Below are 57,041 nucleotides of genomic sequence, written 5' to 3'. Positions count from 1 at the left end.
CCCCAGTAACGCTGCCGGGAGAACAGCCAGTCGCGCAGCTTGTAGTGAACCGTCCGCTGCCCCTTTCCCCTGGCTTCGAGCCAGCGGATGATCGAATCGATCGCGGCGCTCGCCTTCAGTCCGTCGATCGAGAACGAGCCGTCGGGCGTTGTGGAGTTCACCGCGATGCCGTTCTCGAGATCGACGTAGGCGCCCTGATCGAGGTTGCCCCCCTTCACCACTTCGAGGATCGGCAGCCCGAACCTGCGCGCGAACTCCCAGTCGCGCTCGTCGTGACCCGGCACCGCCATGATCGCGCCGGTCCCATAGCCCATCAGCACGTAGTCGGCGATCCAGATCGGGAGCTTCTCGCCGTTCACCGGATTGACGGCATGACCGCCGGTGAAGACGCCGGTCTTCTCGCGGGCCTCCTGGCGGACGAGATCGCTCTTCCTGGCCGCGGCCTCACGATAGGCGCGGACCGCCTCCTGGCGATCGGCGGTGGTGATCGCATCCACCAGCGGGTGCTCCGGCGCCAGCACCATGTAGGTGGCCCCGAACAGCGTGTCGGGCCGCGTGGTGAAGATGCGCAGGTTGCCGCGCACCCGGTCGAGCGCGAAGTCCACCTCGGCGCCGATCGAGCGGCCGATCCAGTTCCGCTGCATCTCCAGAGTGCTGGCCGGCCAGTCCACGAGTGCGAGGTCGTCGAGCAGGCGATCGGCGTAGGCGGTGATCTTGAGCACCCATTGCCGCATCGGCCGGCGCACCACTTCGAACCCGCCGACCTCGCTCCGGCCGTCGATCACTTCTTCGTTCGCGAGCACCGTGCCCAGCTCCGGGCACCAGTTGACCGGCACCTCGGCAACGTAGGCGAGCCCGCGCTCGAACAGCTTGAGGAAGATCCACTGAGTCCAGCGGTAGTAGCCGGGGTCGGTGGTGTCCACTTCCCGGTCCCAGTCGTGCGAGAGGCCCGCGCGCCGCATCTGGCGCCGGAAGTTGTCGATATTCTCGCGGGTGGTGATCGCCGGATGGATGCCGGTCTTGACCGCGTACTGCTCGGCCGGCAGTCCGAAGGCGTCCCAGCCGGTGCAATGCAGCACGTTGAAACCGCGCATCCGCTTGTACCGGCTCAGCACGTCGGTCGCGGTGTAGCCTTCGAGGTGGCCGACGTGGAGCCCGGAGCCTGAAGGATACGGAAAGAAGTCGAGGCAATAGAACTTCGGCTTCGGCGAGAAATCCTGGGCGCGGAACGTCTTCCGTTCCACCCAGAATTTCTGCCAGCGGGGTTCGACTTCCGCGAAAGGATAGCGCGCGCTCATTCGGTCCGCTCCGGTGATGGAGAGCCAGCGAGGTTAGCGGTTCGGCGCGCCTCGTGTCATCTCACCACCTCGTGGCGGATCAGCCAGCGCGCGCATCGCCAGCCCACGGCGCCCAGCGCCACGATCAGGGCCCAGGGGGCCCACGGCGCGGCCGCCGGCAGGAGCGACGCGGCCGCGCAAACCGCGCCGAGCAGCAGCCAGCTGGTGAGATCGGTCCTCCACTTGGAGAGCCCCGCCGCCTGCATGCGCAGCGAGAAATGATCGGGACTCCCCTTCCACCACGGCAGGTTCTTCTTGACGCGCGACGAAATGAGCAGCCCGGTCTCGAACAGGAACGGCGCCGCGGCGGCCAGCGCCATCGCAAACGCCGGCACGGCCGGGATGTGATCGAACAACCGCAGCGTGGCGACGGCGATCGCGTAGCCGAGCAGCAGCGAGCCCGCGTCGCCCATGAAGATCGACGCCGGTGGGCGATTGAAGATCAGGAATCCGACGCAGGCGCCGGCCAGGCCCCAGGCCGGCCCTCGAAACCCGGGCGCCACCGCCCCCACCATCGCGAGCCCGATGGCGGCGAGCCCGGCCACCAGACCGTCGCACACGTCGGTGACGTTGACCGCGTTGACCAGCAGGACGATCCAGGCGATCGAGAGCGCCGCGTCCACGATGGCAATGCCGGTCAGGCGCGCGCCGGCGCCCAGCCCTGCTGCCAGGACCGCCAGCAGCGTCTGGATCACCAGCTTGGGGAGCGCCTTCAGGGGCCGCAGGTCGTCCACCACGCCGAGCGCCAGGAAGCCGGCGGCGGGGATCGCCAGCGACAGCCGCGAGCGATCGACGAGAGTGCCCTCGAACAGCAGGGCCGCCAGCAGACCCACCGCGATCCCCACGCCGCCCAGATAGGCGACCGGCTTCCTGTGCTGCGGCACGATCGGATTCGGCCTGGAGACGATCCCGAATGCCATCGCGAACGTTCGCGCCAGCCAGGTGCCGAGGGCGCCACCCAGGAATCCGGCGAGGACGATCATGCCCGCCGCGGACCTCCGCCGGCCAGTTCCGCGTGCAAGGCGTCGCCGACCGCGAAGCCGTCGCGCATCACCTGGCCCATCGACGAATACTCCCAGCGCCCGTAGCGCCCGAGCGGCTCGACGTCGCGCTCGCGCAGGAAGGCCAGCGCCTGACTCGCCCGCTCGAGCACCCCGGTCTCGAACACCACGTAGCCGTAGGGATTGACCAGCAGCTTCTCTCCCACGATCTCCGAGCCCGCCGCCGGGAAGCCCGCCCGGGCGAGATCGCGGCGCACCGTGTCCATCACCTCGGCCGGCGGGCGCAGCGGATCCTCTCCGTGCTCGGGAATCTCGGCCATCAGTCCCCAACCGGCTTCGGGTGCGGTGTCAGGATCGAACGCGTGCATGAAGATGAGGCGCGTGAAGCAGAGTTCGAGATCGGAGTAGTAGCGCCAGTGGCCGGTGTCGCGTGGCCGTGGGCCGCGGATCGCGAAGCACGCCGACAGCACGCGATTGACGTGCAGGCCGCGCGCGGCGTCGCGCAACGCAGCCGGCAGATCCTCGATCAGCCCGAGTGCGACCGGCAGCGGCAGCGTGTTGACCAGACGCCGCCGATAGCGGAACTCGAACGTCCGGCCGCGATGGCGCGCGGTGACCCGGCGCTGCCCGAGATGGATGCCGGTCACCTCGTGCTCGAGTCTGAGCGCTCGCACCTGACCGGCGAGCGCGTCGCTCAGGCCTTCCATGCCGCGCCGCCCTCCCGGGCGCGGCCGCGGATACCAGCCGCGCGAATTGTAGGCGGCGGTCCGCTCGCTGGCCGGCAGCGCGCCCTCCAGCACCTGCCGGAAATCGGGTCGCGAGATGTTCCAGTGGAAACCGCGCGTGGCGAGCCGGGTCAGCGGCCGGCGCCACATCTTCTCGTTGTAGGGGAAGAAGAACTCCTCGCACAGCGAGGGGCCAAATGCGTCGAGCAGCAGCTCGCGATAGTTGGCGGGCTCGCGATGGCCGGCCTGCGCCGCGGCGGCGGCGAGATCGGCGATGCACGAGACGATGGTCTCGGTGGGCAGGTCGCGAAGGTTGTTCTGGATCGGGAATCGCGCCCGGCCCGATCGCGACTCCACCCACGCCACCGGCGGGCACGGTTCGAGCTGGAGACCGGGCAGCGCCTTCACGCGCTGCTCGGTCGCGTCGTTCGGGAAATAGAGCAGGTGAAGCACGTGATCGAACCACCAGCCGTCGAGCGAGATCCCGCGCACCAGGCCGCCCGGCCGATCCTCGCGCTCGAGCACGATCGCGTGATCGCCGAGGGCCGCGGCGCAGGCCATGCCCGACACGCCGCCGCCCAGGATCAGAACGTCGGTCTCGATCGGCTCGCTCGGGGGTCCGGCCACCGGCGGGGATGGCGCGGCGCCGGCCTCGGGAGCCCCGGTGCCGGAGGGTCCGCGGGTGCTCACTTTGCGCCCGCGGGCGGCCGGCGGTCGCAGATCATCACGTAGGTACGGTCGGATCCCGGCAGCGTCTGGACCTCTGAGCGGGCCGGCGAGAGCCGGGCGATCTTCGCGTCGACCTCGCGGCGCTGGTAGTAGAACAGCCGCGACGCATGCATGCCGTGCCAGGCGCGGCGCAGCCAGCTTCGCGGCGGCACCGAGTGCGGCAGGCTCACGATCAGGCGGTCGCGGGTCAGCGCCCACATCCGGTCGAGGAACGCGTCCGAGTCCTCGACGTAGTCGAGCACGCCGAGCGCCGCCGAATAGTTGAAGGTCTCCCCGCCGAAGTCGTGGGTCAGGAACTCGCCCTCCACGAACTGGCACACCGCCGAGAGCCCGCGCCGCCGCGCGTGCTCGGTGGCGGTGCGCACCATCTCCCCGGCGCGATCGATCCCGACCACGCGCGCGGCTCCGGCCGCCGCCAGCCGCAGGCCCAGCTCGCCGGTGCCGCAACCGATGTCGAGCACCGATCGGCCCTCGATTGGCGTGCAGGCGTCGAGCGCCACCAGCATCCGCTTCCACACCGCACGCCGAAAGCGGCGGTTGATGCGCCACTGGAGGCTCCCGGCCGGCGCCGAGTAGATGCCGTCCCAGTCGCCGCGGTGGACGTCGAAGTAGTCCCTCATCGGCGGGCTTCCTCGACCAGAGCGGGCGCGGGCAAGGTGCTGCGCCGCAGGATCGAGGGGGCGCTTCCGGCGCCGGGCGAGCGCGCGAGGCCCGATTCGCGGGCCAGGAACGACTCCACCGACTCGAACTCGAAGTCGCGCAGCAGGCGCTCGAGCCGTGCGCGTGCTCCGCGGATGCCGACGTCGTGGCGCATGCGGAGCCAGACGGATCCACGTGGAGAGGGCTTGCCGGAATCGAGCTCCCAGGGATGGAGATAGAACACCGCGCGTCGCCCGCCGCGTTCGCGCGCGGCGATGCCGGCGCGGAACAGCGCGTAAGGGAGCGCGCGGAAGTAGACCCCGCCGCAGCCGACGCGCGAGAAGAACGTGGTGATCGGGATTTCGAGCATGGAGCGGCCCCCCGGGGTGGGGATCATTCCCGGCTCGGAGCTCGCCCCGGGAATGCCGTACCGCGGGTTCGCGCCCGGGAACACGCTCGAGCTGTAGGAGTAGCCGGCTTCGAGCAGCACGTCGTGCGCCCAGGGCGTCGACGCCACGATCGAGAAATACGGTGCGCGGTAGCCCTGCACCGCGGTGCCCGTGATGCCGCTCAGCAGGTCGCGCGCTCGGCGGACGTCGTCGAGGAACTCGGAGCGGCTCTGGCGATAGACGAAGCGATGGTCGCTGCCGTGGGAGGCGACCTCGTGGCCGGCCGCGGCGATCTCGCGTACCAGTTGCGGGCAGCGTTCGGCGACCCAGCCGAGCACGAAGAAGGTGCCGCGGGCGCCGGTGGCCGCGCAACAATCGAGCACGGCGCGCGTCGAGGCTTCGACCCGGAGTTCGTGGCGATCCCAGCCGGCGGGGTCGGGGTCCTCGGAGTGGAAATAGTCCTCGACGTCGATCGTGAACAGGTGCCGGGGGCGTGCTCCCATCATCTCGGGAACATACCGCAAGGCGCCCCATCCCCCGAAGCGCGCTCAAGAGAATCGATGGTGCGGCGCAAAATGTTGATGACCGGATCAACGCACTCCCGATCCGGCCGGTTGTACTGCCTACACGGCCAGTCGAGCGAGTGCAGCCGGGGACTTGGGATTCGGAGGGTAGGTGCCTTCCTGCGGTGGTAATCCTCCCCGGCCTGCGGCAACCCCACTCGCTCTGGGAATAGCCGCCCATTCGGGATTCCGCGGGCCGCGCGCTCGATCACGCTCCGATTGGCCGGGGTGGGTGGAGGAAGAGCAGGGCGTGGCGGCCAGGCGGGCACATTGGCCCGGGTCAGCGCGAAGCGACCACCCGGGTGACCTGCTCGAGCACGGCGAGCGCGTCGGCCCTCCCGCCTTTCCAGGCGGCCTCGGCCCGATAGAGCGCGTCCATCGCGCGCATCAGGCGGCCCGGGCCGAGCCGGGCCCGCAGCGTGGCGCTGAGATCCCGGCTGCGCGCCCAGCCGCCCAAGGCGCCCCCCACCAGATTGGAAAGGGCGAAGAGGATCGTGCCCTCGCTCTCGCCGGAGGCCAGCAGGCGCGACAGCCGTCGCGAGGCGCCGCGCGAATCGCCCGCGCTCACCGCGGCCAGATAGTCGGGCAGGCCGGCGCCGACGACCGGCGCCAGCAACGCCTGGCAGTCGGCGCGCGTCAGCTTCCCTCCCGCGGCGGCGAAGCTCGTCAGTCGCCCGAGCTCGCTGAAGAAGGCGAGCGCGTCGCCTTCGCAGGCGTCGGCGATCGCCTCGAGCACGCCCGGCTCGGCGGACAGCGACTCGAGACGCAGACGCCGCGCGCCCCAGGCCAGCAACTCGGAGCGGTCCGGCGGGCCCGCCGCGACGTGGACCGCACATGCCTCGCGCAGGGGCTCGAGCGACTTGCGAGCCGTCTCGGCGGCTGACTCCACCAGCACCAGACAGGATTCCCCCGCCGCTCCGCGAAGACCCTCGGCCAGCGCCGCGAGCTTCTTCTCGGAGCGCGACAGATCCTCGATCTCGAGCACCACGATCAGCTCGCGCGGCGCGAACAGGGAGGTGTTGCGGAACGCCGCGAGGATTTCCTCGACGCCAGTCTCCGCGGTTCGCAGCACTCGCGCCGCCGGCGATTCGGGATTGGCGCTCGCCCAGCCCCGGCGCAGCTCGAGCAGGATCGCGGCCTTGAGCGGCTCGCTCGGGCCCTCGAGGTAGAGGGTCGGCGGCAGCGGCCGGCGCTCGAGCAGCTCGCGGCCGTCGAGCCGCTCGCCGGCGCGCGCGCGCGCTGCGAGTTTCGCGCTACCAGCCTTCGACGGTGCGAGTGAGGATTTCGTCCGCGATCTTGGCGATGGCATCCTTCCGTCCATCCAGTTCGGTCTTGACCACCTGTCCGGGAACGCTCTGCACGTAGTAGTTCGAGTACTTGGAAAGCTCCTGGTCGCTCCAGATCTCGCGATTCTTGACCAGGTCCTTGAAGGTCACTGCCACGGTGATGGTGACACGATACTCGGTGGCGAGATTCCCGCCGGTGAAGCCGAACACGGCGTTGCGATAGGCGGTGACCTTGCCGCGGATCACCGAGTTCGCCACGCGCTCGTCCACCACCTTCAGGTGATTGTCCGAAATGAAGCGCGCAATCACCGCATCGGTGATGTCCTTCTCGATCGTGTATTCGGTGGTGCCGTTCTCGAACACCGGGATCGCCACCGTCTTGATGTGGGGGGGCAGGAGATTGCCGCCGGTGGAGTAGGCGCAGCCCGACAGCGCCGCCAGCAGGGCGGCAGCGGCGATCCGAGGGAGGAGCGCCGCCGCCCGGAACCTCACGAGCGAATCCTACGATTCGTGGTCGTCGGCGGGTGCGGCCTCGAGGCTGTCGTCGTGAAGTTCATAGAGCTTCATGCGGTAACGGAGCTTGTCGCGCTTGAGATTGAGCAGCTCCGCGGTCCGACTTTGATTCCACTTGGTAGCATACGAGGCGCGCTTGATCAAGGCCCGCTCCAGCTCCTCGACCAGCGCCTCGAAGGGAATCCCTCCCTGGGGAATCGCCGCCACCATGTAGTCGTCAATGCGCTGGCCGAGGCTGGTCTGCGCCGACGGCCGCGCCCTCCCGCCGAGCTTGAGGTGCTGCGGTTCGAGGGCCTCTCCGGTCTCGAGCAGCACGGTGCGCTCGAACAGGTTCCGCAGCTCGCGGATGTTGCCCGGCCAGCCATACTCGAGCAGCAGCCGCTCGGCGGCCGGCGAGACCTCGCGGAAGCTCTTCTTGAACTGCTTCGCGAACCGTTCGAGGAACAGTCGCGAGAGCGGGAGGATGTCCTCTTTCCGCTCGCGAAGCGGCGGCACGTAGAGCGGCACGACCTTCAAGCGATAGTAGAGGTCCTCGCGGAAGCCTCCCTCCCGCACCCGGCGCTCGAGATCCTGGTTGGTCGCCGAGATGATGCGCAGGTTGACGCTGATGTCCTTGGTGCCGCCCACGCGCTTGAAGGTGCGGCGCTCGAGCACGCGCAACAGCTTGACCTGCAGCATCGGGTTCATCTCGCCGATCTCGTCGAGGAACAGCGTGCCGCCGCTCGCCAGCTCCATCAGCCCCAGCTTCTGGGCGCGGGCGTCGGTGAACGCGCCCTTCTCGTGGCCGAACAGCTCGCTCTCCAGGAGCTCGCTCGGGATCGCGGCGCAATTGATCTCCACGAACGGCTTGTCATGACGCGCGCTCATGCGATGGATGAGGTTGGCGAAGTACTCCTTGCCGGTGCCGCTCTCGCCCTCGATCAGCACGCTGGTGGTGTCGCCCACCGCCACCTGCTCGGCGATCGCGTAGGCCTCCTGCATCGAGGGACTGGCCGAGTGGAGATAATCCTCGTCGGAGAACGCCTGATGGCGCAGCCGCCGCAGCTCCAGCCAGAGCTTCTGCGATTCGAGGGCGCGGTTGACCAGCGCCAGCAGCTCGTCGGTCTCGAATGGCTTCTTCACGAACCAGAACGCGCCGGCGTTCATGGCCTCGACGGCGGTCTCCAGCTCGCCGAAAGCGGTCATCATGATCACCGACATCTCGGGCTGGACACGCTTGAACTCGCGCAGCAGCTCGAGCCCGCTGCCGTCGGGCAGCTTCAGATCGAGCAGCGCGAGATCGGGCAGCCCCGGCTCGATCAGCTCGCGCGTCTCGCGCACCGAGCCCGAGGTCAGCACCGTGAATCCGGCGTCCTCGAGCGCCCGGCTCACGAAGTGCCGGATGGAATCCTGGTCGTCCACCACCAGGATGTTGGCCTTGCTCATGACTGTCCTCCGTCGGGTGCCAGCGGGAGCTCGACGACGAACGTGGCTCCTCGCGCGGGTTCGTTGTGAACGGTGAGATTGCCGCCATGCCGCTTGACGATGTCGTGGGAGATGTAGAGGCCGAGCCCCGACCCCCCCTGCTTGGTCGTGAAGAAAGGCTCGAATACGGTCTTCAGGTGCTCGGGCTGGATTCCCGGCCCCTGATCGCAAATGCGCACGCTCACCGCGGGGCCCGCGAGGCCGCCGGACGCCGGCGCCGGCTGCACCGAGACCCTGATCACGCCTCCCGAGGGCGACGCTTCGGCGGCGTTCTTCAGCAGATTGATGAACACCTGCTCGAGCTGGTCGGGATCGTGCGGCACCGGAGGAGTCCGCGGCGCGACGCTCGACTCGACGGTGACGCCGCGCTCGGCGCAGGCGACCTCCACGCAGCGCAGGGCGCGCGCGAGGGTGTCCTCGAGCGGCAGCACTCGCGCTTGCAGCTTGCGTGGATGCGTGACGTCGAACAGGTCCTGGACGATCCGGTCGAGGCGGCGGATCTCGTTTTCGATGAACTGGAGGTTCTCGCGCTGAGGTCCGTCGCCGCCCAGCGCACGCGACAGATACTGGACTCCGGCGGCGATCCCGGTGAGCGGATTGCGGATCTCGTGAGCCACGCTCGAGGTGAAGCGCCCCAGCGCGGCCAGCCGGTCGAGCCGGCGCGTCTGTTCCTCGGCGCGCTTGAGTGGCGTGAGATCGAGGAAGGTGATGATGGTGCCATAGACGTTTCGCCCCTCGTGACGCAGCAGCGAGGTGGTGAGGCTGGCCGGCAGGCGCGAGCCCGATTCGGTCCGTAGCGTGACCTCCTGGCGCAGAGCCAGACGTCCGTGCTCGAGCGTGCCGCGCACCAGTCGCTCGGCCTCCTCCCCCAGCACTTCGCTCATCGGCCGATTCAGAAGCGTGGCTTCCGACCAGCCCAGCAGCTGCTCCGCGGTGTGGTTGAAGGTCAGGATGCGCCCCTGCAGGTCCACCACGATCAACCCGCTCGCCATGCTGTCGAGCACGTGTTCGCGAAAGCGCTCGCTCCGCCGCAGGTCCTGGGCGAGTTTCGCGTTCTCGACCACCGGCGCCACCGACAACGCAATCGACTCGAGCAGGAGCCCGTCGTCGTTGGCGATGGTGCGCTCGCCGCGATGGGCCGCGATGCCGATGACCCCGAGCTGCGGCATCAGATCGCAGGCGAGACAGCAGGCCTGGCGCTCTTCGCGCTCGTAGGCCCAGCGGTCGGCGGCCGGCCCCGGAGGAGGCACGAGGATGGCGGTGTCTCCCAGGATGCAGCGCGCGCCGCACAACTCGTGGGCGTCCTCGCCCGGCACCAGCGACTGGCTGCGCTGGAGCGGCACGCACAGCGCCGCGACGACGCCATCGAGCACGTCGCCCAGCGGATGCCCGTCGGGCAACACGGCGATGGGGTGCCGGCGGACGTCGCGCTGCCACAGCGTGCGATTGAGCCAGAACGCGCGCACCATCGCGCCGCCGTCCCCGAGCAGCGGAACCTCGAACGCCACGCTCTGCTCGCGGCCGTTGCGCCGGGACGTCCAGGTTCCGGCCAGCGCGCGGCGCTCGCGATCGGCCAGCGCCAGCAGCACGTCGGGGAATCCAAACGCGTGACTGAGGTAGCGGGTGACGGTGCGCGTGGTCTCGGCCGCGTCGCGCGCGCTCACCATGCTGCTGGCGACCTCGCGCAGCGATACCAGCTGAACGTTGGTCTCGATCAGCCGCCGATGACTGCGCTCGAGCTCGTCGACCAGCTCGCCCAGCGTCGCCAGCAGGTGGTCGGGATCGCTGGGATCGAGCGCGACGCCGGCATCGGGCCGCCCCGCCAGGCCTCGAACGTCGTCGATGCGGCGCAGCAGCGAGCTCAACGCCTCGCGCTTCGCAGCGTCCATGCACGTCACCCTCGCGCGGGCCGCAGGGCGTGGACCGCGCGTGGCGAGGGTCAACGGCGCGCCGCCTCAGGGCGGGGAGGTGGGGGCGCGCCGATCGGTGTTCAGCGGCTCAGTGGTCGGAGAATTCCCGAACGCAGGCCGCGACGTAGCGAATCTGGTCCTCCGTGAGCTCCGGGTAGATCGGCAGCGCCAGGGTCTCCTTGGCCGCGGCTTCCGCCTGCGCCATGTCCCCCTCGCGGTAGCCGAGCGACGCGAAACATTGCTGCAGGTGGAGCGGCACCGGGTAGTAGACCTCGGTCCCGATCGAGCGCTCGTCCAGGAACTTCTTCAGCTCGTCGCGCCGGTCGCTGCGAATCACGTACTGATTGTAGATGTGGCGCGTGCGCGGATCGTGGAACGGCCGGCCGACACGCGAACCCTCGAACAGCGCGTCGTAGGTGCGCGCGTTCTGCGCGCGCTTCTCGCTCCAGCGATCGAGGTGCTTGAGTTTGACGCGCAGGATGGCCGCCTGCAGCGAGTCGAGCCGCGAATTGGTGCCGATCAGCGCGTGGTAGTACTTCGGGCGGGCACCGTGATTGCACAGCAGGCGAGCGCGGTCGGCGTAGTCGGCGTTGACGCTCACGATCATGCCGCCATCGCCGGCGCCGCCCAGGTTCTTGGACGGGAAGAACGAGAAGCATCCGAAGTCCCCCATCGAGCCGGCGCGCCGTCCCTCCCACTCCGATCCGATCGCCTGCGCCGCATCCTCGATCACCCACACCTTGTGCCGCTCGGCGATGGCACGAATCGAAGTCATGTCGGCGCACTGCCCGAACAGATGCACCGGCGCGATCGCCTTGGTGCGGGGCGTGATCGCGGCCTCGAGCTTGTGAACGTCGAGGTTGTAGGTGCGCGGATCGATGTCCACGAACACCGGCGTGGCGCCGTTGTTGGCGATGGTCCCGGCGCTGGCGAAGAACGAATACGCGCTGGTGATCACCTCGTCGCCGGGGCCGACGCCCAGCGCCCACAGCGAGATGAGCAACGCGTCGGTGCCCGACGCACACGCGACCGCGTGCGGGGTCTGCGAGTAGCGGGCCACCTCTTCCTCGAGCCCGGTCACTTCCGGCCCGCCGATGAAGCGCGTGCTCTCCATGACGCGGCGAACCGCGTCGTCGATCTCGGTGCGCAGATCGGCGTACTGAGCCTTGAGGTCCAGCAGCGGTACGTTGATCGCCGTCTTGGTGGTCACGGGTGCCATTGCAGTTCCTCCCGGCGCTCTAGCCGTCGACCCAGCCCTGATTCTCGAGCAGCTGCTCCACCGGCACGTCGCGCAGCGCGCGCGCCGGACAGCCCATCACGATCTTGCGGGCGGGAACGTCTCGCGTCACCACCGAGCCGGCCGCCACCAGCGCGTCCTCGCCGATCACGACGCCCGGCAGCGTCACCGTACCGGCGCCGATCCGGCCGCCCTTCTTCACCGTCACGCCCTTGAAGTGCTTGAAGCGCTCGGCCGTCCTGCCCACGTAGTTGTCGTTCGAGGTCACCACGCCGGGCGCGATGAACACGCGGTCCTCGAGCGTCGAATAGGCGGTGATGTAACACTCGCTCTCGAGCTTGCAGTATCGGCCCACCGTGCAGAAGTTTTCCACGGTCACGCCGCGACCCACGATCGTTCCTCGTCCGATCGACACGTTCTCGCGGACCGTGGCGAGGTCGGCCATCAGCACCTTGGCGTCGATCTTCGCGCCCCGGTACAGCACCACTCCGGTGCCGACGATGCACAGCTCGCCCACTTCGAGCGGCGGCAGCTCCTGTTCCTTGGTGGTCGCGGAGTTCGCGGCCTTCATCGGCTTCTTCCCGAGGGAGGCGTGATCGTCGATGCGCACCGTGTCGGCGACGATCGTGCCCTCGTGAACCACGACGTGGTTCCCGATCCGGCAGCCCTTTCCGACTCTCACCTGCGGGCCGATCACACAGTACTCGCCGAGCGTCGTGCCTTCGCCGAGGCTGGCGCTGGGATGGATGACGCTGGTGCTCACGATACCCCCGCGGTCTGGCTGGCGATCGCCACCGGCGCGCCGCCCTGCTGAAGCGAGCTCTGAGCCGCGGCCAGCACGCGCACCACGCGCAGGCCGCCCTCGCCGTCCGTGAGCGGCTTCTTGCGTTCGCGGATGCAGTCCACGAAGTGGCGGCACTCGAGCTGAAGCGGCTCCTGCAATGAGATCTTCGGGATCAGGATGTCGCCGCTGCGCACCGTGAGTGCGTCGCCATAGCCCACGATCTCGCCGCCCTTGTCGACGCCCTTGTCGTAGATCTTGATCTTCTCACTGGCTTCCATGTCATCGAACACCACCATCTTCTGGCTGCCCACCACGGTGAACTTGCGCAGCTTGTGCGGATCGAGCCAGGAGACGTGGACGTGCGCGAGCTTGCCGCCTGGGAAGCGCAGGTCGACGAATACCACGTCTTCGACCTTGGGCTGAAGGAAAGCCGAGCCCCGCGCGACCACGTCGATCGGCTCGGTCCCCAGCAGGTGGAGCACCACGGAGAGATCGTGCGGAGCAAAGCTCCACAGCGCGTTCTCGTCGCGGCGAACCTTGCCAAGATTGACTCGCTGCGAATAGATGTAGTGGAGATCGCCGAGATCGCCCTGGTCCACCAGGCGCTTCAGGTACTGAACGCCCGGGTGGTAGAGGAGCAGATGCCCGACCATCAGGATGCGGTTCCGTTCGCGGGCCAGCCGGACCAGCTCCTCGGCGTGGTTCACCTGCAGCGTGAGCGGCTTCTCGACGTAGACGTCTTTGCCCGCCTCCAGCAATTGCTTGGCGAGCGGATAGTGGTTCACTGCCGAGGCGGCGATCACCACGCCGTGGACGTCCGCGGCGGCGCAGACCTCGTCGACGTGCGCCATCGCGCGCGTGCCGGGGTACTGGGCGACGGTCTTCGAGAGGCGCGCCGGATCGGCGTCGCACAATGCGACCAGCCGGGAGCCTGGCAAGCGCGAGAAATTGCGCACCAGATTGGCGCCCCAGTCGCCGGTTCCCACCACCGCGATTCCGATCGTGTCGGTCACCACAACTCCCTTTGGGCTGACTGAAAAAACGCGAACGTGGTCTCCACGTCCGCGGCGGCGAAGTCTATCAGCCGCGTTTCGAAAGGGTCAAAGCCTAGGCCGCCCGCGCCTCCACGACTTCCACGCGATTTCGGCCGTTCTTCTTGGCGAGGTAGAGCGCGCGGTCCGCGGCCTGGATCAGGCTGGTCACGTCGGAGCCGTCGCTCGGGAACAGCGCGAGCCCGAGGCTCACCGTGATCTGTCCGGCGGCGACCAGCGGGAACGCATGCCGCTCGATCGCGGACCGCACGCGCTGGGCCACCACCATCGCGCCCTCGCGTTCGGTCTGCGGCAGAATGATCGAGAATTCGTCGCCACCGTATTTCGCCACCAGATCGAACGAGCGCACCTGCTCGGCGAGCAGGCCGGCCATCTCGCGCAGCAAGTGGCTGCCGCGCAGGTGGCCGTGCTGGTCGTTGTAGGTCTTGAGATTGTCGACGTCGAGCATGATCAGCGACAGCACTTGCCCGAATCGCCCGGCGCGCTTGATCTCACGCCGCAGCGCGGTCTTGAGGAAGCGATAGTTGTAGACCTGGGTGAGATCGTCGGTGACCGCGAGCCGCTCGAGGCTCTCCGAGAGCCGAAGATTCTCGACGGCCATCGCCGCCCACGCCGCGAGCATGGTCACCAGCGCGGTGTCCTCGGGGCCGAAGCGCGCGCCGCCGCGGCGGCGGAACACCGCCAGCCACGCCGGGCCATTCTCGCGGAAGCGCAGCGGCACGAACAGCGCCGGTCCGCCCTCGACTCCCGGGCACAGCTCCTCGGCCGACATGCGGCCGTCCGCGCCGACATCGGCGAGGGCAAGCGGATGATCGTGGCGCTGCAGCAACCGCACGAACTCGCTGACCGGGCCGCGGAACGGCGCGCGCTCGCAGCGTGGCTGGCCGCGGCGCAGCCACAGGCGTTCGGTCTGGCGGTTCTGGGTCGCGACCACCACCACGCCGTCGCACTCGGCGAGCGCCAGCGCGTTGCGCAGGAGTTTCTCGAGCAACGCTTCGCGCGACCGGCCGCCGGTGCGGTCGGTCAGCTCGAGCAGCGTCTCGATGATGCGCTCGCGGGAAAGCATGGTCGTGCCGGTCTCCAGGCGTGAGAATCCCACCCAGGAAACGCAACGCATGTGCCAGCGCCGCTTGGGACTAGCGGGGCGGACGCGGCGTGTCGCGCCGCAGGGTCAGAATCATGCTCCGAACGCCGAAGAACACGGCACCGATGGCCAGCAGAATTCCCAGTGCCCACTTCTGCCAGGGCTCCAGTGGCAACACCTTGGCCGCGCCGGCGAACCGAATCAGGCCGATGACCAGGGCCGCGAACAGGGTCCAGGCGACCACCAGCTGAACCCCCGACCACAGGGTCCACTCCCCGTCGGCGGCTCTCCCCGGGTGGGGCAATTCGCCCCGTTTGAGAGCCCCCCCGCGTGCAGGTTGCAACGAACTCTGAGCGGACTCACCCGTTCGCGCCACCCACATCTGAGTGGCGCCGAACAGGAACGACTGGCGGCGCTCGATCGAGTAGCCGGCTGCGGCCAGATCGCGGTCGAACTCCCGGCCGTCGCCGAACTCGAAGATCGAGTCACGCAGATAGACGTAGGCACTGGGGTCGGCCGACAACCGGCCGAGCAGCGGCACGCCGTAGCGCAGATGCAGGCGATGAATCGGCGCGAACGCGCCATGGCCGGGCGCGCACGCTTCGAGCACCACCAGCGTCCCCCCCGGAGCGAGCACGCGCGAGAGTTCGGCGAGGGCTGTGGCGCGCGGCCGCAGATTGCGCATGCCGAAGCCGATCGTCACCGCATCCACCGAGCCCGGCGAGAGCGGCAGCCGAAAGGCGTCGCCGCACACCAGGCGCGGCGCCCAGCCCGGTCCGCCGAAGCGATCGGCGGCGGCGGAAAGCATGCGCAGGCTCACGTCGGCGCCGATCACGAGGCGCCCCGGTCGCGTCAGGCCGGCGAGCGAGACCCCGCTGCCCGTGCAGAGATCGAGCACGACGCGCGCGCGCGACGGCACGGCGTGCGCCATCGCCGCCCGCCAGGCGCCGTCCTGGCCGAGGGTCATCAGCCGGTTGATGAGGTCGTAGCGTCCCGAGACGTCGTCGAACATGCTCGCCATTTCGCGGGCGGCATGGGGCTGGAAACGACCGGACGAAGCGGGAGGTGCCGGCATTTGAACGGAGCCTGGGGCGGGAGGGTGGTGCGCCCGACAGGAATCGAACCTGTAACCTTTAGCTCCGGAGGCTAACGCTCTATCCAATTGAGCTACGGGCGCGCAGGTCAGCGTTTATAGCACACGACCGCGCATGCGTCACTCGTGACGGCGACCACTCGCGCGTCGCGGCGGCGCCGCTGATATCCTCGCGCCGTGGCTTCCATCAATCCGTCCACCGGCACGACGCTGGCCGAGCACGCGCCGCACGCGCCGCAGGAAATCGGGCGGCGGCTGATCGCGGCGGTGGCGGCGCAGCGACTGTGGCAAGCGGCCTCGCCGCGAGATCGAGCGGCTGCCCTGGCCGGCGTCGCGGCCACGCTGCGCGCTCGACGCGACGAACTGGCGCGACTCGCGACCCTCGAGATGGGAAAACCGGTCGCTCAGGCCGAGGCGGAAGTCGAGAAGTGCGCCTGGGTCTGCGCTCACTACGCCGAGCACGGTCCGGCGATGCTCTCCCCCACGCCGGCGCCGAGCGACGCGTCGGAGAGCTTCGTCCGTTACGAGCCGCTCGGCGTGGTGCTGGCGGTGATGCCGTGGAACTTCCCGTACTGGCAGGTGTTCCGCTGCGCGGCGCCGGCACTGCTGGCAGGAAATGCGGTGGTACTGAAACACGCATCGAACGTCTGGGGTTGCGCCCTCGAGATCGAGCGGGCATTCGCCTCGTCGCTGCCGCCCGGACTGTTCGCGACGCTGCTCGCGCCGGCGGCGGCGGTCGAGGGGTTGATCGCGCGCCCCGAGCTCGCGGCCGTGAGCCTGACCGGTAGCGAGGCGGCCGGGATCTCGGTCGGCGCCGCCGCGGGCCGCGCGCTCAAACCCGCGGTGCTGGAGCTGGGCGGGTCCGACGCCTTTCTCGTGCTGGCCGACGCCGATCTCGATCGCACCCTCGACCAGGCGGTGACGGCGCGCGTTCAGAACAACGGCCAGAGCTGCATCGCCGCCAAACGATTCATCGTCGAGGCCACGATCCTCGAGCCGTTCACCGCGGGATTCGTGCGGCGGATGCGCGCGCTCAAAGTCGGCGACCCGCTCGATCGCTCGGTGCAGGTCGGGCCGCTCGCGCGCCCCGACCTGCGCGACGATCTCCACGCGCAGGTGATGCGCTCGGTCGAGAAGGGCGCGCGCATCCTGTGCGGCGGGCAACCGATGCCCGGTGCCGGCTACTTCTACGCGCCCACCGTGCTGTCGCGCGTCACGCCCGGCATGCCGGCGTTCGATGAGGAAACCTTCGGACCGCTCGCCGCCCTGATCGTGGCTGGCGACGCGGACGAGGCGGTGGCGCTCGCCAATCGCTCGAACTTCGGCCTCGGCGCCAGCGTATGGACGCGCGACGCGACGCGCGGTTGCGCGCTCGCCGAACGGCTCGCGGTCGGCTGCGCATTCGTGAACGGCATCGTGAAGTCGGACCCGCGGCTGCCGTTCGGCGGCGTCAAGCGCTCGGGCTACGGTCGCGAGCTGGGACTCGAGGGCCTGCGTTCGTTCGTGAACGTGAAGACGGTGTGGGTGAAGTAGGGAAACCACGGGCCACCCAGGCGTAGCCCATTTTCGAACCGTCGGGCTCCGCTTCGCCTCCGCATCCTGCTCCGGCTCGCTCGTCCTCACCTCGCTCCGCCGTCCTGGCGGATCGAGGTTGCGGAAGCCCTAGGTTCGAAAATGGGCTACGCCTGGGTGGCCCGCGTCCCCAGTACCCGCAACACCTCGCTCACGTCCTTGTCGCCCCGGCCCGAGAGGTTGACCAGCACCCGGGCGTCGCGGCCGAGCTTCGGGCCTTCACGCAGCAACCAGGCGAGCGCGTGTGCGCTCTCGAGCGCCGGAAGGATGCCTTCGAGCCGGGCGAGCGTCTGGAACGCGTCGAGCGCCTCGTCGTCAGTGGCCGAGGAGTATTCGACCAGGTGTTGCGACGCGAGCCAGGCGTGCTCCGGGCCGAGGGCCGGATAGTCGAGCCCCGCCGAGACCGAGTGGGTCTCGCGGATCATGCCGCGCTCATCCTGCAGCACCAGCGTGCGCGTGCCGTGCAGCACGCCCACGCTGGGATCGGCGAAGCGCGCTGCGTGCCTGCCGCTCTCGAGGCCGAGCCCGCCGGCCTCGACTCCGACCTTGCGGACGTTCGAGTCGTCGAGGAACGCGTCGAACAGGCCGATCGCGTTGCTGCCGCCGCCGACGCAGGCCACCAGCAGGTCCGGCAGGCCTCCGGCCCTATCCGCGAACTGGCGCCTCGCCTCCTCCCCGATCACCTTGTGGAAGTCGCGGACCATCATGGGAAACGGATGCGGGCCGAGCACCGAGCCGAGCACGTAGTGCGTGTCGCGCACGCGCGTCACCCAGTCACGCAGCGCCTCGTTGATCGCGTCCTTCAGCGTTCTGCTGCCGGAGTCCACTTCGCGCACATCGGCACCCATCAGCTTCATGCGCTCGACGTTCAGGTGCTGGCGCCGCGCGTCCTCGACCCCCATGTAGACCGTGCACTCGAGCCCGAACCGCGCTGCGGCGGCCGCGGTGGCGACCCCGTGCTGGCCGGCCCCGGTTTCGGCGACGACGCGCGGCTTGCCCATGCGGCGCGTCAGGAGGCATTGGCCGATCGTGTTGTTGATCTTGTGAGCGCCGGTGTGCAAGAGGTCCTCGCGTTTGAGGAACACGCGGCACCCGGCGCGCTCCGAGAATCGGCGCACTTCGATCAGCGGCGTCGGGCGTCCGGCGAAGTCGCGCAGGGTCGTGTCCAGCTCGGCGCGAAACGCGGGGTCGGACTGGGCGCGGGCGTACTCGGCTTCGAGCTGATCGAGCGCCGAGATCAGGGTCTCGGGAACGAAGCGGCCTCCGTAGGGGCCGAAATGTCCGGTGGCGTCAGGTCGCGCGGTTCGTGTCATGTCGTCTCACCGCGGCGATGAAGCGCCGCACTTTGTCGGGATCCTTGATTCCGGGGGAGGCCTCGAGCCGCGAGGAGGCGTCCACGCCGAACGGCCTCACCTGGTCGAGCATCTTCTCGACGTTCGATCCTTCGAGTCCGCCCGCGACGATCACCTGGAATTCGGCCGCCACGGTGGCCGCCACGAACCACGGGAAGGTGCGCCCGGAGCCGCCCGAAGTCTGCCCGCGTGCCGTGTCGAGCATCACCAGGTCGCGCTTGTCGGGAAGCGGCGCCAGCATCGCCCCATCCTCCGCGACCGGCACCACGAAGGTGACGGGCAGCGGGAAATCGCGCGGCCAGCTCGCGGCGTCCACGCCGTGGAGCTGCACCCGGCGCACACCGGCGCGGATCGCCAGCTCGCGGGCCTCGTCGGGGCTCGGCGACACCATCACCGCCACGCCCACCGCGCCCGGCAGCGCGTCGAGAATCGAGCGCGCCTGTTGGGGCGATACGCGTCGCGGGCTCTCCCCCATCAGGATGAATCCGAGCCAGTCGGCTCCGGCCTCGAGCGCGGCGCGCGCGTCCTCGAGCCGGGTGAGGCCGCACACTTTGACGATCGTACGCGCCAAGCGTCCTCCATCAGGCGCGGCCTTCGGCGGCGGCGCGTAGCGTGGCGAGCGTCGCCGCGGGATCGGGGCTGGTCATGAAGACCTCACCCATGAGCACGGCGTCGCAGCGCGTCTCGCGCAGCCGCCGCAGCTGATCGGGCGCCGACAGCCCGCTCTCGGCGACCGCGGTCACCAGCGGCGGCACGTCGGGCAGCAATCGCATCGAGGTCTCGACCTCCACGTCGAAGGAGTGAAGATCGCGATTGTTGATGCCCACCAGCGTCGCGCCGGCGCGGATGGCGCGCGGCAGCTCGGGTGCATCGTGGATCTCGACCAGCGCGTCGAGGCCGAGCAGGCGCGCCTCGGTGATCAACCGCTGCAGCTGCACCTCGGAGAGCACCGCGGCCAGCAGCAGCACGCCGTCCGCGCCGCGCGACGCGGCGTCCAGCAGCTGGTAGGAGTCCACCACGAAATCCTTGACCAGCAGCGGCACCCGGACGTGCGGTCGCACCGCATTCACCCACGCCGGATCGCCCTGGAAGTGGTCGGGCTCGGTCACGATCGAGATCGCCGCCGCGCCGCCGGCTTCGTAGAGCTTCGCGGTCGCAACCGGATCGAGACCGGGGTTCAGGACGCCTCGCGAGGGCGAGGCGCGCTTGATCTCGCACAACAGCCGGAGCGGCGACGAGGCCGAGCCGCGCCGCAGCGCCCGTTCCAGACGTCCGGCGGGTGCCGGCGGGCCGAGTCGCGAGCGCAGCACGTGGCCGGGAACACGCCGCGCCATCTCGGCGACGCGGCGGCGGCGATCGTCGACGATGCGGGCCAGGAAATCCCGGGTGGTATCCATCGCTCAGTTATCCGCCCGCACGATCAGCGTGCCGGCGACCAGATCGTGAAGCGCCTGCCGTCGCGCCGTGAACACCTGCATGATGTAGCCGACGCCGCAGGTCAGGTTGGAGAGCACGTGGCCGAAGTGCCTGCCGGTCGCACGAAGGAAACTGATGCGCCGGCCCTGCAGATCGGTCACGCGCATCCCGAGCGCCATCTTGCCGAGCGTCGCCTGCCGGGCCGAACTCTCCATTCCGGCGTGGTAGATCCACTCGAGAATCGCGCTGATGAATACCGCCAGCGCGATCGAGCTGAGGAAGGACCAGAGCTGCTCGGCGGTCAGGTCGTCGCTGTTGATGATCGCCATGTTGGGCCGCGACACGATCCAGCCGATCGGCACCAGCACGATCTGAAGGATCAACCCGTCCAGCACCACCGCCCAGAATCGCCGCCAGAATCCCGCGTAGCGCACCGGCGGCGCGGTCGTGGCGGAGGCCATCGCCCACGCGCTCTCGGGCGTCACCGGCGCGCCCGGCGCCGGAGCGCTCGCACCCGGAGGCGCGACGGCCGGCGACGAGTAGGCCGGCGCCGGCGGCTCCACGGGCGTCGCGGACGCGACCCTCGCCCCGCAACGTGCACAGAACGCCGCCCCGGCAATCAGCGGCGCGCCACAATTCGAGCAGAACATCGGCGGCCTCCTATCCCGCGTTGAAACGCACGGCGCCGGGCCTAGCCACGAAAGGACGCCAGCTCGGCGAGCTTGGCCGCCGCAGCGCCGCTGTCGATGGCGCGGGCGGCGCGCTCCACTCCGGCTTCGAGCGAGGGCACAGTGGACGAGACCATCAGAGCCGCAGCGGTGTTGAGCAGCACGATGTCACGTGCGGCGCTCTTCTCGCCCCCCAATACCGCGCGCACCTTGGCGGCATTGACCGTCGCATCGCCGCCCGCAATATCGCTGCGATCGGTGCGCGCGAGTCCCAGGCTCTTCGGATCCACTTCGAACTCCCTCACCTTGCCGTCGCGCAGCTCGGCCACGTGCGTGCGCTCGAACACCGTCAGCTCGTCGAGGCCGTCGCGGCCGTGCACCACCCAGGCGCGCTCGCTGCCCAGCCTCTGCAGCACCTCGGCCGCGGTCCGCACCAAGTGGTCCGAGAATACGCCCAGCAGCTGCATGCTCGCTCCGGCGGGATTGGTGAGCGGCCCCAGAATGTTGAAAAACGTGCGTACGCCGATCTCGCGGCGGGGAGCGCTCGCATGGCGCAGGGCGGCGTGATAGTTGGCCGCGAACAGGAAGGTGATGCCGGCGATGTCGAGCGAGCGTCCGGCGCTCTCGGGGGTGAGATCGATGCGCACGCCCAGCGACTCCAGGACGTCGGCGCTGCCGGTGCGGCTCGACATCGCGCGGTTACCATGCTTCGCCACCGCCACGCCGCACGAGGCCGTCACCAGCGCCACGGTGGTCGAGATGTTGAAGGTGCCGGAGTTGTCGCCGCCGGTGCCACAGGTGTCGAGCAGCGGGCTCCGGCGGGTGCGGATCACCGGCAGCCGCTGCCGCATGGCCTGCGCCATGCCGGCGATCTCCTCGGGGGTCTCCCCCTTCATGCGCATCGCGATCGCCAGGGCCGCGATCTGAGACGGCGTGGCATCGCCCGCCAGGATCTGCTCCATTGCCGCTCGCGACTGCTCCTGGGTGAGATCCTCGCGCATCACCGCGCGGCCGATCGCGGACTGGATCACGCGCGCACGCTCTTCTGCTGCCGGCAGAGGGTCAGGAAGTTCTCGACCAGCTTGAGCCCCTGTCGGGTGAGGATGGACTCGGGATGGAATTGGACCCCCCAGGTCTCGTGCTGCTTGTGGCGCATGCCCATGATCTCGCCCTCCGGGGTCCAGGCCATCAGCTCGAGTACCTCGGGCAGGCTGTTTCGCTCGACGATCAGGGAATGGTAGCGCGTCGCCTCGAAGGGATTGTCGAGCCCGGCGAAGATGCCGCGGCCCTTGTGCAGGATCGGGCTGGTCTTGCCGTGCATGATCCGCTCGGCGCGGATCACCCGTCCGCCGAACACCTCGCCGATCGCCTGATGCCCCAGGCACACGCCGAGAATCGGAATCCGGCCCGAGAGTGCTCGAATCGCGTCCTCGGTGATGCCGGCATCCTTCGGCACCCCCGGACCGGGCGAGATCACCAGGCCCTGAAGACCCTTCCTCTCGAGCTCGGCCGCCGTGATCGCGTCGTTGCGCCACACCTCGAGCGTCGCGCCCAGCGAGCCCAGGTACTGGACCAGGTTGTAGGTGAACGAATCGTAGTTGTCGAGAACGCCGATCACCGCACGCCCCGCTCCGCGCGCTGAATCGCCAGCCACAGCGCGCGTCCCTTGTTCATGGTCTCGTTCCACTCGCCTTCCGGATCGGAGTCGGCCACGATCCCGGCGCCCACGCCCCAGTGGGCCTTGCCGTTGGAGTACACCAGGGTGCGAATCGCGATCGCCAGGTCGAGATTGCCATGGTAGTCGAAATGGCCCACCGCCCCGGCATAGATGCCGCGCCGCACCGGCTCCAGCTCCTCGATGATCTCCATCGCCCGCACCTTGGGCGCGCCCGACACCGTGCCCGCCGGAAAGCAGGCCCGCACCACCTCGAGCGGCGTGAGTTCGGGGCGCGCGCGGCCACGCACGTTCGACACCAGATGCATCACCTGCGAATAGCGCTCGACCACCATGTACTCGTTGGTCTCGACGGTTCCGAACTCGGCCACGCGGCCGACGTCGTTGCGGCCGAGGTCCACCAGCATGACGTGCTCGGCGCGCTCCTTGTCGCTCGCGCGGAGCTCCTCCTCCAGCGCGCGATCCTCGTCGGCGTTGCGGCCGCGCGGGCGCGTGCCGGCGATCGGCCTCACCTCGACGGTGCTGTCGGTTCGCCGCACCAGTACCTCGGGCGAGCTGCCGACGATGCACAGCTCGCCGAGCCGCAGAAAGTACATGTACGGAGAGGGATTGGTCACCCGCAGCGCGCGATAGCCCTCGAACGGCGGCTGCGAGACCGCCGCGCTCATGCGATGGCTCAGCACCACCTGGAAGATGTCGCCGGCGCGGATATGCTCCTTGGCGGTCTCGACCGACTTCATGAAGCGTTCCCGCGGCGTCGTCGATTGAGGCTCGCTCGCTTCTCCCCAGGCGGGCGGTTCGATCCACGCCATCGGCTTCCTCAGCCGCTCGACCTCGGCGTTGATGCGCCCGACCGCGGCGTCGTAGGCGGCATCGGGATCGGATCCGCCGGCAGCATGGGTCACCACCTTCAACGTGTGGGTGAGGTTGTCGAAGACGCTCACCACGTCGCCGAACATGAAGACCGCGTCGGGCACCGGAAATTCGTCGGCCGCCCGAGTGGGCAAGCGCTCGAACCAGCGCACCGCGTCGTATCCCAGGTAGCCCACCGCCCCGCCGCAGAACTTGGGCAGGCCTGGCAACGGCACGGCCTGATTGGCGCGCAACAGCTCGGCCAGCTCTTCGAGCGGCGCCCGCGCGAGCTTCGTGACCTTCCCGTTCTCGTGCAGTTCGCAAGCCTGGCCGCGCGCGATGAACACCCGCGAGGGCCGGCTGCCCAGCAGCGAGAATCGCCCCCACTTCTCGCCACCCTCGACGCTCTCGAGCAGGAACGAATAGGCGCCGTCATCGATCTTTCGGAACGCGGAGACCGGTGTCTCGTGGTCGGCGAACACCTCGCGATACACCGGCACCAGTTTTCCGGTGCGCGCGAGGGCGTGGAATTCGGAGCGGGTCGGAACGATCATCGCGCCGCCGCGCGCGCCGGCGACAGCAGCTCGCGCGCCTGGCGGCGGGTGGTCTCGGTCACCCGGTCGCCGGCCAACATGCGCGCCAGCTCTTCGACGCGTTCGGCGCCTTCGAGCCGGTCGACGCGCGTGACCGTGCGGCCCTTCTCCGCGCGTTTGAACACGCGCACGTGCTGGTTGCCGAGGGCGGCGATCAGGGCCAAATGGGTCACGCACAGGATCTGACGGTGCTCGGCAAGCCGCCGGAGCCGCTCTCCGACCGCTTGCGCGACCGCACCGCCGATTCCGGAATCTACTTCGTCGAAAACCAGAAGGTCAACCCGGTCACGGGCTTGCAGCGCGCACTTGAGGGCCAGCATGACCCTCGACAGCTCGCCGCCCGAGGCGATCCGAGGCAGAGGGCGGGCGGCCTCGCCGGGATTGGGCGTGAAGCTCATCTCCACCCGCTCGATCCCGTTGGCGTGAAACGTCGCGCCCTCGGGTTCCCGCGGGGTGGTGACGAATTCGAGCCGCGCGCTCGAGAATCCCAACGGCTTGAGCTCCCTGCTGATTGCCGAGGACCACTCGGCGGCCGCCGCCCGGCGCTCCGCGGAGAGCGCCCGGGCGGCGCGCTCGCAGGCGGCGCGAGCGACACGCTCTCCCTCCTTCGCGCGGGTCAGCGTCGCTTCCGCGTCCTCGCCGGTCGAGAGCTCGCCGGACAGCTCGTCGCGCCAGTCGAGCAGCTCGGGCACCGAGCGGCGATACTTGCGGCACAATCGCGCGATCAGCGCCCGGCGCTCCTCCACCTGTTCGAGCGCGCCGGGGTCGGCCTGCAGGCGGCTGGCGTAAGCGGCGAGCGCGCGCGCCGCCTCGTTGGCCGAGATGGTGGCTTCGCGCAGCGCGGTCAGCCGCTCCTCGAGCGAGGGATCGAAGCCCGAGGCCTGCTCCACGGCATGGAGCGCCCGGCCCAGCCGGTCGGCGGCGGCGTTCTCGTCGTCGATCAGCTCGGACAACGCGCCGGCGACCAGCTCGCGAAGCCGATCCGCATGGGCGAGGCGAGCGGCTTCGCGGGCGAGGATCTCCTCTTCCCCGTCCTCGAGGCGCGCTCCGTCCAGCTCGCGCGCCGCCTCCATCAGGTAATCGCGCCGCTCGGCGTAGGTGCGCAGCTGCGCTTCGAGGCGCTCGAGCTCGCCGCTGGCTTCCCGCCAGGCCGCCAGCGCCTCGCGATAGGCGTCGCGCTCGGATTCGAGGCCGGCGAGTCGATCGAGCGCCTCGAGGCCCCCTTCCGGGCGCAGCAGACTCTGGTGCTCGTGCTGGCCGTGGAAATCCGCGAGCCGCTCCCCCAGCCTTTGCAGCGCGCTCACCGTCACCGCCGACTGGTTGACGACCGCGCGCGAGCGGCCGTTCGGTTGCACCTCGCGGCGCACGATCAGGGTCTCGCCGTCGAATTCGACCCCCCACTCCGAGACGAGGTTCGCGATCTCCGCGGCGCGTTCGGCATCGACGCGGAACTCGCCCTCGACCACCGCGGCGCGCGCGCCCTCGCGTACCGAGTCCGGATCGGGCTTTCCGCCGAGCAGCAGCGAGAGCGCGTCCACCAGCAGGGTCTTGCCGGCTCCGGTCTCGCCGGTGACCACGTTGAGCCCCGGGCCGAGCGTGATCTCGGCGCGTTCCACCAGGGCGAGGTCGGTGACGGACAATCGTTCGAGCATGGTTCAGGCCGCCGGTTACATGCTTCGCTTGCGGCTCCCCTGCCAGCCGAGCTTGCGCTGGAGCGCGCTGATGAAGGGCCGCTCGGGATTCTGGAACACGCGCACGCCGCCCGCGTCGAGTCGCACTCTCACTTCGTCGCGCGCGTGCAGATCGGTCGAAACCTTGCCGTCGAGCACCAGCACCATGCGCTCGAACGAGCCGATCACCCGCAGCTCGAGCTCGGCGTCGGCGGGAAGCACCAGCGCGCGGCTGCCGAGCGAATGGGCGCAGATCGGTGTCACCACCATGGCTTCGACTTCGGGAGCCAGCACCGGCCCGCCGGCCGAGAGCGAATACGCGGTCGAACCGGACGAGGTCGCCGCGATCAGCCCGTCGGCCACCAGGTGGCCGAGATCGTGGCCGAGCGCGCGCAGCCGCAGGTGGATGGCCGAGACGCCGCCCGCGCCCTTCACCACCGCGTCGTTGAGCGCGACGCCACGCATCACCGTCTTCCCGCCGCGCCGAACCAGCGCGCTGACCAGCCGGCGGCGCGACAGCGGCCAGTCGCCGGCCAGGACGTGGTTCACGGCGCGATCGAGATCGCGGCTCTCGGCGATGGTGAGGAAGCCGAGCCCGCCGAAGTTGACGGGCAGCAGCGACGCGGTGCGCCCGGCCAGCGCGCGCGCGCCGCTCACTGCGGTGCCGTCGCCGCCCAGCGTCACCAGCACCTGGCACCAGCGCGCCAGCTCGGGGAGCGGCAGGCCGTCATCGCGCCGCATGCTCGAGGCCAGGCGGCCGTCGAGGCGCACCTCGATGCGGCGCCGGGCGAGTCGCCTGGTCAGCGCCAGCGCCGCGCGTCGCACGCCGGCGCGGCCGGTGTGGCCGAGGATGCCGACGCGGCGAATCCGCGCGCTCATATGTACTGGCGCTGGGAGGCGCGAATCCAGTCGAGGGTGCGGCGGGCGATGCCGGCGGCGTCGAGGCCGCAGCGGCGCAGCAGCTCATCGCGTTTGCCGTGCAGCACGAATTCGTTGGGGATGCCGAGCCGCAGTTGCGGGGTCGCGGACAGGTCGAGCCGATCGAGGCACTCGCTCACCGCGCTGCCGAAGCCGCCGGCGATGACGTTTTCCTCGATCGTGACGATGCGTCCCACCGAACGCGCGAGTCCGCCGATGGTCTTTTCGTCGAGCGGCTGGGCGAAACGCGCATTGACGACCGTCACCGACAGGCCCTGCTCGGCCAGCAGCTCGGCCGCCAACAGTGACGGAGCGACCATGGCACCGAGGGCGATCAGCGCGGCGTCTCCACCGGCGCGCAGCTGCTCGGCGCGGCCGATCTCGAGCACGCGCGGCTCGCGACGGGGCAGTGCCTCTTCCGGGATCGGCGAGCGCGGATAGCGCACCGCGATCGGCGCGTGACCCTCCCACATCGCGGCGGTCCAGAGCATGTCGCGCAGCTCCTCGCCGTTGCGCGGCTGCATCACCACGGTGCCGGGGATCATGCGCAGGTAGCCGACGTCGAACACGCCGTGCTGGGGCGCGCCATCCTCGCCCACCAGGCCGGCGCGGTCGATGCACAGCACGATCTTCAGGTTCTGCACGGCAGCGTCGTGGATGATCTGATCGAAGCCGCGCTGGAGGAACGTCGAGTAGATGGTGGTGAGCGGCACCATGCCCTCGGCGGCCAGCCCGGCCGAGAACGTGACGGCGTGCTCCTCGGCCATGCCGACATCGAAGAAGCGGTTCGGAAACGCCCGGGCGAACGCGCTGAGCCCGGTGTTGTCGGTCATCGCGGCGGTGACGGCGACCAGATTGGGGAGCGCTTCGCCCAGCTTCCTGGCGGTCTCGCCGAACACGTGTGAATAGGTCTTCTTCGCGCCCTTGGATGCCGTGCCGGTGTCGGGATCGAACACGCCGACGCCGTGGAAAGTGGTGGCGTCGGTCTCGGCTGGCGCGTAGCCGCGTCCCTTGCGGGTCAGCACGTGCAGGAAGACCGGCTCGTCGAAGCGCTTGAGATCCGAGAGCGTCTCTTCGAGCACGTCGAGATCGTGACCATCGATCGGCCCGAAGTACTTGAAGCCCAGCTCTTCGAACAACAGTCCGGGCAGCACCAGGTTCTGGAGCCCCTCCTTCACCCGGCGGGCGCCTTCGCGCGCGCGCAGCGCCTTGGGCAGCTTGCCGAGCAGCTCGTACACGTCCTGCTCGAAGCGGCGGTAGATGCGGCTGGTGGTGAGCTTGGTGAGGTAACGGTGGATCGCGCCGATGTTGGGCGAGATGCTCATCTCGTTGTCGTTCAGGATCACGATCAGGCGCTTCTTCAGCTCGCCGGCATTGTTCAGCCCTTCGAACGCCATGCCGCCGGTGAGTGCGCCATCGCCGATCACGGCGATCACGTGGTGATGCTCGCCCTTCAGATCGCGCGCCACGGCGAAGCCGAGGGCCGCCGAAATCGAGGTCGAGCCGTGGCTGGTGCCGAACGGATCGTGCTCGCTCTCGGCGCGGCGCGGATAGCCGGCGATTCCGTCCCACATGCGCAGCGTGCCGAAGCGCTCGAACCGCCCGGTCACCAGCTTGTGCGGATAGGACTGGTGCCCGACGTCCCAGATGATCTTGTCGCGCGGCGAATCGAAGATGCGATGGAGCGCGAGGGTCAGCTCGACCACACCCAGATTGGGCGCGAGGTGGCCGGCGTTGCGGGCCACGGTCTGGATCACCTCGTGGCGGATTTCGGTCGCGAGCAGGGCCAGCTCTTCGCGGGAGAGCTTCTTCAGGTCGGCTGGAGAGTGAATCCGTTCGAGCAGGCTCATCCGAACAATCGATCCCAGGTCAGGGCGCTGGCGACGCCGAGCAGAGCGCCGATCAGCACCTCGAACGGCGTGTGGCCGAGCAACTCCATCAGGCGCTGCGTCCCCGCGTGATCCTCGAAGTGCTCCTCGATCAGGCGGTTGAGCACCGCCGCGTGCCGGCCTGCCGCGCGCCGCAATCCCGCCGCATCATACATGACGATCAGGCTGAAGAATAGCGTCACGCCGAACATCGTCGAGCGGAAGCCTTCCTGCATGCCGACCGCGGTCGAGAGCGCTGCCACCGATGCGGCGTGCGAGCTCGGCATGCCGCCGGTCTCGACGAAGCGACGCAGATTCCAGCGGCGTGACGAGAAGTAGGCCCTCAGGCCCTTGTAGGTCTGGATCAGGAAGCCGATGAGGAGCGCGAGCCAGAACGGTTCCGTGGTGCACCCTCCTGCTCAACCTGGGATGGCGGCGAAAATCGCCGGCCACGATACGGAGACGGGCGCGTCAGGGCAAATGCCGGTGAGTCCGATGGAACTCGGGGTCGGCGAGCGGTCCGGATTCGCTCTTCAGCGCTTGCGCGCGGCCAGCGCCGCGACCAGTTGCCGCAGCTTCCGCGCCCGCGGGCCGAGCGCGGCGAGTCGCTCGGCGATCGTGACGTGGAGCGACGCCGCGTCGGCCTCGGCCTGCCGCTGCCCGACCGCGCGCGGCCAGGTCGCTTTGCCCCGCGCCGCGTCGGTGCCGCCACGCTTCCCCAGACGCGCGAGCGTCGAGCCGGCGTTCAACAGATCGTCCTGGATCTGGAAGGCCAGCCCGAGATCGAGCCCGAGATCGTGAAGTCCGGCGATCATGGACTCGTCGGCGCCGCCGGCGATCGCGCCCATTGCGAGTGAAGCGGCGATCAGCGCGCCGGTCTTGCGGAGATGGATCTCGGCCACGTCGTCGCGCGTGACGCGCCGGCCCTCGGCTTCCACGTCGAGGGCCTGCCCCTGGATCAGCTGATTCGCCCCCGCGGCTTCGGCCAGCAGGCGGATCGCAAGCAGCGCGCGCGTCGGCTGGCGCCGCGCGAGCGGCAGGCGGGTCAGCTCCTCGAACGCGAACGCCAGCAGCGCATCGCCGGCCAGCACGCCGAGCGCCTCGCCGAATTTCTTGTGCGTGGTGAGGCGGCCGCGGCGATAGTCGTCGTCGTCCATCGCCGGCAGATCGTCGTGCACCAGCGAGAATGCGTGCACGCACTCGACCGCGGCCGCGGCCGGCAGCGCCTCCCGCCACGAGCCGCCTGCCGCCTCGCTGGCGGTCAGCACCAGCAGCGGGCGCGCGCGCTTGCCGGGAGATAGCGCGGCGTACCGCAGCGCGTCACCGAGCTTGCCGTCCGGCGAAGCGTGCGCGGCCAGCGTCTGGCGAAGATAGGAATTGAACGCGGCACGCAGCGTGGCGAGCGAGCCGCGAGAGCGCGGAGCGGCGGCCGCCGCGCTCAAAACGGCAACTCGCCTTCGGAGGGCTTGCCGCCGCCCGAGCGCCGATGGGGCTCGCCCGGCGCCTCGTCGGTATCGGCGGAATCCGCCAGGCCCAGCTTTTCGATCCGCTTCTCGGCCTGCTCGAGGGTCTGAGTGAGTTTTTTCGCGAGCGCCATGCCCTTCTCGTAGTGGGCCAGCGATTGGTCGAGCGAGAGGGCTCCGCCCTCCAGCTCCTCGACGATGCGCTCGAGCTCGCCCATGGATTCCTCGAAGCCCGGCTCCGCCGATTCGTCCGGCGGCCGGGCGGCCTTGTCACGCGCCATGCGTCCCTCCCGCGCGCACCTCGGTGACGCGCGCATCCGCTTCCCCTCGCGCGAACTCGATGGTCAGATCCTCTCCCACTCGCAGCCCTTGCGCGACGCGCACCAGCGTACCGTCGGCCGCGCGCACCAGGCAATAGCCCCGTTCCAGGACGCGTTTCGGTGAGAGGGCGCGCAGCCGGTGCATTCCGGCCTCGAGCTGCTTGCGCTTCTGGAATACCAGCGTCGTCATCGCCGTGTGCATGCGATCACGCTCGGCGAGCACGGCTTCGCGTCGCTCGGCGATCGCGCGCCGCCACTGGCGGAATGCATAGCGATCGATCGCGGCCGAGAGTCGGTCGCGCGCCGCGCGGAGCTCGGTCGCGAGCGCGGCACGCAGGCGATCGAGCAGCCCGTCGAGACGCTGCTCCCAGGCCCCGAGCAGATCGCGATGGCGGCGAAAGCCGTACTTGCCGGTGAGCGCGGCAAGCTTCTGCTGGCGAACCTCGATCGCTCGCCGGACGCCGCGCTCCAGGCGCTCGCGCAGTTGCCGCACGTGGCGCGAGACCTCGGCGCGGTCGCGCACCGCGATCTCGGCGGCGTTGGAGGGCGTCGCGGCGCGCACGTCGGCGGCCAGATCGGCGAGCGTCCAGTCCACTTCGTGGCCAACCGCCGAGATCACCGGGATGGCGGAGCCGGCGATTGCCCGCACCACCGCCTCTTCGTTGAACGCCCACAGATCCTCGAGCGATCCGCCGCCGCGCCCGACGATCAGCAGATCGACGTCGGCCCGCTGGTTGAATCGCTCGATCGCCGCGGCGATCTCGGGCGCCGCGCCCTCCCCCTGCACGCGAACCGGCGCCAGCACGATCTCGATCGCCGGCCAGCGCGCCTGGAGCACCTTGACCATGTCCCGCACCGCCGCCCCGACCGGCGAGGTGACCAGGCCGATGCGTTTCGGATACTGCGGAAGCGGGCGCTTGCGGGCCGGATCGAACAGGCCTTCGGCGGTCAGGCGTCGCTTCAGCTCCTCGAGGGCCAGCAGCAATGCGCCCAGACCCCCCGGGCGCATCTCCTCGACCACCAGCTGATAGCCGCCGCGCGGTTCGTAGACGCTGATCGCCCCGAACGCTTCGACTTCGGTGCCGTCGCGCGGCTCGAAGCCGAGCCGCCCCGCGCTGCCGCGCCACATGACGCAGTTGAGCAGCGCCTCCTTCCCCTCTTTCATCGCGAAATAGAGGTGGCCGCTCTCGGCGCGCTTGAAGCCCGAGATCTCGCCCCGCACCCACACCGCCGGGAAGGCTTCGCCGAGCGTCTCCTTGATGAGACGGGTGAGGGCGGCGACGCCCAGAATCGATTCGCGTTCGGCCGACACCGTCATGCGGACTCCGAGTCGCTCAACCGCGCGCGGCGGCCCCGGCGCGCGCGGCTTGCCGCTCGGCGGCCAGCAGCGTGTTGGCCACGACCATCGCCACGGTCATGGGTCCCACGCCGCCCGGAACCGGGGTCAGCGCGCCGGCCACTCGCGAGACCGTCTCGAACTCGACGTCGCCGGTGAGGCGGTGCCCCGACTTGCGCGACGGATCGGGAACGCGATGGATGCCGACGTCCACCACCGTCGCGCCCGGCTTCACCCATGCGGAGGTCACGGCTTCGGGCCGGCCCATCGCCGCCACCAGCAGATCGGCTTCGCGGGCGAGCGTTTTCAGCGCGGGGCCGCTGGCGCTGTGGCCGAGCGTCACCGTCATGTCCACGCCCTTCTGCGAAAGCAGCGTCGCCAGCGGGCGACCCACCACGTTGCTGCGCCCGAGCACCACGGCGTGCCGGCCCGCGAGTGGAATCTGATGGTGGCGCAGCAGCTCGAGGATGCCGAGCGGCGTCGCCGGCGCCATGGCCTCGAGGCCCTGCGCCAGCCGGCCCGCGTTGAGCGGATGGAATCCGTCCACGTCCTTCACCGGCGGGATCGCCTCGAGCACCGCCTGCGGCTCGGCCGGAGGGGGCAGCGGAAGCTGCACCAGAATGCCGTGAACGCTGGAATCGTCGCCGAGGGCGCGCACGCGCTCGACCACCGCGGAAGTCGGGGTGCCGGCCGGGAGCTCGACGCGCCGCACGTCGATGCCGACCTCGGCGCAGGCGTCCGATTTCCTCGCGAGATAGATGCGAGACGCGGGATCCTCCCCCACCGAGACCAGCGCGAGGCGCGGGATGACGCCCTGCTCGCGCAGGCGCTGAACACCGACCCGCGCCCGCGCGCGCACCGCAGACGCCGCCTGATCTCCGGACAGGGCTCGCGCCGCGCCCGACCCGGCGTGCGCCGCCGCCCCGCTCTCGTGCAGCAGCTCGATCCAGCGGATCGAGGCGGCGCGGCCGGTCGAAGCGTCCACCTCGAGCAACACGGCGTTGAGTCGAGGGTCTCCCGCCGCCGGCACCAGGCGCTCGGGCAGCCCGGTCAGGAAGCGCCGGAGCGCGGCGGTGCGATCCATGCCGATCACCGATTCGAAGCCGCCGGTCATGCCGGCGTCGCACTGGAACGCGGTGCCCCTCGGGAGCACGCGCGCATCGGCGGTGGCGACGTGCGTGTGAGTGCCCACCACCGCGCTCACGCGGCCGTCGAGGTGCCAGCCCATCGCGATCTTCTCGGCGGTGGTCTCGGCGTGGAAGTCGACCAGGATCACGCGCACGCCCTGCTCGCGCAGCGCCGCCACCGCGCGATCGGCCGCGGTGAAGGGGCTGTCGGCCTCCTTCATGTAGACGCGCCCGAGCAGATTGACCACGCCGATCGAGGTGCCGTCCAGGCCCTGGAACACCCGCCAGCCCTGCCCGGGAGTGCCGTCCGGGAGATTGGCCGGGCGTACCAGCCGCGTTTCTCCGGCGATGTAGTCCATCGAGTCGCGCTTGTCCCACAGGTGATTGCCGCCGGTCAGCGCGTCAACGCCGGCGCTGAACAGCTCCTTCGCGGTCTCGCGGGTGACCCCGAAGCCGGCCGCCGAGTTCTCGGCGTTGCAGATCACCAGGTCGAGCCCGTGGCGCGCGCGCAGCCCCGGCAACAGTGCGGTAACCACGTCGCGCCCGGGCGAGCCGATCACGTCGGCGATGAAGAGCAGTTTCAGCACGCTTGCCTCACTTGGCGTAGTCCACGGCGCGCGTCTCGCGAATCACGGTGACGCGAATCTGCCCCGGGTATTCCAGCTCCTTCTCGATGCGCCGCGCGATCTCGCTGGCCAGCCCCTGAGCGCGGGCGTCGTCCACCCGGCCATGCTCCACCATGATACGCACCTCGCGCCCGGCCTGAATCGCATACGATTTTTCGACGCCCGGAAACGCGCTGGCGATCTTCTCGAGCGACTCGAGACGCTTGATGTAGACCTCGAGACTCTCGCGCCGCGCGCCCGGCCGCGCGCCCGAGATCGCGTCGGCGGCCGAGATCAGCACCGGCCACAGGCTGCCGCCCGCGTAATCGTCGTGGTGGAAGCCGATCGACTCGAGCACCGGCTGCGGCTCGCCGTAGCGCGCCGCCAGCTCCATGCCGAGCGCGGGATGGGTGCCCTCGTGATCGTGGTCGATGGCCTTGCCGATGTCGTGCAGCAGGCCTCCGCGCTTCGCCATCTTCTGATCCATGCCGATCTCGGCCGCCATCATTCCGGCCAGGTGAGCCACCTCGATCGAATGGCGCAGGATGTTCTGCCCGTACGAGGTGCGGTACTGGAGCCGCCCGAGCACGTTCTGCAGCTCGGGATGGATGCCGTGCACGCCGACCTCGAGGCAGGCGTTCTCTCCCAGCTCGCGGATCTTGTTCTCGACCTCGACCTTGACCTTGCCCACCACTTCCTCGATGCGGGCCGGATGAATGCGGCCATCGGCCACCAGCCGCTCGAGCGCGATGCGGGCGATCTCGCGCCGCACCGGATCGAATCCCGAGAGGATCACCGCCTCGGGCGTGTCGTCGATGATCACGTCCACGCCGGTGATGATCTCGAACGAGCGGATGTTGCGACCTTCGCGGCCGATGATCCGGCCCTTCATGTCGTCGCTCGGCAGGTGAACGACCGATACCGAGGATTCCGAAGCGTGGTCACCGGCGTAGCGCTGGATGGCGAGCGTCAGGATCTTGCGGGCCTCGCGCTCGGCGTTGCGCTGCGCAGAGTCCCGGATCTCGGCGGTGCGCCGCTGGGCCTCGGCACGGGCCTCGTTCTCGATCCGACCGATCAGTTCGGCGTGGGCCTCCTCCACCGTCATGCCGGCGACCCGTTCGAGACGCGCGGTCTGTTCGGTCATGAGCCGCTGAAGCTCGCCGCTCCGCTCTTCGACCGCGCCTTCGCGCTTCGCCAAGTCCTGCTCGAGGCGCTTGAGATCCCGATCCTTCTTCTCGATCAGCTCGACGCGGCGGCCGAACGCGGCTTCCTTCTCTTGAAAGGCGCGCTCGCCGGCCAGCTGGTCGGTGCGCGCCTGCTGGGTCTCGCGCTCGACCTGCTGCTTGTAGCGCAGCGCCTCCTCGCGGCCCTCGAGCACCGCGGTGCGCTTGGCCGACTCGGCCTCGCGCTGGGCCTGCTCGAGCAGCGCCTTGGACTGGCGCTCGGCGCTCTGCATGCGGCTCTTCCCCAGCGCCGCGCGTACGCCGAATCCCACGAAAAAGGCAACGACGGCACCGATCCCGGCGCCGCCGATCAACAGGGTCTGGTTCATCACCTGTCCCCCGAGCCACGCCCCCAATCGACGGGTGGGCGGGACTCCAGGCAGGGAATGTTCCCCGCCAACTGCCGTGTGCCCGGGGTTCTTGAGACCTGGATCACCAGGTGGGCGATCCTTACGACCGGGTCGGCTCTCCGCCGTCCCAACCGCGGACGGGGCGCGGCGTCGCCGGCCACCGGAACACCCATTTGTATTTCTGTTGGTTCAAGAACTGCGTGGCATCACGAGCACGGCAGGGAATTCTTCGAAACGGGCTCCTCCATCGTCTCTCAGGGCGTCGGGCTGTCCTCGAGCAGGCCGTCCAGCACCGCGTTCAAACGGGCGGCACGATCGTTGAATGTTCGTTCACGAGTCTCGCGCTGGGCGCGCTCCTTGAACAGCTCATCGGCGATGTTGAGAGACGCGAGGATGGCCACCTTGGACAGCGAGGCCACCGGCAGTTTCTCGGTGATCTCGCGCATCTTGCGGTCCACGTATGCCGCCACTCCGAGGATGTACTCCTGATCAGCCTCTCCACGGATCGTGTAGCTGTGGCCGAAGATCTGGACCTGCACCAGGTTCTTTGGGTCCATGGTGTCCCCGCGTCGTTGCTCTTCCCCGCATACCTATTGTTTTCGGTTTTCGGCGCGTGAGCGCCGCTATGAACACCGCGAGCCGTAAGGGCCTCGCGGAAGTCGAGTCGATCAGGCTTCGAGCTTTTCCAGCTTCTTGATGAGCGTTTCGATGCGGTGGGCGACTTCGCGCCGCTCGCTCATCCATTCCTTCTGCTCGCGTTTGAGCGCGGTCAGCTCCTGCACCAGCGCGACCGGGTCCTGCCCCTGCAGCTTGTGGTGCGTGTCCTGGGTCTTCGAAGCGAGCTCGTCGCGCTCGCGCTCGAGCCGCGCGCGCTCGTCGCGCAGCTGCTGCACCAGCGCCGCAGCGCGCTCCACGCGCTCCGCCAGCCGGTCGAGGTCGGTTGCCGTCATCGTCGAAGTCTCGTTCATCGTGTCCTCAACTGGCCGCCCATCTCCCTGGCGACGGCCGCCACCATCCGATCCTGGAGGTCCTGGATCTCGGAGTCCGCGAGTGTGCGCTCCGGATTCTGGAAGCGCAGCGCGTAAGCCAGCGAGATCGGACCCGTGGGGTCCTTTCGATACACGTCGAACAACTCCACCGATGCCAGCCACGGCCCGCCTTCCCGACGCAGGATGTCCTGAACCGCGTCGTTCTGCGCGCCGGCCGGAAAGAAGAACGCCAGATCGCGTCGCACCGCCGGAAACCGGCTCGGCAGGGACAGCCGGGGCGCGGCGAGGACCGCAGCCGCCGAGGCATCGAGCCGGCTCACGAACAGATGCACCGGGACCTCGATGTCCCAATCGCGGAGCAGTGCCTGGCTCAGCGTGCCCGCCCATCCGATGCTCGAAGCGCCGCTCGCAACCTCAGCGCTGGCATCAGGTTTCCAACCAGGCGCAGCATAGGCGCGCCATCGAGGGGTGTCAACGCGCATCTCCTCGAGCCACGCGTCCCACAGCCCGCGTGCGTCGTCGAAGTCCACCGGCTGCTGACTGGCGTCGTGCGCGCGCGCCCAGCGCGGACCGATCACCACCGCCGCCAGCAACGGGCGCTCCTCGGGAAGCTCGCCCGCTCGCGCCAGCGCGCCGTTGCCGATCTCGAACAGTCGCACCGACTCGACGCCCTGTTTGAGATTGTGCGCGCACGCGCGCAGCAGGCCGGGCACCAGATTGGGACGCACGATTTCGCTCTCGCGGCTCATGGGATTGGCGAGTCGCACCAGGCGCGTCGGATCCTGGCCGAGCAGCAGCGCGGCCGCCACCGCCTCGCGCTCCGAGACCAGCGTCGTGCACCACGCCTCGTGCAGGCCGCGCGACAGCATCGCGGCGCGCGCCGACTCGATGAATCGTTCCATTTCGGTGCGCCGCGCAAGGGCGCCGCGCGATTCGAGCGGCACGTCGGGGATCCGGTCGTAGCCGTGCGCTCGCGCCACTTCCTCGACCAGATCGTCTTCCTGCGTCACGTCCACGCGCCACGATGGAACGGTGACGCGCAGCGGATCGCCCGGCTCGGCGCCGAATTCGAAGGTCTCGAGCAGCCGCTTGCTCTCGGCGCCGCCGATGTCGACGCCGACCACGCGCGCGACGCGCGGCGCGCGCAGGGTGAGCGTCTTCCGCTTGCCCTCGGTGTGATTGCGCTCGCGCGCCGGCCCCATCCCCACGTCGGAGTCCAGCTCGCGCAGCAGCGCCAGGAATCGCGCGGTCGCGATCGGTGGCATCTCGGGATCGGCGCCGCGCTCGAAGCGCTTCGAGGCCTCGGTCGCGATGCCGAGCGCGCGCGCGCCGCGCCGCACGCGGCGCGGATCGAAATAGGCGACCTCGAGCAGCAGCCGGGTGGTGGTCGCGGTCACCTCGGTCGCCTCGCCACCCATCACGCCGGCCAGAGCCACCGGGCCTTCGCGATCGGCGATCAGCAGCACTTCGGGATCGAGTGCGCGCTCCTTGCCGTCGAGCGTGGTCAGCCTCTCCCCCGCCCGCGCCCGGCGCACGCGGAGCTGAGGGCCCTTCAGCCGGTCGAGATCGAACGCATGCACCGGCTGGCCGAGCTCGAACAGGATCCAGTTGGTGAGATCCACGACGTTGTTGACGCTTCGCTGCCCGACGCTCTCGAGGCGGCGGACCAGCCACGGCGGCGCCGGTCCGATCTTCACACGCTCGATGACCTGGGCGATGTAGCGCGGGCACCCTTCGCGATCCTCGAGGTCGAGGTCGAAGTCGGCGCGCCCCTGCCAGCGCGCCGCGAAGCGCGATTGCGCCGCCGGGGTCCAGCGTCCGCCGAGCGCGGCCTTGACCTCGCGCGCCAGCCCCACCACGCCCATCCCGTCCGGGCGATTGAAGGGAATCTCGACCTCGAGCACCGAGTCGGGAGGCCCGAGCAGCTCGGCCACCGGCCGGCCGGGCGTGAGGAGCGCCGGATCCTGAGTGAAGGTCCGGAGGTCGAGGATCCCGCTGTGATCTTCCGAGAGCTGCAGCTCGCGCGCCGAGCACAGCATCCCCTGGCTCTCCTCGCCGCGGATCTTGCTCGCTTTGATGACGACGCCGTCCGGCAACTGCGCGCCGATCGTGGCGAGCGGGGCGATCATGCCGGCGTGCACGTTGGGGGCGCCGCACACCACGCGCTTCTCCCCCGCGCCGGAATCCACCCGGCACAGGGACAGGCGATCGGCGTTGGGATGCTTCTGCACTTCGAGCACGCGCGCCACCACCACGCCCGGGAACTCGCCGCCCCGGCGCTCGACCCCCTCGACGTAGAAGCCGCGCCGCGTCAGGGCGTCGGCCACCTGTTCGGGCGTGGCGTCGAGCTCCACCCAGTCGCGCAGCCAGGCGTACGAGAGCTTCATGGCGTCAGCCTCTCCCGGATCAACCCCGGCGTGCCGCGCCGGAGGCGGCCAGCTCGCGGTCGATCCAGTCGTTGACCACTCGGTCGAGCAGCGTGAGCGGCAGCGAACCGTGGGTCAGCACCACGTCGTGGAACTTCTTGATGTCGAAGCGGTCGCCCAGCCGATTCATGGCGCGCTCGCGGAGCTGGAGGATTTCGAGCTGGCCGACCTTGTAGGCGCAGGCCTGCCCCGGCATCACGATGTAGCGCTCGATCTCGGTCACCACCTCCGCCGTGTCCATGCCGGTGTTGGCGAGCATGTAGTCGATCGCCCGCTGCCGAGTCCAGCGGTCGCGGTGGATGCCGGTGTCCACCACCAGCCGCACGGCACGGAACAGCTCGGCGCGCATGGCGCCCAGCGAATCGTAGGCGTCGTGGTGGAAGCCTTTCTCGAGCGCCAGGTGCTCGGCGTACAGCGCCCAGCCCTCCGCGTAGGCGGTGAACGGGAGCACCTTGCGGAAGAAGGGCTCGTCCTTCAGCTCCTGAGCGATCGAGATCTGGAAGTGATGCCCGGGAATACCCTCGTGATAGGCGAGGGTCCGCATGTCGGGCCTCCGAGTCTCGGCGGGATTGCGCAGGTTGGCGTAGAACACGCCGGGTCGCGAGCCATCCAGCGCGCCCGCGCTGTAGTACGCCCCCGGTGCGGTCGCTTCCTTGAAGGCCGGCACCCGCTTCACCTCGAGTGGCGATTTCGGACGCGCGTCGAACAGCGAGTCGCAGCGCTTGCTGGCGTCGGCGAGGATCTCGCGATAGCCCGCCAGGATCTCGGCGCGCCCGGAGTCCCCGGCCGGGAAGCCGAAGCGCGAATTCCGGTTCATGTCGAGCAGGCGCGCGGCGAAGCTTCCGCCCTTCAGGCGCACCTGATTCATCAGCGGCAGCATCTGGCCCTGCAGGCGCGCCACTTCCCTCAGGCCCAGCGCATGGATCGTATCGGCGGGCATGTCGGAGGTGGTGAAGCGATGGAGCGCGGCGTCGTAAAAGGCATCGCCGTCGGGCAGCTTCCACACCCCGTCGTCGTCGGTGGCGCGCTGCTCCTGACCCTTCACCAGCGTGATCATCTTCTGGTAGGACGGCACCACCACCTCGGCGATCTCCTGCTCGAGCTTCGCGCGCAACTGGTCGCGCTTCGCAGGATCGAGGCCGCGAATCGAGTCGGTGCCGGTCGCGAAATGCGTGTAGAGCAGGTTCCGCTCGGGCGGGCTGTCGATGAACTTCTCCATCTGGTCCTGTACCTCGAGCAGCACGAAGCGCGGCGGCAGAATCCCCTTCTTCTCGCGCAGCTCGACCCTCTGAACGGTCTGCGTCACCGCCGGGCCGAACGCCGCCACCCGGCGCACGTAGGACTCGGCGTCGCGCGGGGTCTTGAGCGGCTGGAGGTTGAGCATGAAGTCGGGCAGCTCGCTCTGGAAGCCGAACATCTGGTTGAGCGGGTAGCTGTAGGCCCGGAAGCGCGCGGTCTTCACCGCGTCGGTCAGGAACCAGTCCATGACGTCGTAGGAGAGCTGATCGTCCGGCTTCATCTTCCTGCGATCGTAGCGATGCAGCCGCGCGAGATTGTCCTCGGCGAGTTTGAGATCGGCGTCCTCCCCGGCCGGCGAGTAGTCATCGAGCCGGTCGCGCCAGTTGCCGAACGGGACGCCGTTGAGCACGCCGAGCTGCGTGATCAGCTCCGGATGCCGCAGCGCGTAGGTGATGAAGACACGCGCGTAGAAGTGATTGATCGACCACGGCTGGAACCACACCGTGGGTACCACGAACACGGCACTGGCGACGATCAGAAGCGAGAACAGCCCGATCAGGAAGCGCTTCATCGGCTCTCCTAGAATTGGCTGAGGAAGCGGACGTCGTTCTCGAGGAACAGCCGAATCTCGGGAATGCCATGACGCAGCATCGCGATGCGCTCGAGGCCCATGCCGAAAGCGAAGCCCGTGACCTGCTCGGGATCGAGCCCCACGCCGCGAAACACGTTCGGGTGCACCATGCCGGCGCCCAGCACCTCGAGCCAGCCCGAGCCCTTGCAGACGCTGCAGCGCCGCGTGCCGCCGTTCTCCTTCACGCGGCCCTCGCCCCCGCAGATCACGCACGACACGTCCATCTGGCAGCCGGGCTCGACGAACGGGAAGTAGATCGGGATCAGCCGGGTGCGGACGTGATCGCCGTAGATCGAGCGCGCGAAGGTGTTCAGCGTGCTCTTGAGATCCGCCATGCTCACGTCACGCGCCACGAACAGGCCGTCCATCTGGTGGAACTGGTCCATGTGGCTCGCGTCCACCTGTTCGGCGCGGAACACGCGCCCCGGGAACACGAGCCGGAGCGGCAGCCGGCGCTCCCCGCGAGCCGCCTCCTCCATGGCGCGGATCCAGCCCGGCGAGGTGTGGGTGCGGAGCACGACTTCGGGGCTCACGAAATAGGTGTCGTGTGCGTCGCGCGCCGGGTGGTCGGGCGGGAAGTTGAGCTTGGTGAAGTTGTAGGCGTCGTACTCGATCTCGGGGCTCAGGTAGACGCTGTAGCCGAGCCCGTGGAACAGGTCGAGCAGATCGTCGCGCACCCGCGCCAGCACGTGCCGCCGCCCGATCCAGGGCTGGCGTCCCGGCAGCGTCACGTCTCGCGCGCCGGCCGCCTCGGCGGCGGATTCGAGCGCGAGGCGGCGGGCGTCGTGGATCTCCGAGAGCCAGCGCTTCAGCAGATTGAGCCCGCGCCCGCGGATCTTGCGCTGCTCGACGGTGAGCTTCGGCAGCTCGGCGAGCGCCAGAGTCACCGCGCCGCGTTCGCGTCCCAGCAAGTCCACGTGGCAGCGTTGCAGACTGGCGGAGTCGGGCGCACCCGCAAACCACTGAGCGCCCAGCCTGTAAATGCGCCCGAGCTCGGGGTCGAGAGCGTCGAGCTCGGCGGCATGCTCCTGATACTGGACCGCAAGAGGCCCAGGGTCCGCGCCCGGATGCTGCGCATCGAGAACGCCCGAGAGATCGAGCGGTTGCGCGCTCACGCCACCGCCGACTTTGCCACCTCCGCCAGCTTCGCGAACGCGGCGGCGTCGCGCACCGCGAGGTCCGCCAGCAGCTTCCGATTGACCTCGATGTTGGCGCGCTTGAGGCCCGAGATCAGGGCGCTGTACGAGAGACCGTTGATCCGGGCCGCGGCGTTGATGCGGGTGATCCACAGGCGGCGAAAATCCCGCTTGCGGGTGCGGCGATGCTCATAAGCGTACTGCCCGGCGCGCTGCCCGGTCTGCAGCGCGGTCTTGAACAGCTTGCGACGTCCGCTGTAGTTGCCCTTGGCGGCTTTGAGGACCTTGCGCCGGCGTGCGCGGGCGGGGACGACGGTTTTCGAGCGAGGCATGGCGAATGACCCTTTCTAAAGACGACGCGCGCGGGGAGACGCACGATCGCCGGATCGTTGACGTGTCGAAGAACGCGAGCTAGCGCTTGCCGAGCATGCGCAGCACACGCGCCTGATCGGGGGCGGCGACCACCACCAGGCCCACCAGCTTGCGCTTGCGCCGGCGCGACTTTCCGATCATTCCGTGGCGAAGGCCGGAATGACCGCGGACCGCCTTGCCGGATCCGCTGACCTTGAACCGCTTGGCCGCGGCTCGATTGGTTTTCTGCTTGGGCATCGGGGCTCCTTCTCAGGACGTCGGGGAACGTCCGGGCTTGTCGTTTCCCGGCGCCGCCGGGGCGCCGGCTTCCTTGCTCGCGGGCTTGGCCGAGGCGCCCGGCTTGGCCGGCTTCGGCATCAGCACCGTGAGCAGCGTGCGACCTTCGGAACGCGGCGGCGTTTCCACCGTGGCCACGTCGCCCAGGGCCGCGATCACCTTCTGAATCAACTTGTGGCCCAGTTCCTGGTGCGCGATCTCGCGCCCGCGAAACGTGACCGTCACCTTGACCTTGTCGCGCTCCTCAAGGAACTCGCGCGCGTGGTTCACCTTGAACAGGTAGTCGTGCTCCTCGATCTTGGGCCGCATCTTGATTTCCTTGAGCTGCATCTGGTGCTGGTTCTTCTTGGCCTTGCGCGCACGCCGGTTCTGTTCGTACTTGAACTTGCCGTAATCCATGATGCGGCAGACCGGGGGCCGCGCCGTCGGCGACACCTCGACCAGATCGAGCCCGCGCGACTGGGCCATCGCCAGGGCTTCGCGAGTGGTGATCACTCCGACCTGCTCGCCGTCGTCCCCGATCACTCGGACCTGGGGAACGCGGATGCGCTCATTCACTCGAATCTCGGGCTGCTTAGGAATCGTAATGGTCGTGACCTCCGATGATGATCTTCCCCCGCCCTCGAACGTCGCAGTCGCCAGAAGCGAAAGCGCCGGACGGGATCTTCAAGCGAGAAGAACCCGCCCGGCGCTTGGCCGCGCGAATGGCGCCGCGAAGAACTCGGCACCAACTCGAACCCTTGAGCAGGCGGCGTTGGCCCGCGGGGGTGAGAAGCGAGTCGCTTCTGCTTGAGAACGAGCGGCAGTGTAGCGGCAGAACCGGCCCCAGTTCAAGCGCCCGGGGGCGCGCTCAGGGCAGCCAGCTCACCTTCCCCGTTTCCAGCGAGTAGACCGCGCCGACGATCTTCAGATCGCCCGACTTCACGTGGGCGGCGAGCACGGGCTCACTGGCCTTGAGCTGTGCGACCACATTCTCGACGTTCAGGCGAACGGCATTCTCGACTCGGTCCCCGGGCAGGGTCTTGGCCTTTTCGACCGCCGGCAGGATCGGCGTGATCAGCGCGCCGAGATGTCCTTCGGGGGTCCCGCCTTCGGCCGCCGCCGAGACCGCGCCGCACTTCTGGTGGCCCATCACCACCACCACCGGAACGTGCAGGTGTTCGACCGCGTATTCGACGCTCGCGATCACCGCGTCATCCGCGATGTTGCCGGCCACCCGGATGTCGAAGATGTCGCCGAATCCGGCATCGAACACCAGCTCCGGAGCGACGCGCGAGTCCGCGCAGCTGAGCACCACCGAATGCGGATGCTGGCCCGACACCAGAGTGAAGCGCCAGGTGCTGCTGGCGTGCGGGTGAGTCGAATGCCCCGACGACTCCCGCTGGTTCCCCGCCTTCAGCTCCTGGAGCGCCTGATCCGCGGTCGGCGCGGCCGGCTGGTGAGATGGCGGCGAGGCCAGGCCCGCCGAACCGCTCAGGAGCACGACGATCGACGCCACCGCCATCGCGAATCCCGAGAACCGCATCCGTCGATCCCCCTACCGTTTCGACCGGGGCCTTCCGGCCACTCGAATCGCTCCGCGCCCCGCCGCCTTGGCAAAGCGCTCGTAGTCACGCTCCGACTGCTCGGCGTAGCCTTCCGCGAATTCCAAGATCGCCTCGTCGAAGACCTCGCTGCGACCAAGGTACCCGGAAATCGACGCCGCGTCTCCCCCGCGCGCGTGCGCGAGGGCCAGCGCCCACCCGCACAGGCGGCAGTATTCCTCCCCGGCTTCGGCGTCGGATTCGGGCGTGATCTCGATGCCCCCCTTCATGTCGCGGAGCTGCCGGACGTAGAAATGGAATCCCATCCCGGTGCCCCACCCGAGAAAGATGTCGGGGGCGCCCTGAATCAGCCGCTGGCCATCCACGATGCGCCGGCCCTCGCTTTCGTGGCCGGAATCGAGACCTCCGTAGGTCGCGAGCACCGAAGGTTGTGCCTCCTTGACCTGGAGGAAGAGCGGGTCGTCGTCGTGATTGCCGTTGAGGAAGACCACCCAGCATCGCGTGCCCACGCTGCCGACGCCGACCACCTTGCGCGCGACGTCGATCACCCGGTACTGGGCCAGCAGCCGGCGACGGTCGGGATTGAGGGTGGCGAGGTAGGCGCGAAGCAGATTCTCCAGCGCCTTGAGGATCGGAATTCCGTCCGAGGTGTGGGTCTCGCGCACGATCAGCGGGCGATCCTCGGCGATTCGCAGCCGCTCGTTGACGATCTCGGTCATCTTGTCGAGCACCTGGAGGTGCGTGCGCTTGCGCGCCTTCTGGAACATCACGTCGAGGCGAGCGGACACTCGCGGCGAGAGCGCGGCCATCACTGCCGGTTCGTCGATGCGCGAGTACCAGAGCTGCAGATGGCCGAGCTCGGCGTACTCGCGCATGCGCTCCCGGTAACTGGTGACCAGCGCGCGCACCGAGTCGCGAACGTGTGACCTACGGTCTCCAATGTAGCGCCCGACCAGGATCAGGCTGGCCGCGAGGCGCTTGAGGTCCCATTCCCACGGCCCGCGCAGCGTTTCATCGAAATCGTTGATGCCGAAGACCAGATTGCGCTCGGCCGAGGCGAACACGCCAAAATTGGCAACGTGCAGATCTCCGCAGGTCTGAACATGAAGGCCGGTGGCCGGCGTGCCGATCAGATCCGCGGCCATGATGGCGGCGGCGCCGCGCATGAACGCGAACGGCGACTCGAGCATGCGCGAATGCCGAATGGGCACGTACTCGGGAAGCCGGGACTTCTCCTGCTCGCGCAGGATGTCCAGCGGATCGCGGCGGCGTGGCGAGGGCTTGAATCGCGCGTGGCTCTCTCGCGGCACTCGATCGCGCAGGCGCTTGCCGGCGGCACGCCGGTCTTCGACCGAAGGCCGCGGAAGGAGAAAGCGCTCCAGCAAGTCGTGAGGGGCGGATCCGTGGCCGGCTGGAAGGTCACGGCTTCGAGTTCCGCGCGCGGTGCGGCGCGCAGCGGCGCGAGATGGGGCCGGGGCTCCCATGCCGAGGATTATACCGTTCGCGGAAAGCTATTCTCCGGCCAATTCCAAGATCTTTCGCGCCGTGTTCCAGTTCCGCGCCGTGCCGCGCGTGCCGAGCTTCGACTCGATCAGCTTGAGGTTGAGACGGGAACGCCCCTGCCCATCGGGGTAGGTGATGTAGAGGTGTCGAGCTCCAGGCGCGATCTGCTCCCGCCCGGGAATCGCCGCTCGCAGCGTCGCGATCCCGGCCGCGGTGGGCGCGTGCTTGAGGGGCATGACCACCAGGCGGGCGGGATCCTCCCTCGCCATCTTCGCGAACGGGTTGTGATCGAGGATCTCGTTCCACTCGGCCGGATCCCGGACCAGGAAGTCGGTCGCGAGCTTCAAACGTTTGGCGGCTTCGGCCTCGAGCAGCTTCTCGAGATCGCCCCTTTGCGCCGTCTCGAACACGACGTTGCCGGTCTGGAGGAGCGTCCGGACCGAGGCGAAGCCGAGCTTCTCGAAGAACGAGCGCAGCTCGGCCATCGGCACGGTGACCCCACCGACGTTGATGGCGCGCAGCAGGGCGATACGAGTCGGCATCGGGGGTGTGGCGAGCGCTACTTCTTCTCGCGCACCTCGGCCAGCACGCGCGCCAGGAACGCCTCGCGGCTCATGGCCTCGAGCTGACCTGCGCCCTTGCGGCGCGGCGAGCAGGTGCCGGCTTCGGCCTCGCGGGGCCCCACCACCAGCATATAGGGCACCTTCTCGAGCTCGGCGTCGCGAATCTTGGCCCCCATCTTCTCGTCGCGCTGGTCGACCTCGACCCGCAATCCCCCGTCGCGCAGGAAGCGCGCGGTGTCGGCCGCGTAGTCGTTGGCCTTGGAATTGGCGGAGATGATCTTCACCTGTACCGGCGCCACCCACACCGGGAACTCGCCGCCGGTGTGCTCGATGTAGATGCCGACGAATCGCTCCATCGAGCCGAGCAATGCGCGATGCAGCATGATCACTTCGTGGTCCTGGCCGTCGGGGCCGGTGTAGTGGACGCCGAAGCGCTTGGGCAGGTTCAAGTCCACCTGAATGGTGGGGCACTGCCACTCGCGCCCGATCGCGTCCTTCAGCTTCACGTCGATCTTGGGCGCGTAGAACGCGCCGCCGCCCTCGTCGACTTCGTAAGGGAGCTTGCGGCGCTCGAGCGCCTGGCGCAGCGCGTCGGTCGCGAACGCCCACTCCTCGTCGGAGCCCAGATACTTCTCCTTGGGGCGCGTGGCGAGATAGCAATCGTACCGGTAGCCGAAAGTGCGGAGCAGATGGTCCATCAGGTCGAGGATGGCCTCGACCTCGCCCGCGAGCTGATCCGGAGTGCAGAAGACGTGCGAGTCATCCTGGGTAAAGCCGCGCACGCGCTCCATGCCGTGCAACACGCCCGAGCGCTCGTACCGGTAGACGGTGCCGAGCTCGGCGTAGCGCAGTGGCAGCTCGCGATAGGAGTGCTTGCGGGTGTTGTAGATCATGATGTGACCCGGGCAGTTCATGGGCTTCACCCGGTAGGGATGCCCGTCGATGTCCATCGGCGAGTACATCATGTCGGCGTAGTTCACGAGGTGCCCCGAGATCTCGTAGAGCCGCTCGCTGGCGATGTGCGGGGTGTACACCAGCTGATAGCCGCGCTTCAGGTGCTCGTCCTTCCAGAACTGCTCGATCACGTGCCGCACCATGCCGAGCCTGGGATGCCACAGCACCAGGCCGGCCCCGACCTCTTCGTGGATCGAGTAGAGATCGAGCTCGCGCCCGAGCCGCCGGTGGTCGCGACGCAGCGCCTCGGCGACGCGCTGGAGGTAGTCGTCGAGTTCCTGCTGGGTCGGGAAGGCGGTGCCGTAGATGCGCTGCAGCATCTCGTTCCGCTCCTGCCCCAGCCAGTAAGCGCCCGCGACGTGGGTGAGCTTGAAAGCCTTGATGTCGCCGGTGCTCTTCACGTGAGGGCCGCGGCACAGATCGAGGAACGGGCCGTTGCGATAGGTGGTGACCTTCGCGCCCTCGGGAATCACGTCGAGGAAGTGGAGCTTGTACTTCTCCCCCGCGCGCTCGAAGATCCGGCGCGCCTCGTCGCGCGAGACCTCCGCGTACTCGAAGGGCTGATTGGCCGCGACCACTTCCCGCATCTTCGCCTCGATCCGCTCCAGATCCTCGGGAGTGAACGGCTGCTCGCGCGCGAAGTCGTAGTAGAAGCCGTTCTCGACCGGCGGCCCGCCCGCCACCTTGACCTCGGGGAACAGCTCGGTCACCGCAGTGGCGAGCACGTGCGCCGCCGAATGCCTCAGGCGATAGAGCGGCTCGCCCCCGGGATAGCGGGCGACCTCGGGACGATCTTCGGTGGGCGCCATGGTCACGGTGAGGGCTTCCTCGAAGCCCGACGGCGAAGCGGGTAAGGGAGAAGGTGGTGGGCGCTACTGGACTTGAACCAGTGACCCCTTGCTTGTCGAGCAAGTGCTCTACCAGCTGAGCTAAGCGCCCGCGAGGCGAAGCAGTAAATCGCAGCGTTCAGGCGGGCGTCAAGCGCCGGGGCCGTGGCCCACCAGGTCCTGTGACCGGGCGAACGCGAGGAGTAACATCGGTTGCCACCGGGCCCCGTGCCACCGGAGCCGAAGGAAGAAGGCCGTCGTGAATCGCCACGCGCCGCTGATCTATCTGCTGATGTCGCTGCTTCCCTGCGCGCTCGCCCCCGCCGCTCGCGCGGGCGTCATCGTCGGCGCGCCACGCGGCATGAGCGCCTCGGACTCGGCGGAAGCGATCCGCGAGGCCGAGCTGCCGCCGCGCCACCGGTCGCCAAGCCTCGAGATCGGAGCCGGCGGAACCGAGGGGGATCTCACCGGCGCGACGTCCCTTGCAATCGCTGTGGCGGCGCCCGTGGGAAGACACCTGGGGATCGTCGGGCGCTTCGAGTATTCGCATCTCGAGCAGCAGGGCGATGCGATCTTCCTTGCCATGACGAGCTGGACCGACATGTCGGTGGCGACGGTCGCGGCGAGATGGGAAGAGGCGCATGGAGATCTGCGACCCTATGTCGAAGCCGGCCTGGGCTACGGCTGGTTCCGATCCCGGCTGCTGTTCACTCCCTACGCGCAGATCGAGAACGTCATTTACGGACAGCTCGATTTCACCGACACCGAGGGCCGCGTCTGCCAGACGTTCGGGTTGGGCGCTTCCTGGCACCCGGGCGGCATGCCGGTCGGGATCTTCGGGGAACTGCGGGTCCTGACGTTCATCGGCCCCGATTCCGCGCGGGTCATCCCCTTGCGCGCCGGGCTCCAGCTCGGGGGCTAGACTCTTCGCCCGATCGCCTCGGCGATGGTGCGGATCTGCCGGACCAGCTCGTCGAACTGCTCGGGATAGAGCGACTGGGCGCCGTCCGAGAGCGCGTGATCCGGATCATGGTGCACCTCGACGATCACGCCATCGGCCCCGGCCGCGATCGCCGCGCGTCCCATCGGCGCCACCTTGTTGCGGATTCCGGTGCCGTGCGAGGGATCCACGATCACGGGCAGATGGCTCAGCTCCTTCACCACCGGAATGGCGTTCAGGTCGAGGGTGTTGCGGGTGTAGGTCTCGAAGGTGCGGATGCCGCGCTCGCACAGGATCACCTGCGAGTTGCCCTGCGACAGCACGTGCTCGGCGCTCATCAGCCACTCCTCGATGGTGCACGCCAGCCCACGCTTGAGGAGGATCGGCTTGTGGGTGTGGCCGACCTCCTTGAGCAGGGAGAAATTCTGCATGTTGCGCGCGCCGATCTGGAGGATGTCGGCGTAGCGCGCCACCAGTTCCACCTGCTGCGTGTCCATCACCTCGCTCACCACCGCGAGGTCGTGGGCGTCGGCGGCGCGCCGCAGGATGCGCAGCCCGGCCTCGCCCAGCCCCTGGAACGAATAGGGCGAAGTGCGCGGCTTGAACGCGCCGCCGCGCATGATGGTGGCACCGGATTTCGCCACCGCCTCGGCGATCGCGAACGCCTGGGTCTCGCTTTCGACCGAGCATGGTCCGGCCATGATCGCGAGCTGCGGCCCCCCGATCGTGCAGCGGCCGACGGTGATCAGCGTGTCCTGCGGCTGGAAGGCGCGGCTCGCGAGCTTGAATGGGACCTGGATCTTGCCGGCCGAGGCGACCCCGGGAATCTTTCGCACCACTTCCCAGTCGACCGTGCCCACCTCGCCCAGCGCCGCCAGCCGCACCTGGCCCTCGAAGTCGGTGCGGTGCACCGTCAGGCCGGCCATGCGCAGCCAGCCCATCAGGTCGGAAACCGTGGGTTCGGGAAGCCCCTTCTGCAGCAACACCAGCATCGATTTCGCCTCGAACGAAAACGCCCACGCCGTTGAGGCGTGGGCCGGGAGATCACGCGTGGTCGAGGTCGTTCAGCCGCGGACCCGCGCGGACTCCCGGCGCCGATCGGCGCCGCGATACCACTGCCAGGTCCACAGAGCACTGCGCATCCGAGAGTCTCTCCTCGTGAAACGACCGCAAAAACGCTATCACGGCGCTCGCCGAACGGTCAAAGCCGGAGCTAGCGATCGCGCCCGCGCAGCGCGCGCTGGCGGAGCCAGGCGTCCATCAGCGTGATCGCCATCATGCTCTCGGCCACCGGCACCACGCGCGGACAAATGCAGGGATCGTGGCGGCCCTGGATCTCGACGGTGGTGGTGCCGCCGCCCACTTTGGCGGCGGTCTGCGCCTTGCCGATCGAGGTCGCCGGCCGGACGGCCACCCGCACCACCACATCGGCGCCGTTGGTGATGCCGCCGGCGATGCCGCCCGAAAAATTGGTCACGAAGCGTTCGCCGTCGAACACGTCGTTGGTCTGCGAGCCGTGGAGCGCGGACATGCCGAACCCGCCGCCGATCTCGACGCCCTTGGTGGCGGGAATCGACAGCATCGCGGCGCCGAGCCGGGCGTCGAGCTTGTCCATGGTGGGATCGCCCCACCCCGCCGGCGCGCCGCGCGCCACGATTTCGACCACGCCGCCCACCGAATCCTTCGCGTCGCGCGCGGTCTCGATGACGCGGGCCATTCGCGCCGCCGCCTCGGCATCGGGGCAGCGCACCGGATTCTTCTCGACCTCGTTCCATTCGCGCCGCTCGGTGCGCTCCTCGCCCACCTGGACCGTGCCGCCGACGATGCTCACGCCCACGGTGGCGAGTGCCGCGCGCGCCAGCGCGCCGGCCGCCACGCGGCCCACCGTCTCGCGCCCGGACGAACGTCCTCCGCCGCGATGATCGCGAACCCCGTACTTCTCCAGATAGACGTAGTCGGCATGCCCGGGGCGCAGCACCTCGCGCAGCGCTTCGTAGTCCTTCGATCGCGCGTCGGTGTTGCGCACCAGCATTGCGATCGGAGTGCCGAGGCTCACGCCTTCGAACACGCCCGACAGCAGCTCCACCTGGTCGGCCTCCTGCCTCTGGGTGGTGAGCGCGCTCTGGCCCGGACGGCGGCGGTCCAGCTCGCGCTGGATCGCGGCCGCCTCCACGGCAATGCCGGGCGGCATGCCGTCCACCACCACCCCGACCGCCGGCCCGTGCGACTCGCCGAAGGTGGTGACGACGAACAGCCGGCCGAACGAAGACGACATGCTACTTGCGCGCGGCGGCGCGGCGGCGCGTTGCTTTCCCGGCCCCCGAGCCGTTCGCGCCGTTCTGCTTGAGGAATGCCGCGATGGTGCGCTGGCGGAACGCCTGGTGCGCCGACACCAGGCGTTCGAACTGATAGAGATAGGTGGCGCGGATGTCGGCGCGCGCGTCGACGATCCAGGACTTGCAGCGCTCCCAGGTGACGATGTCCTCGCCGGTGTGATCGAAGAACAGCTCGTCGTGTAGCACGCCGCGGTTGACGAGCGTCCCCACCAGCTCCCAGTAAGAAGTGGTCATGCGGAACCAGCGATCCTCGTCGCTGTGGCTCAGGTAGCGCGACTTGATCTCGGCCCAGTTCGAGGGCTTGAACTCGGTGAGGAACCACTGACGCGCGCGGCGCAGCTCCGGATCGCGGCGGACTTCGTAGAGATGCAGCAGCAGCTCGGCGTCGGCGTGACTGGGCTTGCCCATGGATCGCTCCTTCAAGTGGATCGCGATGAACTCGACTTCGACAGGTTAGCAGGTGCTTCGCCGAGCGGCAGCTCCCACGCGCCGAGCATGATCAGCCACACCACGGTGGCGCTGGCCCACGGCACGAACTCGATGACGGTTTCAGCGAGACGCAACGCACCCTGATCTCCGACGCCGGCGGGGAGCGTCCGGTAGACCAGCACCGCGGCGATCACGGTCACCAGCTCGAGCGCCAGCATGAGCAGCGCGCCGCGCTCCAGGGCCGCCCGCCGAGCAAGCGGTGGAGCGCGGCGGCTGGCCAGGCACATCGCGGCGTAGATGCCGATGTCGAACGGCGCCATGATCTGCACCTCCTGCATCTCGATCCTGGCGCCGAACAGATTGACGGCCGCTTCGGCCACCGCTGCGAGCGCGCGCTGCCAGGGGCCCGAGAGCAGGTAGCTCGGGATCGCGAACAGCGTGGCCCAGCCGATGAAGCGCAGCAGCCACTTCACGGTGCGGCGCTCGCCGAACTCGCGGTCCGGCCCTTCCGCGCCCCTCGCTGAGTGCGGAGCCACAGCATGAACAGCGCGAACACCACCAGCAGCGTGACGGTCTGCCACAGGTAAATGTGGATGAAGTCGAACCACTGGGGCCGATAGCGCATCACCGGCACCAGCGCGAAGATTCGAAGCAGGTTGTAGATCCACAGCAGTCCCGCGCCGGCCAGCATGCCCCCGGCGCGCCACGGCCATGGCGCGGGGAAGGCCAGCATCGCGATCCAGAGAGCGGCGATCGGCATCATCGGCGTGCAGTCGGAGACGATTGCGATGCCGGTGCCGCCCAGCGAGAGATTCGCGCCGCGCGGGTCGCAGGCCATGTGGAAGAGCGGGGCGATTCTCGCGACGCCGCCCACGGTGCGATGGATCCACCACTGGTCGAGCGCCGGGACGAACGCCACCAGCGCCAGCGCCACCGCCCAGCCCAGCACGAAGCGCACCACGAAACCCACCACCGCACGTTGCGCCGCACGTTGCGGGGCCGGCGGCACAACTGATGGAGATGTTTGAGGGCGCGGCGACGTCTTCACGTGGAGCTTGAACCACAGTCGATCGGGATCAGCACGCTCGCGAATGCTGGGCCCGGGGCGGCGGCTCTGTCAATGAGCCGCCGCCCTACCCGGATCTACCTTCCCGGTGTCACCGGGTCACCCCCGGGCGCCAGAAATCAGCGCCGCAAAAGTCTTGGCGCTCGCCTCGGCCGTCCATCGGCCTGGCGGCGAAAAATGAAACCACGGGGACCGCCGCGAGCAGGGCAGCGCGTACCCGCCAGTTCTTGGTTCCTGGGCTTTCGGATAAAAAGAGCGAACGAGAGGAGGCGGGATCAGTTTCGGAGCGGCTCGAGCCTCTGAGGCGAGGGGTGAGAGACGCTTGCGCCGGGCGTGCCCGCGCCGGCCTCGAACACTCGCGCGGTGCGAATCGCGGCCGGCCGGCCGGGAATCGCGGGAGAGCTGGAGGCTTCGAACAGCGGCTCGGGCGAACGCGCCGAGAGCTCCGGCACGGAGTCGGAACGCAGCGAGGTGCCCGGCTGCTCCTCTCGCTCCTCCATTCCCTCCCACCAGTTGCCCTCATGGAATGCATGAAGGTCCTGGGCCTCACGGTCGGCGACGATCTGGAATGAGGCGCTGGGTGGTCCCTCGACCTCGTGCTCGTCGCGCTCGAAGCGGACGCGGATGCGCGCCGCCTGCGCCGGCAGATTGGGCACCTGCCAGCGGACCACCTGCTCGGCGCCCTCGAGCTCTCGCGTCACACGCACCGGCCAGGTGCGGCCACCGTCGAGCGAGAGCAGGAGCTCGAACTCATCGACGCCCGCCGGCGGCCGGCCGATCGCGATCTCCATCGTCGATCCCGCGCGCACCGAGGTGGGCACCGCGAGATTCGCCCAGCCTCCCTGAGCGGAAGCGGGTGGCGACGCGAGCGCGAGCAGCAAGACGGCGAAATGAGGGGTCATCGTGATGAGCGCCGAACCCGCGGCGCGGGGCTCAGGGTGAGTACCGCTGATGCTCCAGGATCACCGCCACCGACTCGGTGCCGACGGTGAAGGCCGAACGGAATTCGCCCTCCACCCCCACCTGGGCGCCGTCCCGCGGCGCGCCCTCGGTCTTGGTCACCACCGTGATCGTCCCGGAGCCGTCATTGAGCTGAAACGCGCCGTACCCGATCGCGCCGACCGCATGGCTCACCGTCCCGCTCACTCGCACCACCTGCTTGTCGAAGCGGCCCGGGTCGTCGAGCAGCGTCTTGATGGGGGTCGCGGACTTGCAGCCCGCGAGCAGGCCGATCAAGAGGGCCGCGGCCAGCGCAATCCGGGTTGGGGTGCGGCTCATGGATCCCCCTGAGGCAGTCGAGCGGAGCGGCAGAGTGACGATGAACTGTAGCACGGGCGCCGGATTTCCGTCAGCGCCTGGGTGATGGATCGGCCAGGAACAGATCGGTGCGGTAGCGCAGCGACACGCGACCGCCGGCATCCCGATGCCGGCTCCATACCGCGCCGAGCTGCTCGCGCAGGCGCTGCAGCGAGGCCGGATCGCGCGGGACGTAGGACGAGCTGGTGGCGCGGCCGATCAGCCCCTCGAGGTCGAGCGATTGCGAATGCGGAACGCTCTCGATCCGCGCCGGCGAAAACCAGCGGCTCTCGGGCAGAGCCTGCGAATCGAACGCGCGCACCTCGGCGGGATGATCGTGGCTCACCTCGCGGATGATGCGCGTGTATTCGCTCGTCACCGGATCCTCGGCCTCGCGAACGTTCCACACCAGCGCGAGTCGCCCGTCCGCGGCCAGGATGCGGTGGAACTCGGGCAGCGCCCGCTCGGGCCGGAACCAGTGGAAGGATTGCGCGCACAGGACGAGTCGCACGCTCGCGGCCTCGAGGCCGGTGGCCTCCGCGCTCCCCTCCCGCCACTCGACGCCAGCATGAGGCTCGGCGGCAGCTCGCATCGCCGCGTTGGGCTCGATCGCGAAGACGAACACGCCGCGATCGGCCAGCAAGCGTGCCGAGATGCCGGTGCCCGCGCCGATGTCGGCGGCCCTCAGCCGCGCGGGGTCGCCGAGCCCGCGCAGCATGGCGTCGATCGCGGCCGCGGGATAGTCGGGCCGGTGGCGCCGGTAGTCCTCGGCGCGGTCGGAGAACCGGCCGAGCGGGTTCATCTCGTAAAGCGGATGGGGATCGTGCTCGTTCATGACGGACGGCCTGCGAGTGCGTGACTCTAACGCAGTTCGAGCTCGCCGCGCGGACCGCCGAGCGTCGCGATCAGCGCCGCTTCCGGCCCGCGCGTGACGTCGATCCCGATGCCCAGGCCTTCGAGCAACGCGCGGGCGCGATCGGGATCGGGATGCTCGGCGCGCAGCCCGACGAATCTCAGCCCGGGGGCGGCACTGCTCGAGGGGTGCGCCGAAACCCCCCAGTCGATGAAGAAGGGAATCACGCCGCCCAGCCGGTCGGCCCGGATTCCGGCGTAGCGCCAGCTCAGCTCGACGCCGTCGGGCCGACGCCGGAATCCGGATTCCACTCGCTCGAGGTCGATGCCCAGCGCGAGCGCCTGCGAGAGAAGCTCTTCGAGATCGGCGTGCTTCACCGCCCAGGTCTGAAGCCGTGGGGCGCGGAGCGAGTCGAGGCCGAACGAGCGCGGGTGACCCGGCGCGGGTTGCAGCGGGTCCGGCGCGATGATCTCGAGGTAGGCATTCCCGCCGAGCGAGAGCAGGGCGTTGTGGGTGCCCGCGCCCGGGTGCCGGCCGCCGGGGCTCGCCCGAACGCCGAAGCGCCGTTCGAAGTCGTCCACTGCGCGCTCGAGTTCGAACGCCACGTAGACCAGATGGTCGAGCGGCTTCAAGAGTCGGTCCCCGGGGCCACATCGTGATCGCGGCGTGACCGCGACCGCCGTCTCGCGCTAGTCTGCGCCCGCCACGGTACCCCACTCGAACCCGCGGCGCGCACGCGAGGCGTCCGCCGGAGAGCCCCTCATGTACGCATGGAAGCGCGTCGATAATCTGCGCATGCCCCGCAACCCGGTCGTCGCGGCGATCCTGCTCGCGCTGTTGAGCGCGCCGAATCCGTCGCTGGCGGCGACGGCTGCCGACACCACGTTGGGACGCGTGGTCTACGAAGACACAGTGGTGGTGCGGGCGAGCAAGCTCGGACTTCGCCTCACCGATCTCGCCACCACTGCGACCGTGATTTCGCCGCGTCAGATCCGGCTCGGCACCGCGCAGAGCGTTCAGAACGTGCTGGCGCCGGTTCCTGGCGTCCACGTGCTCGACATGAACGGCACCGAGAACAACGGCTCGGTCGAAGCGCGCGGATTTGCTGCGCAGGGGACGACCAGCCCGGTGCTGGTGCTGGTGGACGAGATCCCCACCAACGATTTCGAGACCGGCAAGGTGGATTGGGGGCTGCTCACTCCGGCGCAGGTGAGCCGCGTCGAATTCCTGCGCGGGCCGGCATCGTTCCTCTACGGCACCGCGTCGATGGCGGGCCTGGTCAACGTGGTAACGCTCCAGCCCGGGGAGTCGAGCACGTTGTGGGGCCAGGCGAGCGGCGGCAGCGTCGGGCGCGCGACGGTCGCCGGCGGCGGCTCGTGGAATTCGCCGCACAACCAGGGAACCGTCTCGGGCTCGTACGATCGGCTCGACGGTTACCGCGACAACAGCCAGTCGAAAGTGGCGAGCGGTTACGCGTTCTCGAAGATCATCTTCGACCCGCACTGGAATCTGCGCGCGCGGTTGCTCGCGCACCAGGGGGAGCAGCAGGTGCCGGGCCCGCTCCCCTATCCCGACTGGCAGGTGAACCCGAAGGAGTCGATCACCCCGACCGACAATCACAACGATCACACCTACGACGGCGCGCTCGAGCTGGAAGGCAACCCCTCGCGAACCCTCGACCTGGTGGCGCTGGCGGCCGGCACCTCCGAAGACGTGGACGCCACCGAGACCATCATTCCCACCAGCGCGCTCGATCGCAGCAGCCGGCTTCACTACAGCCGGAACGAACTGCGCCTGCACTGGACGCCCGGCGCGCATGGGATGCCCGACGTTCTGATCGGCGGCGAGTACCGGTTCGGCGTGCTGCAGTCTCGCTACCACGACCCGGCCAGCGGAGCCCAAGTGGGCGCCGGCAACGTGGATCGCACCAGCGGCGCGCTGTACGGCGTGGCGCGCGTGCCGATGGGCGCGATGCTGACGCTGGTGGGTGGGGGACGCGTGGACTGGCTGCGCTCGAGCCTCGACGACCCGACCGACTCCGCGCCGCGCGGCCCCGATGACGATCAACGCGCCGTGAGCCCGACCGTGGCGCTCAACGCCGCACTGCCTCGCGGCGGGAACGCCTGGCTCTCGTACGCCGGCGCGTTCAAGGCGCCGGAGCTGGAGCAGCTCTACGATCAGCGGCCCTACGACCTGGGCTTCGGGACCTTTCATATCTCGAGCAACGTGCTGAAGCCCCAGACCGGCGATCACTGGGACCTCGGCGCGCGAACCGCCCTGGGGCATGGCCTGTGGCTCGACGCTGCCGGCTACTACATCCGTTCGCGGGACGAGATCGGCTTCGACCTCGCCAATTTCAGGCTCGACAACATCGACCGGAGCAAGCACCTGGGCGTCGAGGCTCAGCTATCACTGGAGCCCGTTCACGGGTTCTCGGGGCTGGTCTCGTACGCCTGGACTCAGGCCCGATTCGACGGTGGCCCACACGACGGCAAGCAGATCAACACCGTGCCCGAGAACCAGATCTTCGGGCGCGTCACCTGGGAGCACCAGTGGCGCGGCTCTGTGAGCGCCGAGGTCGCGGGCGCCACGCGCCAGTGGATCGACGAGGACAATCAGTACCCGCTCCCCGACTACGCGGTGTTGAACCTGGGCGCGAATCAGACCCTTGGGCAGACGGAGTTCTTCGCCGCGGTCCGCAATGTGGCGGATCGCCGCTACGCGACGGTCGGCTACGTCACGCTCGACCAGTACGGCAACAATCTCCCGCTCTACTTTCCGGCCTCCGGCCGCAGCTTCATGGCCGGAGTTCGCATGAAGCTGCCGGCGGGTGGAATGCGGTGAACG

Annotated in this window: 53 protein-coding genes, 2 tRNA genes, 1 other RNA gene and 1 pseudogene (1 of these 57 running past the window's edge); 3 read left to right on the top strand and 54 right to left on the bottom strand. The window is 69.2% G+C overall.

Annotation, left to right across the window (positions count from 1 at the left end):
- From leuS to VMJ70_08550, 15 genes are all read right to left on the bottom strand, one after another.
- Positions 1 to 1,298: the 5' portion of a leucine--tRNA ligase gene (gene leuS, locus VMJ70_08620; GenBank protein HTO91178.1), read on the bottom strand. It extends 1,141 nt beyond the left edge of the window; 1,298 of the gene's 2,439 nt are visible here — the first part of the coding sequence; its start codon is at positions 1,296 to 1,298; the stop codon falls past the left edge of the window.
- A 56-nt stretch (positions 1,299 to 1,354) separates the two neighbouring features.
- The gene (locus tag VMJ70_08615; GenBank protein HTO91177.1) at positions 1,355 to 2,320 is read right to left on the bottom strand and encodes an MraY family glycosyltransferase; all 966 of its coding nucleotides are present in this window, start codon (positions 2,318 to 2,320) and stop codon (positions 1,355 to 1,357) included.
- Positions 2,317 to 3,753, bottom strand: coding sequence for an FAD-dependent oxidoreductase (locus VMJ70_08610; protein HTO91176.1), 1,437 nt, complete (start codon positions 3,751 to 3,753; stop codon positions 2,317 to 2,319). Before VMJ70_08610 ends, VMJ70_08615 begins: the two co-directional genes overlap by 4 nt.
- The gene (locus VMJ70_08605) at positions 3,750 to 4,412 is read right to left on the bottom strand and encodes a class I SAM-dependent methyltransferase (GenBank protein ID HTO91175.1); all 663 of its coding nucleotides are present in this window, start codon (positions 4,410 to 4,412) and stop codon (positions 3,750 to 3,752) included. Before VMJ70_08605 ends, VMJ70_08610 begins: the two co-directional genes overlap by 4 nt.
- Positions 4,409 to 5,326 (bottom strand): DUF3473 domain-containing protein, encoded by a 918-nt coding sequence (locus VMJ70_08600; protein ID HTO91174.1) that lies wholly within the window; start codon positions 5,324 to 5,326, stop codon positions 4,409 to 4,411. The genes VMJ70_08605 and VMJ70_08600 overlap by 4 nt, the downstream gene beginning before the upstream one ends.
- Positions 5,327 to 5,663: 337 nt before the next feature.
- Positions 5,664 to 6,692, bottom strand: a complete 1,029-nt coding sequence (locus VMJ70_08595; GenBank protein HTO91173.1) for a hypothetical protein — start codon at positions 6,690 to 6,692, stop codon at positions 5,664 to 5,666.
- Entirely contained in the window at positions 6,637 to 7,161 is a 525-nt protein-coding gene (locus VMJ70_08590; GenBank protein ID HTO91172.1) for an LptE family protein, read from the bottom strand. The genes VMJ70_08595 and VMJ70_08590 overlap by 56 nt, the downstream gene beginning before the upstream one ends.
- Before the next feature lie 9 nt (positions 7,162 to 7,170).
- Positions 7,171 to 8,607, bottom strand: a complete 1,437-nt coding sequence (locus VMJ70_08585; protein ID HTO91171.1) for a sigma-54 dependent transcriptional regulator — start codon at positions 8,605 to 8,607, stop codon at positions 7,171 to 7,173.
- The gene (locus tag VMJ70_08580; GenBank protein ID HTO91170.1) at positions 8,604 to 10,535 is read right to left on the bottom strand and encodes an ATP-binding protein; all 1,932 of its coding nucleotides are present in this window, start codon (positions 10,533 to 10,535) and stop codon (positions 8,604 to 8,606) included. The genes VMJ70_08585 and VMJ70_08580 overlap by 4 nt, the downstream gene beginning before the upstream one ends.
- A gap of 109 nt (positions 10,536 to 10,644) precedes the next feature.
- Positions 10,645 to 11,775, bottom strand: coding sequence for a DegT/DnrJ/EryC1/StrS family aminotransferase (locus VMJ70_08575; protein HTO91169.1), 1,131 nt, complete (start codon positions 11,773 to 11,775; stop codon positions 10,645 to 10,647).
- A gap of 19 nt (positions 11,776 to 11,794) precedes the next feature.
- The gene (locus VMJ70_08570) at positions 11,795 to 12,556 is read right to left on the bottom strand and encodes a DapH/DapD/GlmU-related protein (protein ID HTO91168.1); all 762 of its coding nucleotides are present in this window, start codon (positions 12,554 to 12,556) and stop codon (positions 11,795 to 11,797) included.
- Positions 12,553 to 13,590: a Gfo/Idh/MocA family oxidoreductase gene (locus tag VMJ70_08565; GenBank protein HTO91167.1), complete on the bottom strand. Its 1,038-nt coding sequence runs from the start codon at positions 13,588 to 13,590 to the stop codon at positions 12,553 to 12,555. Before VMJ70_08565 ends, VMJ70_08570 begins: the two co-directional genes overlap by 4 nt.
- A 94-nt stretch (positions 13,591 to 13,684) precedes the next feature.
- On the bottom strand, positions 13,685 to 14,695 hold the full coding sequence (locus tag VMJ70_08560; protein HTO91166.1) for a sensor domain-containing diguanylate cyclase: 1,011 nt from the start codon (positions 14,693 to 14,695) through the stop codon (positions 13,685 to 13,687).
- Positions 14,696 to 14,765: 70 nt separating this feature from the next.
- Complete coding sequence (locus VMJ70_08555) at positions 14,766 to 15,725, bottom strand: ubiquinone/menaquinone biosynthesis methyltransferase (GenBank protein ID HTO91165.1); 960 nt, start codon at positions 15,723 to 15,725, stop codon at positions 14,766 to 14,768.
- 88 nt (positions 15,726 to 15,813) lie between these two features.
- Positions 15,814 to 15,890, bottom strand: a tRNA-Arg gene (locus VMJ70_08550).
- A gap of 93 nt (positions 15,891 to 15,983) precedes the next feature.
- Between VMJ70_08550 and VMJ70_08545 the strand changes: the two genes are divergently transcribed.
- Positions 15,984 to 17,339, top strand: a complete 1,356-nt coding sequence (locus tag VMJ70_08545) for an NAD-dependent succinate-semialdehyde dehydrogenase (GenBank protein HTO91164.1) — start codon at positions 15,984 to 15,986, stop codon at positions 17,337 to 17,339.
- A 146-nt stretch (positions 17,340 to 17,485) separates the two neighbouring features.
- Here the strand turns inward: VMJ70_08545 and trpB are convergent, their stop codons facing one another.
- The 30 genes and pseudogenes from trpB to VMJ70_08395 form a co-directional block, all read right to left on the bottom strand.
- Complete coding sequence (gene trpB / locus VMJ70_08540; protein HTO91163.1) at positions 17,486 to 18,691, bottom strand: tryptophan synthase subunit beta; 1,206 nt, start codon at positions 18,689 to 18,691, stop codon at positions 17,486 to 17,488.
- A complete protein-coding gene (locus VMJ70_08535) occupies positions 18,669 to 19,301 on the bottom strand; it encodes a phosphoribosylanthranilate isomerase (GenBank protein ID HTO91162.1) in 633 nt (210 codons plus the stop codon). The genes trpB and VMJ70_08535 overlap by 23 nt, the downstream gene beginning before the upstream one ends.
- A 10-nt stretch (positions 19,302 to 19,311) precedes the next feature.
- Positions 19,312 to 20,127 carry an indole-3-glycerol phosphate synthase TrpC gene (gene trpC, locus VMJ70_08530; protein ID HTO91161.1) on the bottom strand — a complete coding sequence of 272 codons (816 nt, stop codon included), beginning with the start codon at positions 20,125 to 20,127 and terminating at the stop codon, positions 19,312 to 19,314.
- A gap of 3 nt (positions 20,128 to 20,130) precedes the next feature.
- Positions 20,131 to 20,796 (bottom strand): RDD family protein, encoded by a 666-nt coding sequence (locus VMJ70_08525; GenBank protein HTO91160.1) that lies wholly within the window; start codon positions 20,794 to 20,796, stop codon positions 20,131 to 20,133.
- 41 nt (positions 20,797 to 20,837) lie between these two features.
- The gene (gene trpD, locus VMJ70_08520) at positions 20,838 to 21,845 is read right to left on the bottom strand and encodes an anthranilate phosphoribosyltransferase (GenBank protein ID HTO91159.1); all 1,008 of its coding nucleotides are present in this window, start codon (positions 21,843 to 21,845) and stop codon (positions 20,838 to 20,840) included.
- Positions 21,842 to 22,432 (bottom strand): aminodeoxychorismate/anthranilate synthase component II, encoded by a 591-nt coding sequence (locus VMJ70_08515; GenBank protein HTO91158.1) that lies wholly within the window; start codon positions 22,430 to 22,432, stop codon positions 21,842 to 21,844. Before VMJ70_08515 ends, trpD begins: the two co-directional genes overlap by 4 nt.
- Positions 22,429 to 23,895: an anthranilate synthase component I gene (gene trpE / locus VMJ70_08510; GenBank protein HTO91157.1), complete on the bottom strand. Its 1,467-nt coding sequence runs from the start codon at positions 23,893 to 23,895 to the stop codon at positions 22,429 to 22,431. The genes VMJ70_08515 and trpE overlap by 4 nt, the downstream gene beginning before the upstream one ends.
- The gene (recN, locus tag VMJ70_08505) at positions 23,892 to 25,586 is read right to left on the bottom strand and encodes a DNA repair protein RecN (GenBank protein HTO91156.1); all 1,695 of its coding nucleotides are present in this window, start codon (positions 25,584 to 25,586) and stop codon (positions 23,892 to 23,894) included. The genes trpE and recN overlap by 4 nt, the downstream gene beginning before the upstream one ends.
- 15 nt (positions 25,587 to 25,601) lie before the next feature.
- The gene (locus tag VMJ70_08500; protein ID HTO91155.1) at positions 25,602 to 26,483 is read right to left on the bottom strand and encodes an NAD(+)/NADH kinase; all 882 of its coding nucleotides are present in this window, start codon (positions 26,481 to 26,483) and stop codon (positions 25,602 to 25,604) included.
- Positions 26,480 to 28,372 (bottom strand): 1-deoxy-D-xylulose-5-phosphate synthase, encoded by a 1,893-nt coding sequence (gene dxs / locus VMJ70_08495; protein HTO91154.1) that lies wholly within the window; start codon positions 28,370 to 28,372, stop codon positions 26,480 to 26,482. The genes VMJ70_08500 and dxs overlap by 4 nt, the downstream gene beginning before the upstream one ends.
- Positions 28,369 to 28,779, bottom strand: a pseudogene (locus VMJ70_08490) (divergent PAP2 family protein). Before VMJ70_08490 ends, dxs begins: the two are co-directional and overlap by 4 nt.
- 144 nt (positions 28,780 to 28,923) lie before the next feature.
- On the bottom strand, positions 28,924 to 29,832 hold the full coding sequence (locus VMJ70_08485; GenBank protein ID HTO91153.1) for a polyprenyl synthetase family protein: 909 nt from the start codon (positions 29,830 to 29,832) through the stop codon (positions 28,924 to 28,926).
- Positions 29,829 to 30,134: an exodeoxyribonuclease VII small subunit gene (locus tag VMJ70_08480; GenBank protein ID HTO91152.1), complete on the bottom strand. Its 306-nt coding sequence runs from the start codon at positions 30,132 to 30,134 to the stop codon at positions 29,829 to 29,831. The genes VMJ70_08485 and VMJ70_08480 overlap by 4 nt, the downstream gene beginning before the upstream one ends.
- A complete protein-coding gene (gene xseA, locus VMJ70_08475; protein HTO91151.1) occupies positions 30,124 to 31,491 on the bottom strand; it encodes an exodeoxyribonuclease VII large subunit in 1,368 nt (455 codons plus the stop codon). Before xseA ends, VMJ70_08480 begins: the two co-directional genes overlap by 11 nt.
- Before the next feature lie 16 nt (positions 31,492 to 31,507).
- Complete coding sequence (locus VMJ70_08470) at positions 31,508 to 33,223, bottom strand: TIGR00282 family metallophosphoesterase (GenBank protein HTO91150.1); 1,716 nt, start codon at positions 33,221 to 33,223, stop codon at positions 31,508 to 31,510.
- A gap of 7 nt (positions 33,224 to 33,230) precedes the next feature.
- Positions 33,231 to 34,793: a ribonuclease Y gene (rny, locus tag VMJ70_08465; GenBank protein ID HTO91149.1), complete on the bottom strand. Its 1,563-nt coding sequence runs from the start codon at positions 34,791 to 34,793 to the stop codon at positions 33,231 to 33,233.
- Positions 34,794 to 34,850: 57 nt separating this feature from the next.
- Positions 34,851 to 35,041: non-coding RNA, 6S RNA (gene ssrS, locus VMJ70_08460), on the bottom strand.
- 27 nt (positions 35,042 to 35,068) lie between these two features.
- Positions 35,069 to 35,371 carry a cell division protein ZapA gene (locus VMJ70_08455; protein HTO91148.1) on the bottom strand — a complete coding sequence of 101 codons (303 nt, stop codon included), beginning with the start codon at positions 35,369 to 35,371 and terminating at the stop codon, positions 35,069 to 35,071.
- Between the two features lie 111 nt (positions 35,372 to 35,482).
- A complete protein-coding gene (locus VMJ70_08450; protein HTO91147.1) occupies positions 35,483 to 35,782 on the bottom strand; it encodes a hypothetical protein in 300 nt (99 codons plus the stop codon).
- Entirely contained in the window at positions 35,779 to 38,190 is a 2,412-nt protein-coding gene (gene pheT, locus VMJ70_08445; GenBank protein HTO91146.1) for a phenylalanine--tRNA ligase subunit beta, read from the bottom strand. The genes VMJ70_08450 and pheT overlap by 4 nt, the downstream gene beginning before the upstream one ends.
- A gap of 19 nt (positions 38,191 to 38,209) precedes the next feature.
- The gene (locus VMJ70_08440) at positions 38,210 to 40,039 is read right to left on the bottom strand and encodes a DUF885 domain-containing protein (protein HTO91145.1); all 1,830 of its coding nucleotides are present in this window, start codon (positions 40,037 to 40,039) and stop codon (positions 38,210 to 38,212) included.
- 8 nt (positions 40,040 to 40,047) lie between these two features.
- On the bottom strand, positions 40,048 to 41,214 hold the full coding sequence (gene pheS, locus VMJ70_08435; protein HTO91144.1) for a phenylalanine--tRNA ligase subunit alpha: 1,167 nt from the start codon (positions 41,212 to 41,214) through the stop codon (positions 40,048 to 40,050).
- Positions 41,211 to 41,567, bottom strand: a complete 357-nt coding sequence (rplT, locus tag VMJ70_08430; protein HTO91143.1) for a 50S ribosomal protein L20 — start codon at positions 41,565 to 41,567, stop codon at positions 41,211 to 41,213. The genes pheS and rplT overlap by 4 nt, the downstream gene beginning before the upstream one ends.
- A 79-nt stretch (positions 41,568 to 41,646) precedes the next feature.
- Positions 41,647 to 41,844, bottom strand: coding sequence for a 50S ribosomal protein L35 (gene rpmI / locus VMJ70_08425; protein HTO91142.1), 198 nt, complete (start codon positions 41,842 to 41,844; stop codon positions 41,647 to 41,649).
- Between the two features lie 12 nt (positions 41,845 to 41,856).
- On the bottom strand, positions 41,857 to 42,441 hold the full coding sequence (gene infC / locus VMJ70_08420; protein HTO91141.1) for a translation initiation factor IF-3: 585 nt from the start codon (positions 42,439 to 42,441) through the stop codon (positions 41,857 to 41,859).
- Positions 42,442 to 42,733: 292 nt separating this feature from the next.
- Complete coding sequence (locus VMJ70_08415; protein ID HTO91140.1) at positions 42,734 to 43,408, bottom strand: carbonic anhydrase; 675 nt, start codon at positions 43,406 to 43,408, stop codon at positions 42,734 to 42,736.
- 12 nt (positions 43,409 to 43,420) lie between these two features.
- Positions 43,421 to 44,812 (bottom strand): DUF2252 domain-containing protein, encoded by a 1,392-nt coding sequence (locus tag VMJ70_08410; protein ID HTO91139.1) that lies wholly within the window; start codon positions 44,810 to 44,812, stop codon positions 43,421 to 43,423.
- Between the two features lie 126 nt (positions 44,813 to 44,938).
- The gene (locus tag VMJ70_08405) at positions 44,939 to 45,472 is read right to left on the bottom strand and encodes a DUF1697 domain-containing protein (GenBank protein HTO91138.1); all 534 of its coding nucleotides are present in this window, start codon (positions 45,470 to 45,472) and stop codon (positions 44,939 to 44,941) included.
- Between the two features lie 17 nt (positions 45,473 to 45,489).
- Positions 45,490 to 47,256 carry a threonine--tRNA ligase gene (thrS, locus tag VMJ70_08400; GenBank protein HTO91137.1) on the bottom strand — a complete coding sequence of 589 codons (1,767 nt, stop codon included), beginning with the start codon at positions 47,254 to 47,256 and terminating at the stop codon, positions 45,490 to 45,492.
- A gap of 54 nt (positions 47,257 to 47,310) precedes the next feature.
- Positions 47,311 to 47,386 (bottom strand) — tRNA-Val (locus VMJ70_08395).
- A 147-nt stretch (positions 47,387 to 47,533) separates the two neighbouring features.
- Between VMJ70_08395 and VMJ70_08390 the strand changes: the two genes are divergently transcribed.
- Positions 47,534 to 48,196, top strand: coding sequence for a hypothetical protein (locus VMJ70_08390; protein HTO91136.1), 663 nt, complete (start codon positions 47,534 to 47,536; stop codon positions 48,194 to 48,196).
- Here VMJ70_08390 and aroF read toward each other — a convergent pair.
- The 9 genes from aroF to VMJ70_08345 form a co-directional block, all read right to left on the bottom strand.
- The gene (aroF, locus tag VMJ70_08385) at positions 48,193 to 49,206 is read right to left on the bottom strand and encodes a 3-deoxy-7-phosphoheptulonate synthase (GenBank protein ID HTO91135.1); all 1,014 of its coding nucleotides are present in this window, start codon (positions 49,204 to 49,206) and stop codon (positions 48,193 to 48,195) included. The genes VMJ70_08390 and aroF overlap by 4 nt on opposite strands.
- 221 nt (positions 49,207 to 49,427) lie before the next feature.
- The gene (aroC, locus tag VMJ70_08380; protein HTO91134.1) at positions 49,428 to 50,489 is read right to left on the bottom strand and encodes a chorismate synthase; all 1,062 of its coding nucleotides are present in this window, start codon (positions 50,487 to 50,489) and stop codon (positions 49,428 to 49,430) included.
- 1 nt (position 50,490) lies between these two features.
- Positions 50,491 to 50,958: a hypothetical protein gene (locus VMJ70_08375; protein HTO91133.1), complete on the bottom strand. Its 468-nt coding sequence runs from the start codon at positions 50,956 to 50,958 to the stop codon at positions 50,491 to 50,493.
- A gap of 11 nt (positions 50,959 to 50,969) precedes the next feature.
- Positions 50,970 to 51,452 (bottom strand): hypothetical protein, encoded by a 483-nt coding sequence (locus VMJ70_08370; protein HTO91132.1) that lies wholly within the window; start codon positions 51,450 to 51,452, stop codon positions 50,970 to 50,972.
- Positions 51,449 to 51,952: a hypothetical protein gene (locus VMJ70_08365; protein ID HTO91131.1), complete on the bottom strand. Its 504-nt coding sequence runs from the start codon at positions 51,950 to 51,952 to the stop codon at positions 51,449 to 51,451. Before VMJ70_08365 ends, VMJ70_08370 begins: the two co-directional genes overlap by 4 nt.
- 368 nt (positions 51,953 to 52,320) lie before the next feature.
- Positions 52,321 to 52,947, bottom strand: coding sequence for a hypothetical protein (locus VMJ70_08360; GenBank protein HTO91130.1), 627 nt, complete (start codon positions 52,945 to 52,947; stop codon positions 52,321 to 52,323).
- 31 nt (positions 52,948 to 52,978) lie between these two features.
- The gene (locus VMJ70_08355; GenBank protein HTO91129.1) at positions 52,979 to 53,323 is read right to left on the bottom strand and encodes a hypothetical protein; all 345 of its coding nucleotides are present in this window, start codon (positions 53,321 to 53,323) and stop codon (positions 52,979 to 52,981) included.
- A gap of 70 nt (positions 53,324 to 53,393) precedes the next feature.
- On the bottom strand, positions 53,394 to 54,176 hold the full coding sequence (locus VMJ70_08350) for a class I SAM-dependent methyltransferase (protein ID HTO91128.1): 783 nt from the start codon (positions 54,174 to 54,176) through the stop codon (positions 53,394 to 53,396).
- Positions 54,177 to 54,202: 26 nt separating this feature from the next.
- Positions 54,203 to 54,826 (bottom strand): VOC family protein, encoded by a 624-nt coding sequence (locus VMJ70_08345; GenBank protein ID HTO91127.1) that lies wholly within the window; start codon positions 54,824 to 54,826, stop codon positions 54,203 to 54,205.
- Between the two features lie 163 nt (positions 54,827 to 54,989).
- On the opposite strand from VMJ70_08345, the gene VMJ70_08340 reads away from it, so the two are divergent.
- The gene (locus VMJ70_08340) at positions 54,990 to 57,038 is read left to right on the top strand and encodes a TonB-dependent receptor (protein ID HTO91126.1); all 2,049 of its coding nucleotides are present in this window, start codon (positions 54,990 to 54,992) and stop codon (positions 57,036 to 57,038) included.
- Positions 57,039 to 57,041 lie beyond the last annotated feature (3 nt).

The sequence above is a fragment of the Candidatus Sulfotelmatobacter sp. genome (assembly GCA_035498555.1).
GTDB lineage: Bacteria > Eisenbacteria > RBG-16-71-46 > RBG-16-71-46 > RBG-16-71-46 > DATKAB01.
The sequence above is the reverse complement of the archived record's forward strand: the minus strand, read 5'-3'. Positions and strand labels throughout refer to the sequence as shown.

Bases quoted from the DNA above. Each gene is read 5' to 3' on its own strand.
- trpC (HTO91161.1), bottom strand. From the start codon at position 20,127: ATGGATACCACCCGGGATTTCCTGGCCCGCATCGTCGACGATCGCCGC.
- VMJ70_08360 (HTO91130.1), bottom strand. From the start codon at position 52,947: ATGACCCCTCATTTCGCCGTCTTGCTGCTCGCGCTCGCGTCGCCACCC.
- VMJ70_08605 (HTO91175.1), bottom strand. From the start codon at position 4,412: ATGAGGGACTACTTCGACGTCCACCGCGGCGACTGGGACGGCATCTAC.
- VMJ70_08350 (HTO91128.1), bottom strand. From the start codon at position 54,176: ATGAACGAGCACGATCCCCATCCGCTTTACGAGATGAACCCGCTCGGC.
- VMJ70_08340 (HTO91126.1), top strand. From the start codon at position 54,990: ATGCCCCGCAACCCGGTCGTCGCGGCGATCCTGCTCGCGCTGTTGAGC.
- recN (HTO91156.1), bottom strand. From the start codon at position 25,586: ATGCTCGAACGATTGTCCGTCACCGACCTCGCCCTGGTGGAACGCGCC.
- VMJ70_08595 (HTO91173.1), bottom strand. From the start codon at position 6,692: ATGCCATCGCCAAGATCGCGGACGAAATCCTCACTCGCACCGTCGAAG.
- VMJ70_08355 (HTO91129.1), bottom strand. From the start codon at position 53,323: ATGAGCCGCACCCCAACCCGGATTGCGCTGGCCGCGGCCCTCTTGATC.
- VMJ70_08375 (HTO91133.1), bottom strand. From the start codon at position 50,958: ATGGGCAAGCCCAGTCACGCCGACGCCGAGCTGCTGCTGCATCTCTAC.
- VMJ70_08585 (HTO91171.1), bottom strand. From the start codon at position 8,607: ATGAGCAAGGCCAACATCCTGGTGGTGGACGACCAGGATTCCATCCGG.
- VMJ70_08500 (HTO91155.1), bottom strand. From the start codon at position 26,483: ATGAGCGCGCGGATTCGCCGCGTCGGCATCCTCGGCCACACCGGCCGC.
- xseA (HTO91151.1), bottom strand. From the start codon at position 31,491: ATGACGGTGTCGGCCGAACGCGAATCGATTCTGGGCGTCGCCGCCCTC.
- aroC (HTO91134.1), bottom strand. From the start codon at position 50,489: ATGTCGTCTTCGTTCGGCCGGCTGTTCGTCGTCACCACCTTCGGCGAG.
- VMJ70_08560 (HTO91166.1), bottom strand. From the start codon at position 14,695: ATGCTTTCCCGCGAGCGCATCATCGAGACGCTGCTCGAGCTGACCGAC.
- VMJ70_08525 (HTO91160.1), bottom strand. From the start codon at position 20,796: ATGTTCTGCTCGAATTGTGGCGCGCCGCTGATTGCCGGGGCGGCGTTC.
- dxs (HTO91154.1), bottom strand. From the start codon at position 28,372: ATGAGCCTGCTCGAACGGATTCACTCTCCAGCCGACCTGAAGAAGCTC.
- VMJ70_08615 (HTO91177.1), bottom strand. From the start codon at position 2,320: ATGATCGTCCTCGCCGGATTCCTGGGTGGCGCCCTCGGCACCTGGCTG.
- VMJ70_08575 (HTO91169.1), bottom strand. From the start codon at position 11,775: ATGGCACCCGTGACCACCAAGACGGCGATCAACGTACCGCTGCTGGAC.
- VMJ70_08405 (HTO91138.1), bottom strand. From the start codon at position 45,472: ATGCCGACTCGTATCGCCCTGCTGCGCGCCATCAACGTCGGTGGGGTC.
- pheT (HTO91146.1), bottom strand. From the start codon at position 38,190: ATGAAGCTCTCGTACGCCTGGCTGCGCGACTGGGTGGAGCTCGACGCC.
- VMJ70_08480 (HTO91152.1), bottom strand. From the start codon at position 30,134: ATGGCGCGTGACAAGGCCGCCCGGCCGCCGGACGAATCGGCGGAGCCG.
- VMJ70_08415 (HTO91140.1), bottom strand. From the start codon at position 43,408: ATGCGGTTCTCGGGATTCGCGATGGCGGTGGCGTCGATCGTCGTGCTC.
- rpmI (HTO91142.1), bottom strand. From the start codon at position 41,844: ATGCCCAAGCAGAAAACCAATCGAGCCGCGGCCAAGCGGTTCAAGGTC.
- VMJ70_08450 (HTO91147.1), bottom strand. From the start codon at position 35,782: ATGAACGAGACTTCGACGATGACGGCAACCGACCTCGACCGGCTGGCG.
- VMJ70_08455 (HTO91148.1), bottom strand. From the start codon at position 35,371: ATGGACCCAAAGAACCTGGTGCAGGTCCAGATCTTCGGCCACAGCTAC.
- VMJ70_08440 (HTO91145.1), bottom strand. From the start codon at position 40,039: ATGAAGCGCTTCCTGATCGGGCTGTTCTCGCTTCTGATCGTCGCCAGT.
- VMJ70_08555 (HTO91165.1), bottom strand. From the start codon at position 15,725: ATGTTCGACGACGTCTCGGGACGCTACGACCTCATCAACCGGCTGATG.
- VMJ70_08580 (HTO91170.1), bottom strand. From the start codon at position 10,535: ATGGACGCTGCGAAGCGCGAGGCGTTGAGCTCGCTGCTGCGCCGCATC.
- trpB (HTO91163.1), bottom strand. From the start codon at position 18,691: ATGACACGAACCGCGCGACCTGACGCCACCGGACATTTCGGCCCCTAC.
- thrS (HTO91137.1), bottom strand. From the start codon at position 47,256: ATGGCGCCCACCGAAGATCGTCCCGAGGTCGCCCGCTATCCCGGGGGC.
- VMJ70_08600 (HTO91174.1), bottom strand. From the start codon at position 5,326: ATGATGGGAGCACGCCCCCGGCACCTGTTCACGATCGACGTCGAGGAC.
- rplT (HTO91143.1), bottom strand. From the start codon at position 41,567: ATGCCTCGCTCGAAAACCGTCGTCCCCGCCCGCGCACGCCGGCGCAAG.
- rny (HTO91149.1), bottom strand. From the start codon at position 34,793: ATGAACCAGACCCTGTTGATCGGCGGCGCCGGGATCGGTGCCGTCGTT.
- trpE (HTO91157.1), bottom strand. From the start codon at position 23,895: ATGATCGTTCCGACCCGCTCCGAATTCCACGCCCTCGCGCGCACCGGA.
- aroF (HTO91135.1), bottom strand. From the start codon at position 49,206: ATGCTGGTGTTGCTGCAGAAGGGGCTTCCCGAACCCACGGTTTCCGAC.